The 53,998-nt window shown below is 67.4% G+C and carries 61 protein-coding genes, 2 tRNA genes and 1 pseudogene (2 of these 64 only partly in view); 33 read left to right on the plus strand and 31 right to left on the minus strand.

The features are described from left to right. The 6 genes from F614_RS0106285 to uvrC all read right to left on the minus strand — a co-directional run. Positions 1-279, minus strand: partial view of an integrase arm-type DNA-binding domain-containing protein gene (locus tag F614_RS0106285; RefSeq protein ID WP_019558534.1) — the start only. 909 nt of this gene lie to the left of the window's left edge; 279 of the gene's 1,188 nt are visible here — the first part of the coding sequence; the start codon lies at positions 277-279; the stop codon falls past the left edge of the window. A 162-nt stretch (positions 280-441) separates the two neighbouring features. Beyond that, positions 442-515: transfer RNA gene (locus tag F614_RS0106290), tRNA-Cys, on the minus strand. 91 nt (positions 516-606) lie between these two features. After that, positions 607-682: transfer RNA gene (locus tag F614_RS0106295), tRNA-Gly, on the minus strand. 42 nt (positions 683-724) lie between these two features. After that, entirely contained in the window at positions 725-2,074 is a 1,350-nt protein-coding gene (locus F614_RS0106300) for a sensor domain-containing diguanylate cyclase (protein ID WP_019558535.1), read from the minus strand. Positions 2,075-2,215: 141 nt separating this feature from the next. After that, on the minus strand, positions 2,216-2,767 hold the full coding sequence (gene pgsA, locus F614_RS0106305) for a CDP-diacylglycerol--glycerol-3-phosphate 3-phosphatidyltransferase (protein ID WP_018882611.1): 552 nt from the start codon (positions 2,765-2,767) through the stop codon (positions 2,216-2,218). 260 nt (positions 2,768-3,027) lie between these two features. Then, complete coding sequence (gene uvrC / locus F614_RS0106310) at positions 3,028-4,854, minus strand: excinuclease ABC subunit UvrC (protein ID WP_019558536.1); 1,827 nt, start codon at positions 4,852-4,854, stop codon at positions 3,028-3,030. 134 nt (positions 4,855-4,988) lie between these two features. Between uvrC and F614_RS0106315 the strand changes: the two genes are divergently transcribed. Together F614_RS0106315 and F614_RS0106320 are read left to right on the plus strand one after the other, a co-directional pair. Continuing rightward, positions 4,989-5,189: a DUF2281 domain-containing protein gene (locus F614_RS0106315; RefSeq protein ID WP_018876411.1), complete on the plus strand. Its 201-nt coding sequence runs from the start codon at positions 4,989-4,991 to the stop codon at positions 5,187-5,189. Further along, complete coding sequence (locus F614_RS0106320; RefSeq protein WP_019558537.1) at positions 5,179-5,511, plus strand: type II toxin-antitoxin system PemK/MazF family toxin; 333 nt, start codon at positions 5,179-5,181, stop codon at positions 5,509-5,511. The genes F614_RS0106315 and F614_RS0106320 overlap by 11 nt, the downstream gene beginning before the upstream one ends. 172 nt (positions 5,512-5,683) lie before the next feature. Here the strand turns inward: F614_RS0106320 and F614_RS0106325 are convergent, their stop codons facing one another. The 6 genes from F614_RS0106325 to F614_RS0106350 form a co-directional block, all read right to left on the minus strand. Continuing rightward, a complete protein-coding gene (locus F614_RS0106325; RefSeq protein WP_018866176.1) occupies positions 5,684-6,325 on the minus strand; it encodes a uracil-DNA glycosylase in 642 nt (213 codons plus the stop codon). Further along, the gene (locus tag F614_RS0106330; RefSeq protein ID WP_018866175.1) at positions 6,315-6,791 is read right to left on the minus strand and encodes a CYTH domain-containing protein; all 477 of its coding nucleotides are present in this window, start codon (positions 6,789-6,791) and stop codon (positions 6,315-6,317) included. The genes F614_RS0106325 and F614_RS0106330 overlap by 11 nt, the downstream gene beginning before the upstream one ends. A 91-nt stretch (positions 6,792-6,882) precedes the next feature. Then, positions 6,883-7,845 (minus strand): beta-ketoacyl-ACP synthase III, encoded by a 963-nt coding sequence (locus F614_RS0106335; protein WP_018866174.1) that lies wholly within the window; start codon positions 7,843-7,845, stop codon positions 6,883-6,885. Continuing rightward, on the minus strand, positions 7,842-8,870 hold the full coding sequence (gene plsX, locus F614_RS0106340; RefSeq protein ID WP_018866173.1) for a phosphate acyltransferase PlsX: 1,029 nt from the start codon (positions 8,868-8,870) through the stop codon (positions 7,842-7,844). The genes F614_RS0106335 and plsX overlap by 4 nt, the downstream gene beginning before the upstream one ends. 99 nt (positions 8,871-8,969) lie before the next feature. Next, a complete protein-coding gene (gene rpmF / locus F614_RS0106345) occupies positions 8,970-9,167 on the minus strand; it encodes a 50S ribosomal protein L32 (protein ID WP_017942094.1) in 198 nt (65 codons plus the stop codon). A gap of 109 nt (positions 9,168-9,276) precedes the next feature. Next, entirely contained in the window at positions 9,277-9,801 is a 525-nt protein-coding gene (locus tag F614_RS0106350; RefSeq protein WP_018866172.1) for a DUF177 domain-containing protein, read from the minus strand. Positions 9,802-9,955: 154 nt separating this feature from the next. Between F614_RS0106350 and F614_RS0106355 the strand changes: the two genes are divergently transcribed. The 3 genes from F614_RS0106355 to F614_RS0106365 are packed head-to-tail and all read left to right on the plus strand — an operon-like array spanning position 9,956 to position 13,832. Then, positions 9,956-11,374, plus strand: coding sequence for an acetyl-CoA carboxylase biotin carboxylase subunit (locus F614_RS0106355; RefSeq protein WP_018866171.1), 1,419 nt, complete (start codon positions 9,956-9,958; stop codon positions 11,372-11,374). A 33-nt stretch (positions 11,375-11,407) separates the two neighbouring features. Continuing rightward, complete coding sequence (oadA, locus tag F614_RS0106360) at positions 11,408-13,237, plus strand: sodium-extruding oxaloacetate decarboxylase subunit alpha (RefSeq protein WP_026279192.1); 1,830 nt, start codon at positions 11,408-11,410, stop codon at positions 13,235-13,237. After that, positions 13,230-13,832: a nucleoside triphosphate pyrophosphatase gene (locus F614_RS0106365; protein ID WP_019558538.1), complete on the plus strand. Its 603-nt coding sequence runs from the start codon at positions 13,230-13,232 to the stop codon at positions 13,830-13,832. The genes oadA and F614_RS0106365 overlap by 8 nt, the downstream gene beginning before the upstream one ends. A gap of 21 nt (positions 13,833-13,853) precedes the next feature. Here the strand turns inward: F614_RS0106365 and F614_RS0106370 are convergent, their stop codons facing one another. Next, the gene (locus F614_RS0106370) at positions 13,854-14,456 is read right to left on the minus strand and encodes a bifunctional 2-polyprenyl-6-hydroxyphenol methylase/3-demethylubiquinol 3-O-methyltransferase UbiG (protein ID WP_019558539.1); all 603 of its coding nucleotides are present in this window, start codon (positions 14,454-14,456) and stop codon (positions 13,854-13,856) included. A gap of 462 nt (positions 14,457-14,918) precedes the next feature. On the opposite strand from F614_RS0106370, the gene F614_RS0106375 reads away from it, so the two are divergent. The 3 genes from F614_RS0106375 (at position 14,919) to F614_RS0106385 (ending at position 16,507) form a co-directional block, all read left to right on the plus strand. Continuing rightward, entirely contained in the window at positions 14,919-15,761 is an 843-nt protein-coding gene (locus F614_RS0106375; protein ID WP_019558540.1) for an ion transporter, read from the plus strand. A gap of 91 nt (positions 15,762-15,852) precedes the next feature. Then, the gene (locus tag F614_RS0106380) at positions 15,853-16,080 is read left to right on the plus strand and encodes a type II toxin-antitoxin system Phd/YefM family antitoxin (RefSeq protein WP_017942101.1); all 228 of its coding nucleotides are present in this window, start codon (positions 15,853-15,855) and stop codon (positions 16,078-16,080) included. Then, complete coding sequence (locus F614_RS0106385; RefSeq protein ID WP_018866166.1) at positions 16,067-16,507, plus strand: type II toxin-antitoxin system VapC family toxin; 441 nt, start codon at positions 16,067-16,069, stop codon at positions 16,505-16,507. Before F614_RS0106380 ends, F614_RS0106385 begins: the two co-directional genes overlap by 14 nt. 248 nt (positions 16,508-16,755) lie before the next feature. Here the strand turns inward: F614_RS0106385 and F614_RS0106390 are convergent, their stop codons facing one another. Beyond that, positions 16,756-18,441, minus strand: a complete 1,686-nt coding sequence (locus F614_RS0106390) for a 2-isopropylmalate synthase (protein ID WP_019558541.1) — start codon at positions 18,439-18,441, stop codon at positions 16,756-16,758. Positions 18,442-18,621: 180 nt separating this feature from the next. Between F614_RS0106390 and F614_RS0106395 the strand changes: the two genes are divergently transcribed. The 4 genes from F614_RS0106395 to F614_RS0106410 all read left to right on the plus strand — a co-directional run bounded on the left by F614_RS0106395 (position 18,622) and on the right by F614_RS0106410 (position 22,317). Then, on the plus strand, positions 18,622-19,113 hold the full coding sequence (locus tag F614_RS0106395) for an Lrp/AsnC family transcriptional regulator (protein ID WP_018866164.1): 492 nt from the start codon (positions 18,622-18,624) through the stop codon (positions 19,111-19,113). Positions 19,114-19,472: 359 nt separating this feature from the next. Further along, on the plus strand, positions 19,473-20,090 hold the full coding sequence (gene lexA / locus F614_RS0106400; protein ID WP_018877574.1) for a transcriptional repressor LexA: 618 nt from the start codon (positions 19,473-19,475) through the stop codon (positions 20,088-20,090). A 3-nt stretch (positions 20,091-20,093) separates the two neighbouring features. Beyond that, positions 20,094-20,726, plus strand: coding sequence for a translesion DNA synthesis-associated protein ImuA (imuA, locus tag F614_RS0106405; RefSeq protein ID WP_018877575.1), 633 nt, complete (start codon positions 20,094-20,096; stop codon positions 20,724-20,726). Positions 20,727-20,883: 157 nt separating this feature from the next. Next, positions 20,884-22,317 carry a DNA polymerase Y family protein gene (locus F614_RS0106410; RefSeq protein ID WP_018880368.1) on the plus strand — a complete coding sequence of 478 codons (1,434 nt, stop codon included), beginning with the start codon at positions 20,884-20,886 and terminating at the stop codon, positions 22,315-22,317. A gap of 35 nt (positions 22,318-22,352) precedes the next feature. Here the strand turns inward: F614_RS0106410 and rnk are convergent, their stop codons facing one another. The 5 genes from rnk to F614_RS0106435 form a co-directional block, all read right to left on the minus strand. Further along, the gene (gene rnk / locus F614_RS0106415; RefSeq protein ID WP_018866160.1) at positions 22,353-22,763 is read right to left on the minus strand and encodes a nucleoside diphosphate kinase regulator; all 411 of its coding nucleotides are present in this window, start codon (positions 22,761-22,763) and stop codon (positions 22,353-22,355) included. Between the two features lie 164 nt (positions 22,764-22,927). Next, positions 22,928-23,275, minus strand: coding sequence for a rhodanese-like domain-containing protein (locus F614_RS0106420; RefSeq protein WP_018874975.1), 348 nt, complete (start codon positions 23,273-23,275; stop codon positions 22,928-22,930). A gap of 46 nt (positions 23,276-23,321) precedes the next feature. Continuing rightward, positions 23,322-23,990: a thioredoxin family protein gene (locus F614_RS0106425; RefSeq protein WP_019558542.1), complete on the minus strand. Its 669-nt coding sequence runs from the start codon at positions 23,988-23,990 to the stop codon at positions 23,322-23,324. Positions 23,991-24,008: 18 nt separating this feature from the next. Continuing rightward, positions 24,009-24,461 (minus strand): glycine cleavage system protein H, encoded by a 453-nt coding sequence (locus tag F614_RS0106430; protein ID WP_018866157.1) that lies wholly within the window; start codon positions 24,459-24,461, stop codon positions 24,009-24,011. Between the two features lie 2 nt (positions 24,462-24,463). Next, entirely contained in the window at positions 24,464-24,862 is a 399-nt protein-coding gene (locus tag F614_RS0106435) for a hypothetical protein (protein ID WP_038037158.1), read from the minus strand. Between the two features lie 133 nt (positions 24,863-24,995). On the opposite strand from F614_RS0106435, the gene F614_RS0106440 reads away from it, so the two are divergent. Together F614_RS0106440 and F614_RS0106445 are read left to right on the plus strand one after the other, a co-directional pair. Continuing rightward, positions 24,996-25,538 carry a hemerythrin domain-containing protein gene (locus F614_RS0106440; RefSeq protein ID WP_018880366.1) on the plus strand — a complete coding sequence of 181 codons (543 nt, stop codon included), beginning with the start codon at positions 24,996-24,998 and terminating at the stop codon, positions 25,536-25,538. After that, positions 25,531-26,229: a hemerythrin domain-containing protein gene (locus F614_RS0106445; protein WP_018880365.1), complete on the plus strand. Its 699-nt coding sequence runs from the start codon at positions 25,531-25,533 to the stop codon at positions 26,227-26,229. Before F614_RS0106440 ends, F614_RS0106445 begins: the two co-directional genes overlap by 8 nt. A gap of 33 nt (positions 26,230-26,262) precedes the next feature. Here the strand turns inward: F614_RS0106445 and F614_RS0106450 are convergent, their stop codons facing one another. The 4 genes from F614_RS0106450 to rluB all read right to left on the minus strand — a co-directional run bounded on the left by F614_RS0106450 (position 26,263) and on the right by rluB (position 29,447). Further along, positions 26,263-27,423, minus strand: coding sequence for a nitrate/nitrite transporter (locus F614_RS0106450; RefSeq protein ID WP_026329818.1), 1,161 nt, complete (start codon positions 27,421-27,423; stop codon positions 26,263-26,265). A 72-nt stretch (positions 27,424-27,495) separates the two neighbouring features. Further along, complete coding sequence (locus F614_RS0106455; RefSeq protein ID WP_017941597.1) at positions 27,496-27,711, minus strand: lipopolysaccharide assembly protein LapA domain-containing protein; 216 nt, start codon at positions 27,709-27,711, stop codon at positions 27,496-27,498. Positions 27,712-27,791: 80 nt separating this feature from the next. Beyond that, positions 27,792-28,445 (minus strand): endonuclease III domain-containing protein, encoded by a 654-nt coding sequence (locus tag F614_RS0106460; RefSeq protein ID WP_018866152.1) that lies wholly within the window; start codon positions 28,443-28,445, stop codon positions 27,792-27,794. A 6-nt stretch (positions 28,446-28,451) separates the two neighbouring features. Then, entirely contained in the window at positions 28,452-29,447 is a 996-nt protein-coding gene (gene rluB / locus F614_RS0106465) for a 23S rRNA pseudouridine(2605) synthase RluB (protein WP_019558544.1), read from the minus strand. A 59-nt stretch (positions 29,448-29,506) separates the two neighbouring features. Here rluB and moaB point away from each other — a divergent pair, with 59 nt between their 5' ends. Beyond that, positions 29,507-30,043: a molybdenum cofactor biosynthesis protein B gene (moaB, locus tag F614_RS0106470; RefSeq protein ID WP_018866150.1), complete on the plus strand. Its 537-nt coding sequence runs from the start codon at positions 29,507-29,509 to the stop codon at positions 30,041-30,043. A gap of 439 nt (positions 30,044-30,482) precedes the next feature. Continuing rightward, the gene (locus F614_RS0106475; RefSeq protein ID WP_018877584.1) at positions 30,483-32,420 is read left to right on the plus strand and encodes a methyl-accepting chemotaxis protein; all 1,938 of its coding nucleotides are present in this window, start codon (positions 30,483-30,485) and stop codon (positions 32,418-32,420) included. A gap of 39 nt (positions 32,421-32,459) precedes the next feature. On the opposite strand, the pseudogene F614_RS14965 reads toward F614_RS0106475, so the two are convergent. From F614_RS14965 to F614_RS0106500, 4 genes and pseudogenes are all read right to left on the minus strand, one after another. Continuing rightward, a pseudogene (locus F614_RS14965) lies at positions 32,460-32,888 on the minus strand (DUF488 domain-containing protein). 7 nt (positions 32,889-32,895) lie between these two features. Next, positions 32,896-34,680 (minus strand): N-acetylglutaminylglutamine amidotransferase, encoded by a 1,785-nt coding sequence (locus F614_RS0106490; RefSeq protein ID WP_018880359.1) that lies wholly within the window; start codon positions 34,678-34,680, stop codon positions 32,896-32,898. 102 nt (positions 34,681-34,782) lie between these two features. Then, positions 34,783-35,670, minus strand: a complete 888-nt coding sequence (locus F614_RS0106495; RefSeq protein WP_255349390.1) for a LysR family transcriptional regulator — start codon at positions 35,668-35,670, stop codon at positions 34,783-34,785. Positions 35,671-35,710: 40 nt separating this feature from the next. Then, positions 35,711-36,100, minus strand: a complete 390-nt coding sequence (locus tag F614_RS0106500; RefSeq protein ID WP_018881142.1) for a hypothetical protein — start codon at positions 36,098-36,100, stop codon at positions 35,711-35,713. 64 nt (positions 36,101-36,164) lie between these two features. On the opposite strand from F614_RS0106500, the gene sohB reads away from it, so the two are divergent. From sohB to F614_RS0106530, 6 genes are all read left to right on the plus strand, one after another. Then, positions 36,165-37,253: a protease SohB gene (gene sohB / locus F614_RS0106505; protein ID WP_018881141.1), complete on the plus strand. Its 1,089-nt coding sequence runs from the start codon at positions 36,165-36,167 to the stop codon at positions 37,251-37,253. Positions 37,254-37,330: 77 nt separating this feature from the next. Next, positions 37,331-37,834 (plus strand): DsrE family protein, encoded by a 504-nt coding sequence (locus F614_RS0106510; RefSeq protein ID WP_019558545.1) that lies wholly within the window; start codon positions 37,331-37,333, stop codon positions 37,832-37,834. A gap of 266 nt (positions 37,835-38,100) precedes the next feature. After that, positions 38,101-38,565: a DUF302 domain-containing protein gene (locus F614_RS0106515; protein ID WP_018866141.1), complete on the plus strand. Its 465-nt coding sequence runs from the start codon at positions 38,101-38,103 to the stop codon at positions 38,563-38,565. Positions 38,566-38,838: 273 nt separating this feature from the next. Beyond that, positions 38,839-39,342, plus strand: a complete 504-nt coding sequence (locus tag F614_RS0106520; protein WP_018866140.1) for an ATP-dependent zinc protease — start codon at positions 38,839-38,841, stop codon at positions 39,340-39,342. Beyond that, complete coding sequence (gene rimK / locus F614_RS0106525) at positions 39,339-40,244, plus strand: 30S ribosomal protein S6--L-glutamate ligase (RefSeq protein WP_018876384.1); 906 nt, start codon at positions 39,339-39,341, stop codon at positions 40,242-40,244. The genes F614_RS0106520 and rimK overlap by 4 nt, the downstream gene beginning before the upstream one ends. Next, positions 40,244-41,314, plus strand: coding sequence for a succinylglutamate desuccinylase/aspartoacylase family protein (locus tag F614_RS0106530; RefSeq protein ID WP_018866138.1), 1,071 nt, complete (start codon positions 40,244-40,246; stop codon positions 41,312-41,314). The genes rimK and F614_RS0106530 overlap by 1 nt, the downstream gene beginning before the upstream one ends. A gap of 26 nt (positions 41,315-41,340) precedes the next feature. On the opposite strand, the gene F614_RS0106535 is transcribed toward F614_RS0106530, so the two are convergent. Beyond that, positions 41,341-41,778: a nucleoside deaminase gene (locus tag F614_RS0106535; protein ID WP_018866137.1), complete on the minus strand. Its 438-nt coding sequence runs from the start codon at positions 41,776-41,778 to the stop codon at positions 41,341-41,343. Positions 41,779-41,886: 108 nt separating this feature from the next. Then, positions 41,887-42,360 carry an aminoacyl-tRNA deacylase gene (locus F614_RS0106540; protein ID WP_018876381.1) on the minus strand — a complete coding sequence of 158 codons (474 nt, stop codon included), beginning with the start codon at positions 42,358-42,360 and terminating at the stop codon, positions 41,887-41,889. A gap of 93 nt (positions 42,361-42,453) precedes the next feature. Between F614_RS0106540 and F614_RS0106545 the strand changes: the two genes are divergently transcribed. The 8 genes from F614_RS0106545 (at position 42,454) to F614_RS13935 (ending at position 49,607) form a co-directional block, all read left to right on the plus strand. Continuing rightward, positions 42,454-43,458, plus strand: coding sequence for an LLM class flavin-dependent oxidoreductase (locus tag F614_RS0106545; protein ID WP_019558547.1), 1,005 nt, complete (start codon positions 42,454-42,456; stop codon positions 43,456-43,458). 86 nt (positions 43,459-43,544) lie between these two features. Then, on the plus strand, positions 43,545-44,078 hold the full coding sequence (locus F614_RS0106550) for a macro domain-containing protein (RefSeq protein WP_018866132.1): 534 nt from the start codon (positions 43,545-43,547) through the stop codon (positions 44,076-44,078). After that, a complete protein-coding gene (locus F614_RS0106555) occupies positions 44,075-45,484 on the plus strand; it encodes a nicotinate phosphoribosyltransferase (RefSeq protein ID WP_019558548.1) in 1,410 nt (469 codons plus the stop codon). Before F614_RS0106550 ends, F614_RS0106555 begins: the two co-directional genes overlap by 4 nt. Continuing rightward, complete coding sequence (locus tag F614_RS0106560; RefSeq protein WP_018880350.1) at positions 45,481-46,059, plus strand: isochorismatase family protein; 579 nt, start codon at positions 45,481-45,483, stop codon at positions 46,057-46,059. Before F614_RS0106555 ends, F614_RS0106560 begins: the two co-directional genes overlap by 4 nt. Then, a complete protein-coding gene (locus tag F614_RS0106565; protein WP_019558549.1) occupies positions 46,052-46,669 on the plus strand; it encodes a phosphoribosyltransferase in 618 nt (205 codons plus the stop codon). The genes F614_RS0106560 and F614_RS0106565 overlap by 8 nt, the downstream gene beginning before the upstream one ends. A 318-nt stretch (positions 46,670-46,987) precedes the next feature. Continuing rightward, on the plus strand, positions 46,988-48,184 hold the full coding sequence (trpB, locus tag F614_RS0106570) for a tryptophan synthase subunit beta (protein WP_018866128.1): 1,197 nt from the start codon (positions 46,988-46,990) through the stop codon (positions 48,182-48,184). 111 nt (positions 48,185-48,295) lie between these two features. After that, positions 48,296-48,562, plus strand: coding sequence for a DksA/TraR family C4-type zinc finger protein (locus F614_RS0106575; RefSeq protein ID WP_018876375.1), 267 nt, complete (start codon positions 48,296-48,298; stop codon positions 48,560-48,562). Positions 48,563-48,656: 94 nt separating this feature from the next. Further along, positions 48,657-49,607: an IS481 family transposase gene (locus tag F614_RS13935; RefSeq protein WP_081619691.1), complete on the plus strand. Its 951-nt coding sequence runs from the start codon at positions 48,657-48,659 to the stop codon at positions 49,605-49,607. Here the strand turns inward: F614_RS13935 and F614_RS0106585 are convergent. Continuing rightward, positions 49,604-49,909 (minus strand): hypothetical protein, encoded by a 306-nt coding sequence (locus tag F614_RS0106585; RefSeq protein WP_019558551.1) that lies wholly within the window; start codon positions 49,907-49,909, stop codon positions 49,604-49,606. The two genes, F614_RS13935 and F614_RS0106585, sit on opposite strands and share 4 nt — an antisense overlap. A 126-nt stretch (positions 49,910-50,035) precedes the next feature. Here F614_RS0106585 and F614_RS0106590 point away from each other — a divergent pair, with 126 nt between their 5' ends. The 3 genes from F614_RS0106590 (at position 50,036) to F614_RS0106600 (ending at position 53,449) form a co-directional block, all read left to right on the plus strand. Further along, positions 50,036-50,971, plus strand: a complete 936-nt coding sequence (locus F614_RS0106590; protein WP_018880019.1) for a histone deacetylase family protein — start codon at positions 50,036-50,038, stop codon at positions 50,969-50,971. 146 nt (positions 50,972-51,117) lie between these two features. Further along, positions 51,118-52,737 (plus strand): BCCT family transporter, encoded by a 1,620-nt coding sequence (locus F614_RS0106595; protein ID WP_019558552.1) that lies wholly within the window; start codon positions 51,118-51,120, stop codon positions 52,735-52,737. 133 nt (positions 52,738-52,870) lie between these two features. Then, a complete protein-coding gene (locus F614_RS0106600) occupies positions 52,871-53,449 on the plus strand; it encodes a CPBP family intramembrane glutamic endopeptidase (protein WP_019558553.1) in 579 nt (192 codons plus the stop codon). A 26-nt stretch (positions 53,450-53,475) separates the two neighbouring features. On the opposite strand, the gene F614_RS0106605 is transcribed toward F614_RS0106600, so the two are convergent. Continuing rightward, positions 53,476-53,998: the final stretch of a bifunctional diguanylate cyclase/phosphodiesterase gene (locus F614_RS0106605; RefSeq protein ID WP_019558554.1), read on the minus strand. Its footprint extends 734 nt past the window's final position; the window shows 523 of its 1,257 coding nt (coding positions 735-1,257); its start codon lies beyond the right edge, outside the window — the gene reads right to left on this strand; its stop codon occupies positions 53,476-53,478.

The following is a 53,998-nucleotide window of genomic DNA, read 5'->3' on the forward strand; positions in this document are numbered from 1 at the left end:
CCGACGCGCCCGGCGGTGGGCCACCGGATCAATGCCCTCCTTGATCAGCTGCCGCGCCTCGTCCTTCAGCTCGCGCGCACGGGCCAGCGAGACCTCGGGGTAGATCCCGATGCTGTACGTGCGCTCCTTGCCGCCAATGCGGTAGCGCAGCTGCCAGTACCGGCCGTGCTGGTTCACCACCAGGGTCAGGCCCTGGCCGTCCGCCAGCTTGAATGCCCGGCCTTCGTACTTCGCGCGCTTCACCTGGGCCGCGGTGAGCTTGTGGGTTGCGTGGCTCATGTGGGTAAAGGATCCGTCCTTGTGGGTATCTACCCGCAAGCCTACCCGCACTTGATCGGCACTGTCACGTACCGTCTGAAACAGGGAGAAACAAGGAAATGGCTCTGTGAGGCCAAAAAAAGGGGCGTATGGAACGCCCCGGAACACGGAAAAACAGGGAAATGGAGGCTGGGGTCGGAATCGAACCGGCGTACACGGATTTGCAGTCCGCTGCATAACCACTCTGCCACCCAGCCTGTATCGGGTGGGTTCCGGTCCGCGAACGCACGGGCATCTGCGCGGGCCGAAACAGAAAACCCCGGCGGAACCGGGGTTTCAGGAATCTGTTGGAGCGGGAAACGAGATTCGAACTCGCGACCCCAACCTTGGCAAGGTTGTGCTCTACCAGCTGAGCTATTCCCGCTCTTCGTTATCGGCGCGTATTCTACCGCAGATTCCCGGCAGGTCAATACCCGCGGTAGCCGATCGCCCCGGCGCCATGCACCGCGCGGTCAAACACCACCACATGGTTGCGTCCGGCATTCTTCGCGACATACATCGCGGCGTCTGCCGCCCGCGACAAGCCCGGTCCGTCGGCAGCATCCAGCGGAAACAGCGCAATCCCGATGCTGCAGGAAATCCCCACCTCGACGCCGTCGCAGTCGAACGGCTCGGCCAGGGCGGCACGGATCTTCTCGCCGATCGCGGCGGCCTGCGCCCGGCTCTCCTGCGCCGACTGAAAGCGCGGCAGCATCACCACGAACTCGTCGCCGGCGATGCGCGCGGCGACATCGCTTTCCCGTAGCGCGCCCGTCAGGCGCCACGCCACCTCGCGCAGAAGGAGATCGCCCACCGCGTGGCCATAGCGGTCATTAACCGGCTTGAACTCGTCCAGGTCCACGAACATCAGGGCCACCTGTTGCCCCTCGCGCCGCGCGCCGGCCAGCTCGTGCTCGAGGATCTGATAGAACAGGGTGCGATTCGGCAGGTCCGTGAGCGGGTCGTAATGGGCGAGGCGCTGCATCTGCTCCTCGGTCGCCTTGCGCTCGGTGATATCCCGCGCAATGCCGAGAAGCTCTGTAACCCGACCCTCGGCGTCCAGTACCGGCGAGAGGTTGCTGGTATGCCAGCGATAATGCCCGTCCTGGTGGCGGATTCGATACTCGATGCCACCGGCCTTCTGGCCGGTGCGCGCGATGTGGTCGAGGAAGGCGTAGCAGGCCGGCAGGTCCTCCGGCGCTACGTATTCGTCGATGGAGTGCTCGATCGCGGCGCTCACCGGGTGCCCAAGGTTCTCGGTCCAGTTGGGCGAGACGTAGGTCAGTACCCCGTCCGGACGCAGCGAATAGATCACGTCGCTGGCCGTCTCCACGAAGGCGCGGAACTTGGCCTCGCTCTGGCGCAGCGAGGCCTCCAGTTCCTTGCGCTCCGTGATATCGGTGGCGAAGCCGGTCCAGACGATCGTCCCGTCATGCAAGCGGCGGACGGTATCGTAGGCGGACAGCCACATCTCCCCGCCCCCGTGACACCGCATGCGAAATTCCATGCTCCAGGGCTCCGCGTGCTCCGCGGACTCCATGGTCGACCGCATGACCCACTCGCGATCATCCGGATGGATGCAGTCGAGCAGCGGCCCCCCGTCGGACTTCAGCGCCTCCCGGTTCACGCCGAACCAGCGCTCTACCACCTCCCCCACGTAGGGGTAAGCGAAATGCCCGTCCGGCCCCCGGCGCAACTGGTAGACGAAACCGGGAAGCAGCCCCTGAAGCGCCTCCAGCGTCTGGATGTTGTCGAGGTCTAGCTGGGGGCCGGGCATAGGCGCTCCCGCGGGCGACACGTGGTCGATCATCGCAGTGTATCGCCAAACCCCGGCGCGGCGGAACGCACCGGGTCGCCCGGTGGGCGCCGCTTGTCGCGTGGCGTCAGGGACGCCGACTAGAAGGGATTGCGCCGCGTGTCAGTTGCTTCGCGCGGCAGCCAGCATGTACTGGATCATCGAGACCAGCGTGAGCGCCGCGGCCAGATACAGCAACCACTCGCCGATCACGAAGGTGGGGAGCCCGGCGATCGGCTCCGCCCACAGCAGCAGGAAGATCGCGACCATCTGGGCCGTGGTCTTCACCTTGCCCACCCAGGACACCGCCACCTTGGCGCTGCCGCCGATCTCCGCCATCCACTCGCGCAGCGCGGAGATCGCGATCTCGCGCCCGATGATCACGATCGCGGCCAGTGCCAGGCCCAGCCCCGGGTTGTGATCGACCACCAGCACCAGCGCCGCGGCCACGATCAGCTTGTCCGCGACCGGGTCCAGGAAGGCGCCGAACCGGCTGGTCACCTTCCAGCGCCGGGCCAGATAGCCATCCAGCCAGTCGGTCAGCCCCGCCAGGGCGAAGATGATGGCGGCCAGGACGCCGCCCAGCGGCATCGCCAGGCCGTAGAACGCGGCCACCAGCAAGGGGATCATTACGATCCGCGACCAGGTCAGCCAGGTGGGCAGTTGGGGGAACATGGCAGTAGCTTAAGGAAACACTGATTAATGTGCACGCTCGCGCGCGAGTCGCTTTTGCGTGCGTTTAATGCGCAGTGACCGCCGTGCAGTCATTCTGCACAAGCGAACCGCAACGCCGGAGCCCCTTCGGGGTTGGCACCCCAGGTTCCCCGATCCTGCGTTGCGGCACTTGCCGCTAGAACCACTACCGGCTGCGCACCGCGCCTTGACTCGGAAAACCTGAGGTGCCAACGCGAGCGTGCACATTAATCAGTGTTTCCTTAACTCTCGTGAAACTGGTCGTAGATCGACTGCGCGAGGCGTCGATGGATCCCCGGCACCTTGGTCAGCTCCTCGACCCCGGCCCGGCTGACGCCCCGCAGGCCGCCGAAGTGCTTCAGCAGCGCGCTGCGCCGCTTCGGCCCCAGCCCCGGAATGGCCTCCAGGGTCGATTCCTTGCGCGCCTTCGCGCGGCGGGCGCGGTGTCCGGTGATCGCAAACCGATGGGCCTCGTCGCGGATCTGCTGGATCAGATGCAGCGCGCCGGAATGCGCGGGGAGTATAGAGGGCGCCTCTACCCCGCTCAATATCAGGGTTTCCATCCCCGGCTTGCGCTCCTCGCCCTTGGCCACGCCCACCACCTTGATGTGGTCCAGCCCAAGATCCGCCAGCACATTCAGCGCCTGCGTCACCTGGCCCTTGCCGCCATCGATGAACAGGATATCCGGTTCCTGGCCCTCGCCCTTCTTCAGCCGCGCGAAACGCCGGCTGAGCGCCTGATGCATGGCCGCATAGTCGTCGCCCGGCTCGATCCCCTCGATATTGAAGCGGCGGTAGTCCGACTTGATCGGCCCCTCCGGCCCGAACACCACGCAGGAGGCCACGGTGCCCTCGCCCCCGGTGTGCGAGATATCGAAGCACTCCATGCGCCGGGGTGCCTCCTCCAGCCCCAGCTCGGCGGTCAGGGCATCCAGCCGCGCGGTCTGCCCGGCCTGGCTGGCGATGCGGGTCTTCAGCGCCAGCTCGGCGTTGCGCCGCGCCATGTCCAGCCAGCGGGCCCGCTCGCCGCGCAGCGACCACGCCAGCGCGACCTTCCCGCCACGACGTTCCGCCAGAAAGGCCTCCAGTGCCTCCGCACCCTGCGGCTCGTGCGAAAGCAGGATGCGCGCCGGAGGCTCGCGTTCCGCGTAGTACTGCGCCAGCACCGCGGCCATGATCTCGTCCGTATCCGTGGCCTCGGGCACGTTGGGGAACAGCTCGCTGTTGCCGAGATTCTGGCCATTGCGCACGAAGAAGATCTCCACCGCGCAGGCCCCCGCCTCCTGCGCCAGCGCGAATACGTCGGCATCGCCCTCGCCGCCCGAGACGAACTGCTGCTCGGAGATCTGGCGCAACCGCGCGATCTGGTCGCGCAGGCGCGCCGCGTGCTCGAAATCCAGGCGCGCGGAGGCCGCCTCCATGCGCTCCATCAATTCCGCGACCACCGCCTCGCTCTTGCCCTCGAGGAACTTGACCGAAGCCTCCACGTCGCGGGCGTAGTCCTCCGGCTCGATGTAGCCGACACAGGGGGCGGTGCAGCGCCCGATCTGGTATTGCAGGCAGGGGCGGGAACGATGCGCGAACACACTGTCCTCGCACTGGCGCACCTGGAACAGCTTCTGCAGCAGCGCCAGGCTCTCGCGCACCGCCCCGGCCGAGGGGTACGGCCCGAAGTAACGCACGCCCTTCTTGCGCGCACCACGGTGGAACCCGAGCCGGGGATACTCCTGGCTGGACACGTAGATGTAGGGGTAGCTCTTGTCGTCCCGCAGCAGCACGTTATAGCGCGGCCGGTGGCGCTTGATCAGGTTGGCCTCCAGCAGCAGGGCCTCGGCCTCGGTGTGCGTCACCGCCACACGGATATCCGCGATCTGCCGCACCATCGAGCGGATGCGCGGGCCGCGGTCATCGCTGCCACGGAAATAGCTCGCCACCCGACTCTTCAGGTTGCGCGCCTTGCCGACATACAGCACCGCCCCCGACGCATCCAGCATCTGGTACACGCCGGGGGACTGCGTCAGCGACTGCAGAAAGGCCTTGTGATCGAATCCGGTCTCGGGGGTACTCATGATCGCATCAGGATACCGGAACTGCCCCACCCTCCGGCATAGCCCCGTGCGCAGCCGATACCATTCGGGATATCCTTGATGCCATTACTTATAAGTCTTCGCCACTCGAGGCGACGTACCGGGAGGACCGAGCCATGGATATCGCCGAACAGATCTATGAAGAGGTCAAACGCCTGCCCGAGCCCCTTTCGCGCGAAGTTCTGGACTTCATTGGTTATCTGGAATCCAAGCACGGTCTGAGTGACACGCCTGGCGAAGACATCAAGAAGGCCCAGGAAACTGCTCTCGGATCGATCTGGGAAAACCCCGAGGACGAGGTCTGGGATGACCGCTGAGCCGGGAGCTATCGTTGCCATCCCCTTTCCCTTTTCGGACCTGACCACTCGAAAACGCCGGCCTGTTCTCGTCCTCTCCGAGATCGATCGATTCGGCGATTTCGCTGCGCTCGCCGTCACTTCGTCGCCAAACCAGACTCATGCAATAGAAGTGAACCCGAACATGTTGCTGGAGGGTTCACTTCCCAAGACCAGCTGGGTTCGCTACGACAAGATCTTCACGCTCAGTAGCCGTCTGATCACTCGTCAATACGCGAAGCTCGACGCACAAACCGTTGATGAGATCCGGGCGCATTTCTGCCGCCATTTCCATTGCCCGTAGGCGGGGAGCTCGGCCCTGCCCGTAAACTGACCGATTGCCACCGACCCTGCGGGGCCTCGCAATGACAGGGGAAGCACAGCGTCATCGCGAGCGCCGCAGGCGCGTGGCGATCCGGGTGGCCACCCCGGACACAGGCCCTGAGGGCACCGGGCAGACCTTCCGGGCCGGAAGGCTAACCGAGGTGGCTGCGGATACGAGCGAACAGCTCGCTGAACATCGCCGGGGTCAGGCGGCGGGTCTGCGTGTTGTAGCGCGAGCAGTGGTAGGAGTCGATCAGGCGGGTCTTCGCGTCCAGTTCGTGCTCGGCACCGTGGCCAAAGCGCAGGCTGGACAGCGGCAGGCCCTTGGCCCGGAGGATGGCATCGTGCGCGATCTTGCCCAGCGCCAGGATCACCCGCGGCTGCATGGCCGTCATCTCGGCCGCGAGGAAGCCGTTACAGGTACGGATTTCCTCCGTGGTGGGCTTGTTCTGCGGCGGCAGGCATTTGACCGCGTTGGTGATGCGGCAGTCGATCAGCTCCAGGCCATCGTCCGCCCTGGTACTCTCCGGCGCGCTGGCGAAGCCGTGCTCGTGCAGCGTCTCGTACAGCAGGACGCCGGCATAGTCGCCGGTGAACGGGCGCCCGGTGGCATTGGCGCCATGCATCCCGGGCGCCAGGCCGACGATCAGCAGCCGCGCATCCAACGGCCCGAACGAGGGCACCGGGGCGGCATGATAGTCGGCATGCTTGTCGCGAACCTCCTCGAGGAAGGCCGCCAGGCGCGGACAGGCGCGGCAGTCCGCGCGAAAGATCGCGCCCGGTTCAGGAGGCATCCGGCCACTCGCGGTAGGGGTTCCGCGCCAGCTCGGTATTGTAGTAGCGCGGGTCGTGCGAGACCTCGTCGCCCAGCCACTCGGGACGCGGGAACTCGGCATCGCTGCTCGGGAGCTCCAGTTCCGCGACGATCAGCCCGGCGTTGGCGCCTTCGAACACGTCGATCTCGTACTCCCAGCCCTGGACGTCCACCCAGTACCGGGTCTTTTCCACCTGCGGTCCGGCAAGGGTATCCAGCAGGCGATGCGCCTCGTCCACCGGGATGTCGTACTGGTATTCGTCGCGCTCCACGCCGAGGGTCGCGCTCTTGATGTTGAGGTTGGCCCCCTCCTCGTCCACCCGCACGCGGATGGAGGCGCGATCGTTGCCACACAGGTAGCCCTGGCGCATGTACTGCGAGCGCACCACGCCTTCGCGCCAGGCATCACTGGCCAGCAGGAACTTGCGTTCGATCTCGCGCCCCATGTCGTCGACTCCCGTCTTGCGGCGAACCGCCGCATGAATCCTGTGGGAGCCTGCCTGCAGGCGAAGCCCCCGCCCAAGTCTGATGCGTGCGCTACATCCGGATCAGCGCGGAACCCCAGGTGAAGCCGCCGCCGAAGGCCTCGGTCAGGATCAGGTCGCCCCGCTTGATGCGGCCATCGCGCACGGCGGTGTCCAGCGCCAGCGGGATCGAGGCGGCCGAGGTATTGCCGTGGCGGTCCACCGTGACCACCACGTTGTCCATGGACATGTTCAGCTTCTTCGCGGTCGCCTGGATGATGCGAATATTCGCCTGATGCGGCACCAGCCAGTCCAGTTCGGACTTGTCGATGCCGTTGTATTCCAGGGTCTCGTCAACGATCTGGTCCAGTGTGTTCACCGCGACCCGGAAGACCGCGCGGCCCTCCATGCGGATGAATTCCAGATCGGGATTGTCATTCGGCTGGGAGACGCCACCCGGGACCTCCAGCAAGCCCTTGTGATGGCCGTCGGCATGCAGGTGGGTAGAGATAATGCCCGGGTCGGGGGAGCGCGACAGGACCACAGCCCCCGCGCCATCGCCCCACAGGATGCAATTGCCGCGGTCGGTATAGTCGGTGATGCGCGAAAGCGTCTCGGCCCCGACCACCAGCACATGCCGGATCTCGTCGCTCTGCATGAAGCGGTCGGCGGTCGCCAGCGCGTACACAAAACCGCTGCACACCGCCTGGATGTCGAACGCCGGACAGCCGCCCACGCCCAGCTTGGCCTGCAGGATGCACGCCGTGCTGGGGAAAATCTGGTCCGGGGTCGTGGTCGCCACCAGGATCAGGTCGAGATCGGCGGCCCGAATGCCGGCGGCATCCAGCGCCCGTTCCGCGGCCTTCAGCGCCAGGTCCGAGGTGACCTCGTTCTCCGCCACGATGTGGCGCTCGCGGATGCCGGTGCGTTCGCGGATCCAGGCATCCGAGGTGTCGACCATCGCCTCCAGTTCGGCATTGGTCAGGATGCGCTCGGGCAGGTAGCTGCCGGTGCCGCTGATACGTGCATGCTTCACTCGCTGTTCTCCTGCCCGAGGAGCTGGCCCAGCTGCTTGTCGATCCGCCGCGAGATGTTCGCCTCCGCTTCGATGCGGGCGATGCGGATCGCGTGCTCGAAGGCGAGTTCGTCGGCACTGCCGTGGCTCTTGATGACCACGCCCTGCAGGCCCAGCAGCGAGGCCCCGTTGTAGCGACGGTGATCGAAGCGATGGCGCAGGCGGCGCAGCACCGGCAGGGCGAACAGTCCAGCCAGACGTGAATACAGCGAGGCGCGGAATTCGGCCTTCATGTTCGAGGAGATCATCTTGGCGACGCCCTCGCTAACCTTCAGCGCGACATTGCCGACGAACCCGTCGCAGACGACCACGTCCACATCGCCGCAGTAGACGTCGTTGCCCTCGACAAAGCCGATGTAATTGAGACTGGATGCCTCCAGCATGCGCCCGGCCTCGCGCACCCGGTCGTTGCCCTTGATCGCCTCGGAGCCGATGTTGAGCAGCCCCACGCGCGGGGCCTCCAGGCCGTCCACGGCGTTCGCCAGCACCGAGCCCATCACCGCGAACTGGTACAGATGCGCGGCCTCGACATCCACGTTCGCGCCCAGATCGAGCATGTGGGTGTGCCCTTCCATCGACGGCAATGCCGTGGCAATGGCCGGGCGGTCGATACCGGGAAGGGTCTTCAGCACATAGCGGGCAGTGGCCATCAGCCCACCGGTGTTGCCGGCGGAGACACAGGCCTGGGCCGCGCCGTTCTTGACCTGGTCGATGGCCACGCGCATGGAGGAGTCGCGTTTGGTGCGCAACGCCACCGCCGGCAGTTCCTCCATGCCCACGACCTGACTGGCGTGCACGATCTCGACGCGCTCGCGTTCGGCAGCGGACCAGCCGGAGAGGCCCGATTCGATGGTGTCCTGGTCGCCCACCAGCAGCAGGCGGAAGTCGTCCGCCACCTTGAGTGCGCGACGCGCCGCTGGCAGTACGACGGGGGCGCCGTGGTCACCGCCCATCACGTCCAGTGCGATGGTGAAGCTGGCAGTCATGCTCGAGTCCGACGACCGGCCGGGACAGAGCCGGATTCAAACGCGGAAAGGCCACGGTGCAAACGCAACCGTGGCCCCGGGACAGTCATTACCCGGACCTTAATCTTCGTCTTCGTCGACTTCGACGTCCTGCTGGATCACCTGGCGACCGCGATAGAAGCCATCGGGGGTCACGTGGTGACGACGATGGATCTCGCCGGTCGTCGGATCGGTGGACAGGGTGGCGCCCGTCAGCCCGTCATGAGAGCGGCGCATGTCACGCTTGGAACGGGTCTTGCGGCGTTGCTGAACAGCCATGATGCATCTCCAGATTGATCAGATTCCCGTGGCGACGGGAGTGAGCCCGGTATCAAAACGGGCGCAAGTATAACGGTTCGGCGGGGGCAATGCCCCGACCGCGTTCGCTTCACGGGTCGTCCCGGTCCGGGCCGCCCCCCTTTTTCAGTTGTTCCAGCACGGCAAACGGGTTCTCGCCGCGTTCGCCTTCGGTGAACTCGGGCGCCGCCGCCGGCTCGCAATCCGCGTGGCGCGGCACCAGCGGCCACGCCAGCAGGATCTCTTCCTCGATCCATGCCGCGGGGCGCAGCAGGCCGTCGGCCTCGAGTTCGACAAAATCGTCGTCCTCGCTCATGCCGGCCGGCGTGCCCTCCGGCGGCAGCAGCACCGCATCCGCCTCCAGACGGAATTCCCACGCCAGCGGCTGCAGGCAGCGCTGGCAGGTCTGCCACAGCTCGCCGCTGATCACCCCGCTCAGACGCATCTCGTCCAGTGTCCCGCGTTCCAGCAGGAACTTCGCGTGCACCCGCAGCGGGTGTCCCGGCAACGCGTCGGCGCGCAGTCGCGGCAGGTCTTCGGGACGCAGGTCGCCCTCGAATTCGAGGTGCCGGGCACGCGGTTGCCACGGGTCCAGAGAGACGGGGATACGACTCATAACAAACTCTTGGGAAAACCGTTCGGGCCTCCCCGGAACGAGGGCGCGGAATATACGCGCGCGCGGGCGATCTGTCAAAGGGAAACAGAAACTTGCAGCCACCCCGAACGACGTCGATACTCGAGAAGTCATCGACCTGTCCGGGGCCTTCCGTTTGATTCGCAAGCTGCTCATTGCCAACCGGGGCGAGATCGCCGTGCGCCTGATCCGGGCCTGCAGCGAACTGGGCATCATCTCGGTCGCCGTGTACACGGACGCCGACCGCCACGCCCTGCACGTAAAGAAGGCGGACGAGGCCTATGCCATCGGTCCCGACTCCATGGGCGGATATCTCAGTATTCACCGGCTGATCAGCGTCGCGCGCGCCGCCTGCTGCGACGCCATCCACCCGGGCTATGGCTTCCTCTCGGAGAACCCCGACTTCGCCGCCGCCTGCGCCGCGCGCGACCTGATCTGGGTCGGCCCGGACGCCTCGGTCATCCGCCGCATGGGCGACAAGGTCGCCGCGCGCCGGGCGATGATCGAGGCCGGTGTGCCGGTCACGCCCGGCTCCGAGGGCAACCTGGAGGACGTCGCGGCCGCGCTCGAGGTCGCCGAGCGCATCGGCTACCCGGTCATGCTGAAGGCCACCTCCGGCGGCGGCGGACGCGGGATCCGCCTGTGCGAGGATGCGCGCGCCCTGGAGCACAACTTCGAACGCGTGCGCTCGGAGGCCACCCGCGCCTTTGGCAGCACCGAGATCTTCCTGGAGAAGGCCGTGGTCAATCCGCGGCATATCGAGGTGCAGATCCTGGGCGATACCCACGGCCAGGCGATCCACCTGTTCGAGCGCGACTGCTCGGTCCAGCGGCGCCACCAGAAGCTGGTGGAGATCGCGCCCTCGCCGCAGTTGACCGACGCCCAGCGCGACCATCTGGGCGAGCTCGCCGTGCGGGCCGCGAAGGCCGTCGGCTATCAGAACGCGGGGACCGTCGAGTTCCTGATGGACTCGGACGATTCTTTTTATTTCATGGAGATGAACACCCGTCTTCAGGTAGAACATCCGGTAACCGAGATGATCACCGGGGTGGACATCGTGCAGGAGCAACTGCGCATCGCCGCCGGCGAACCCCTGCGCTATGCCCAGTCCGACATCACCCGGCGCGGCTACGCGATGGAGTTCCGCATCAACGCGGAGGATCCGAAGAACGACTTCCTGCCGAGCTTCGGCCGCATCACCCGCTACTTCGCCCCGGGAGGACCGGGCGTGCGCACCGACGGGGCGATCTACACGGGCTACACCATCCCGCCGCATTACGACTCGATGTGCGCCAAGCTGATCTGCTGGGCCCTGGAGTGGGATGACCTGCTGGCACGCTCCAACCGTGCGCTACGCGATATGGGCGTATTCGGCGTCAAGACGACCATCCCCTTCCACCTGGCCATCGTCGACCATCCGGTGTTCCGCAGTGGCCACTTCGACACCGGATTTGTCGCGGCGCACCCCGAGCTCACGCACTTCCCCGGCAAGCGTTCCGATCGCCAGCTCGCGGTGGCCGTCGCGGCCGCCCTCGCCGCTCACCACGGGTTGTAGACCGCAGCCCGCCGCACGGACACCGGAATGACCATGGATCGAGTTCACATCACCGATGTCACCCTGCGCGATGGCCACCAGAGCCTGATCGCCACGCGCATGCGCACCGAGGACATGCTGCCGATCTGCGAGCAGATGGACGCCATTGGTTTCCACTCGCTGGAGGTCTGGGGCGGCGCGACCTTCGATGCCTGCGTGCGCTTCTTGAAGGAAGACCCCTGGGAGCGCCTGCATCAGCTGAAGGCCGCGCTGCCGAACACCCCGCTACAGATGCTGCTGCGCGGCCAGAACCTGCTGGGCTACCGCCATTACGCCGACGACGTGGTCCGCGCCTTCGTCGAGCGCTCGGTCGCCGGCGGCATCGACATCATCCGCATCTTCGACGCGATGAACGACGCCCGGAACCTGCGCACCGCGATCGAGGCCACCCGCGAGGCCGGAGGCCATGCCCAGGGCACACTTTGCTACACCACTGGCCCGGTACATTCGGCCACACAATTCGTCGCCCTGGGACGCGAGCTGGTCGCCATGGGCGCGCAGAGCATCGCGATCAAGGACATGGCCGGGCTGCTCACGCCAACCGCCACCCGTGAGCTGGTCACCGAGCTGGTGGAGGCCCTGGACGTGCCGGTCCACCTGCATGCCCACGCCACCTCCGGTCTGTCCGAGCTGTGCCACTGGCAGGCCATCGAGGCCGGTTGCCGGCATATCGAGACCGCGATCTCCGCCTTCGCCGGCGGTACCAGCCACCCGCCGACCGAGAGCATGGTCGCCGCGCTGGCCGGCACCGAGCACGACACCGGGCTGGACCTCGTCGCGCTGCAGCGGATCGGGATGTACTTCCACGAGGTGCGCAAGAAATACCAGCGCTTCGAGAGCGAATACACCGGCATCGACACCCGCGTCCAGGTCAACCAGGTGCCCGGCGGGATGATCTCCAACCTGGCCAACCAGTTGCGCGACCAGAACGCGCTGGACCGCTTCGACGCGGTACTGGAAGAGATCCCCCGGGTGCGCGAAGACCTCGGCTACCCGCCCCTGGTGACGCCCACCTCGCAGATCGTCGGGACGCAGGCGGTGATGAACGTGCTGGCCGGCGAGCGCTACAAGACCATCACCAACGAGGTGAAGCAGTACCTGACCGGGCACTACGGCCGTGCACCGGGCCCCATCAACGCCGTGGTGCGGCAACAGGCCATCGGCAATGCCGAGGTCATCGACAGCCGCCCGGCCGACCTCCTGGCCCCGGAGATGGACTCGCTGGCCGCCGAGATCGGCGAACTGGCCCGCGGGCCGGAGGACGTGCTGACCTTCGCCCTGTTCCCCGAGGTGGGGCGCCAGTTCCTGCAACAACGCCACGACGGCGCGCTCGAGCCGGAACCGCTGAACCTCCCGGAGAACACCCAGGCGGGCTGCCCGGCCCCAGTGGAGTTCAACGTGACCTTCCACGGCGAGACCTACCACATCCAGGTAACCGGATCCGGCCACCATCGGGAGGACACCCGTCCGATGTACGTGACGGTCGACGGCATGCCGGAAGAGGTCCAGATCGAGACCCTGGATACCATCGAGACCGCCAGTGGCCATGCCGCGCCGAGCGGGGGTGGAAGCCGCAAGAAGTCGCGGCGCGCGACACGCCCCGGCGACGTCACCACGTCGATGCCCGGTACCATCATCGACGTCCTGGTGGCCGAGGGCGACCGCGTGGAGGCCGGGCAGCCGGTGCTGGTGCTGGAGGCCATGAAGATGGAATCCGAGATCGCCGCCCCCGTGTCCGGCACCGTCACTGCGGTGAACGTCGCCAAGGGGGCGGCCGCCAATCCCGACGATGCGCTGATCGAGATCGACCACGCCGATGACTGAGACCGCGCGCAAACTGGTCCTCGCCTCCACCTCGCCCTACCGCGCCGAACTGCTCGGGCGCCTGCGCCTTCCGTTCGAGACCGCCCGCCCGAAGGTGGACGAGACCCCCCGGCCTCACGAGCGCCCCGACGCCATGGTGACCCGCCTCGCCAAGGCCAAGGCCCGCGCCGTGGCCGATGCCTATCCCGACCACCTGGTGATCGGCTCCGACCAGAACGCCAGCCACGCCGACAGCATCCTCGGCAAGCCGGGCGACACGGGCCGCGCGGAGGCTCAGCTCGCGGCCCTGTCGGGCAAGACGGTGACCTTCCACACGGGCCTTTGCCTGCTGGACACCGCCACCGGCCAGGCGCGGACCGGCGAAGTCCCGTTTACCGTGACCTTCCGCGAACTGACCCCGGAGGAGATCCACCACTACGTGGCACTCGAGCAGCCGCTGGACTGCGCCGGCAGCTTCAAGTCGGAAGGGCTGGGTATCAGCCTGTTCGCGCGCATGCAAGGCGACGACCCGACCGCGCTGGTCGGCCTGCCGCTGATCACCCTGGGCGGGTGGCTGCGCGAGGCGGGCATCGCCGTCCCGCCCCGGCCCGCCTGAACCGGCCGCGCGCCCCGGGGCCTATCCCCAGTCCTGCCTTGGCTTATGCCCCAGGATCTGCACGACGGCACCGCGCCCAGTGTGGAACTGCCCCTCGAGCACGTCGCGTTCGCGCTCCACGGCTTCCTCGAATTCGAGCCCGTCCAGCTCCTCGACCAGCGCGTCCCGCGTCATCATCAGCTCGGCTGTGGGCGGCCCGCCCGTCCCCCATTCCAGCTGCGCCGGGGTGTAGGCCTCGAGGATGAACACCCCGCCGGGTCGCAGCCCGGCAACCACCCCGGCATGCAGACGACGCCGGAGCGGCGGCGGCACATGGCAGAAGATGGAGGTAATCAGATCCCAGGAGTTCGGCTCGATCGCGTAATCCGCAAGATCCGCCACCAGGGTGTCAATCTGTACGCCGCGGTCCTCTGCCAGACGCTGGGCCTTCTGCAGGCCAACGGCGGAACTGTCCACCGCCAGCACCTCGAAGCCCTGCTGCGCCAGGAAGACGGCGTTGCGCCCTTCTCCCTCGCCCAGGCACAGGGCCTTCCCAGGTGGCACGTTGGCCACCGCGGTACGCAGGAAATCATTCGGCTCGGTGCCGTAGACGTACTCATCCGCCGCGTAGCGCTCGTCCCACATTCATCGTCTCCTCACGGTTGCAGCCGGGGTTCATCGGTCCACGCGTTTTACCACGCGCGGGGCAGAGACACAGGCCCCTGGGGAAACACTGATTAATGCACGCGCTCGCGCTCGCGCTCGAGTCGCTTTTGCGTGCGAACAAGGCGCGGTGACTGCCGTGCAGTCGTTCTGCACAAGGGAACCGCAACGCCGTGCGCGCGCCCGTTTTTGATCAACAACGGGCGGCCGAGCCCCGTCTTTCACTAGCTTGTGGGGGTTGGCACCCCAGGTTCCCCGATCCTGCGTTGCGCCGCTTGCGGGTAGAACCACTACCCGCTGCGCGACGCGCCTGGTCTCGGAAAACCTGGGGTGCCAACGCGAGCGGGTGCATTAATCAGTGTTTCCCTAGCGGGCGCGATTGCCGGAATGCGGCCTTTACCCTACTCTTGCGCCTCCCCGAGCACTGCGACGACCCCCGACACCATGAGCGAGACCCCCACGCTGCGCACGCGCCTGGAAGGCTTCATCGAGGCCCGGCTGACCCAGCGCTTCATCATCGGCCTGATCCTGCTGAACGCCCTGACCCTGGGGCTCGAGACCTCGGATACCGTGATGGGCTGGATGGGGCCGGTCATCCTGGCCGCGGACGCGATCATCCTGTCGCTCTTCACCGCCGAGGTGCTGGCCAAGCTGTTCGTCTACCGCCTGGCTTTCTGGCGCAACCCGTGGAACGTGTTCGACTTCTTCGTGGTGGGGATCGCGCTGATCCCCGCCTCCGGGCCATTCTCGGTGCTGCGCGTGCTGCGTCTGCTGCGCCTGGTGTCCATGGTGCCGAAGCTGCGCTTCATCGTGGAGGCGCTGCTGCGAGCCATTCCCGGCATCGTCTCCATCATCGGTCTGCTGCTACTGATCTTCTACGTGTTCGCGATCATCGCCACCGGCCTGTTCAGCGAATCCTTCCCGCAGAAGTTCGGCACCCTGGGTGCCACCATGTACAGCCTGTTCCAGGTGATGACGCTGGAGGGCTGGTCCGAGGACATCGCCCGTCCGGTGATGGAGGTCTACCCCTGGGCCTGGATATTCTTCGTGCCGTTCATCCTGATCGCCACGTTCACCGTGCTGAACCTGTTCATCGCGATCATCGTGGACGCCATGCAGCGCATGCATGATCGCGCGATGGAGATCGAACAGCAGATGATCCACGACAGCGTGCACGAGGAGAACCAGGCCCTGCACGCGGAGATCCACGAGATCCAGCAGGAAACCGTCAAGCTGCAGGAACGCCTGGTCCGCATGCAGAACATGCTGGAGAAGCGGGTGAAGTAAGCGCCTTTGCGTGCCCCAATGGGCCCCGTCATTGCCGGACGTACAGCCTCGTGCTTCAATATCAGAAAATGAAGCACACCTGAGGGGCGCCATGAAAGAGCTCAACGTCCGCGAGATGCGGGCCTCCATTGGGCACCTGGACGAAATCGTACAGGCGTCCGGCGAAATTACCATCACCCGTCACGGAAAACCCATTGCACGCGTCCTCCCCGTGCGTCGCGGGCGTCAGCGTCCCGACCACCACGAGCTTCGCCAACGCACCGCGCAACTGATTCCCTCGGAGACCCTCCTCAGGGAAGAGCGCGATGAGCGCGGATGAACGGTGCTACCTCGACACCAGTGCCCTGGCCAAGTGGTACCTGAACGAACCGGGCTCCGAGGCCTTTGTCGACTACCTGCAAAAAGTCGACGTCGCCATCATCAGTCGGCTGGTGGCCACGGAACTGCGGTCCCTGCTCGCACGGCGCCGGCGTATGGGCGAACTGCCGCAGGAGCTGGAAACGATCATCTTCGCCACCTTCCAGGACGACATCTCCAGTGCCTCGTTACAGCTCTATCCCTTCGATGATTCACTCTTCGAGGAAGCGACCAACCTGATCACCCGCTACCCCGAACACCCACTGCGGACACTGGACGCACTGCACATCGCAACCGCGCGGCATCACGAGGTTCCAGTCATCGCCACCGCAGACAACGTGCTGGCGGACGCGGCTTCATCGATGGGCCTGACCGTTCGTCGATTCTGACGCCTCCGGCACCCGACGCGCCGGAGAAGCGGGTAAAGCAAAGAGCCCGGGACGGAACCCGGCTGCGGCGCTCCGGCGCGGGCAGGGGCTTCGCCGCCAAGGCGGCTCCTACAAGACCACATCCCACCCCGGTAGGAGCCTGCTTGCAGGCGAAGCCCCTGCCAAAGCCAGCCCCACCCCAACGACCGGTGCCTGCGTGGCCCTCAACGCCCCCCTGCGCGCCCACAGCCGTACAGGAGGCCGCGGGATCAGGCGTTAACGGCGGCCGGTTCGGTGGCGCGTTCGCCCAGGCGGCGACCGGTGGCATTGAGCACGGCCTGCAGCGTGGCAGCGGTCGTGTCCTCGCCCAGAGCGACGCCGACCGAGCGTTCGCCGTCCACCTGCACGTCCACTGCGGCCATGGCCCGCGCCTCGGTGCCGGACTCCATCGCATGCTCGTCGAAGTGGCTGACCTTCACCTCCACTCCGCGCTCGGCCTGCATCGCGGCGGTCAGGGCCTCGACCGCGCCATGACCCTCGCCCTGCAGGCGCGACTCGCGCCCGGGCGGGCCCATGGTCGCGTCCAGCCGCACCACCGGGCCTTCCTTCTCGATCTCGTAGCGCACCAGATCCCAGCCGGCGACCGGCGTCAGGTAATGCTGCTCGAACAGCTCGTGGATACGCTTCGAGGAGACCTCGATCTGCGAGGTCTCGGCATCCTTTTGCACGATGCGGGCAAACTCGATCGCCAGCCAGCGCGGCACCTCGATACCGTAATCGCGTTCCAGCACATGCGCCACGCCGCCCTTGCCGGACTGGCTGTTGATGCGCACGACCTCCTCGTAGCGCCGGCCCAGATCGCCCGGGTCGATCGGCAGGTAGGGCACGTTCCAGTGGCCGCCCTGCTCCTTGTAGTGCGCCAGGCCCTTGCGGATCGCATCCTGGTGGCTGCCGGAGAACGCGGTGTAGACCAGCTCGCCCGCCCACGGATGGCGCGGGTGGATGGGCATGTCGGTGCACTCCTTGTACACCTCCATCAGCCGTTCCATATCGGACAGGTCGATGGTCGGGTCGATCCCCTGCGAGTACAGGTTCATGCCGACGGTGACCAGGTCCATGTTGCCGGTGCGCTCGCCGTTGCCGAACAGCGTGCCTTCCAGGCGATCGGCCCCGGCCAGCAGGCCCAGCTCGGCCGCGGCCACGCCGGTGCCGCGGTCGTTGTGCGTATGCAGCGACACGCAGAAGTGCTCGCGGTACTGCACATGATCGCAGAACCACTCGACCTGGTCGGCGAAGACATTCGGCGTGGCCGACTCGACCGTGGCCGGCAGGTTGATCACGACCTTCTGGCCCTGGTCCGGGCGCCAGATCGCGTTCACCGCATCCACGACCTCGACCGCGTAGTCCAGCTCGGTGGTGGAGAAGCTCTCCGGCGAGTACTGGAAGATCCAGTCCGTCTGCGGGTACTTCGCCGCATAGTCGCGCACCCAGCGCGCGCCGTTCTCGGCGATGCCGCGGATACCGTCGCGGTCCATGCGGAAGACCTGCTCGCGCTGCGCCGGGTTGGTGGAGTTGTACACGTGCACCACCGCGCGCGGTGCGCCCTCCAGCGCCGCGAAGGTCTTCTGGATCAGATCCTCGCGCGCCTGCGTCAGCACCTGGATATACACGCCCTCGGGGATGCGGTCTTCGTCGATCAGGCGGCGGGTGAAGTCGTAGTCGATCTGCGAGGCAGAGGGGAACCCGATCTCGATCTCCGTCAGGCCGATATCCACCAGCACCTCGAAGAAGCGCATCTTCTGCTCGACGCTCATCGGGTGCACCAGCGCCTGGTTGCCGTCGCGCAGGTCCACCGCGCAGAAACGCGGCGCAACCGTGGTGCGCTTCGCCGGCCAGCGGCGATCCGCCTTGTCGATCGGCGGGAACGGGGCGTATTTGGTGTGATCGAAGGCCATGGTGCGCGTCTCCTGTAAGGGCGCGGCCCGGGCCGTACAATCGGCCGCCGCGCTGGGGATTTCTGTTTGTGCATTATCCTAACGCATTCATCCGGGCATAACCTTGCGTTTTTCCCTATCAAGGCCTTAGGAGGGATCTATCATTGCGCATTAATGCTCAATATGCGCAATAATCCACCTATGAAACCGCAACCGCACTCACTGGACCGCTATGACCGCCGCATCCTCGAGATCCTGCAGGAGGACGCGAGCCTGTCGAACCAGGCGCTGGCCGAACGCGTCGGACTCAGCCCCTCCCCGTGCCTGCGCCGCGTCCGCGCGCTCGAACAGGCCGGTATCCTGCTGCGCCGCGTGGCGCTGCTGGACCGGCGCCGCCTGGGCCTGGAACTGACCGCCCTGATCCACATCGGCATGGACCGCCACACCCCGGAACGCTTCGCGCATTTCGAGGAGACCGTGGCCGGCTACCCCGAGGTCCAGCACTGCTACCTGATCACCGGCCAATCCGCCGACTACATGCTGCAGGTGGTAGTCCCCGACATGGACGCCTACCAGGACTTCCTGCTGCGGCGCATCACCCGCCTCGAGGGCGTGGACAGCGTGCACTCCAGCTTCGTCCTGCGCCGCGTCGTCGACCGCACCGCCCTGCCACTCGACTACACCCCCACCTGAAACGTCTTAAAACCCAGGGCAAATTCACCACGAAGCCCACGAAGGCACGAAGAAGTTCAAGGGCGATTCACAGGAAGGCTGGAAGGTTAGAAGGCTTTGATGGTGAAGCGTGATGGCAAGCAGACATATGGGGAGCGCTGACTGAATCGTACGCCCCTAAAGTGGCCGCTTCCCAGCATTGCCCTGGTAGCGCCCGTCATGGCCCCTCTATCTTCCAGCCTTCTCTTCTTCCTGTAGACCGTTTTTGACCTGGATCTTGACCTTCTTCGTGCCTTCGTGGGCTTCGTGGTGAATCCGCCCTTGCCCTGCGGCGAGCCCTCCGGATACTGTATATATAGACAGATACCGGAGGGCGCCTTGTGTCGCTTACTGAACGCCAGCAGGCCATCCTCGACTACATCACCGAGACCGTCGCCAACCAGGGCACGGCACCGACCCGCAGCGAGATCGCCCGGGCCTTCGGCTTTCGCTCACCCTACGCGGCCGAGTGCCACCTGAAGGCGCTGGCAAAAAAGGGCGCCATCGAACTGCTGGGCGGCACCTCCCGCGGCATCCGCCTGCCGGGCGCGGTGCGCAGCACACCGCGCGAGCTGCCCCTGGTCGGGCGCGTCGCCGCCGGACTGCCCATCCTTGCCACCGAACACATCGAGCGCCACTACCGGGTCGACGACGCCCTGTTCCGTGCCCACCCCGACTACCTCCTGCGCGTGCATGGCGAGAGCATGCGCGACGCCGGCATCCTCGACGGCGACCTGCTGGCCGTGCGCCAGACCCCGGAGGCCCGGCCCGGTCAGATCGTGGTTGCCCGCATCGAGGACGAGGTCACCGTAAAGCGCTTCGCGCAGGACGGCCCGCGGGTGCGCCTGCTCCCGGAGAACCCCGACTTCGCCCCCATCGAGATCGACCTGGAGCGCCAGGAACTGGCCATCGAGGGGGTCGGCGTGGGCGTTCTGCGCGATCTCGACCCCCAGGCCTGAGTTATGGGCGCGCTGGATACCCTGCTCGACCATCCGGCCCTCTGGCGCGGACGCAGCGCCACCCCGGCCCCGGATGCCCCGGTCTGGCCCAGCGGCCACGCGGAACTCGACCGGGCCCTGGGCGGGGGCTGGCCACGCGGCCAGCTGGTCGAACTGCTGGGCGCCCCGTTCGGCTGCGGCGAGACCCGGCTGCTGGTCCCCATGCTGACCGCCTGCGGCCAGGACGACTACTGGATCGCGGTGATCGCGCCACCGGCTACCCCCTGGCTGCCGGGCTGGCAGACCCTGGGCATCCCGCCGGAGCGGGTACTGCTGATCCACACCGAGCACGATCGCGACACCCTTTGGGCCGGCGAGCAGTGTCTGCGCGACCCGGCCTTCGGCGTGCTGCTCGCCTGGCTGCGCCGTCCCGTGGAGACAGCCCTGCTGCGCCGGCTACGCCTGGCCGCCAGCGAGAGCCGGGCCTGCGCCGTCCTGTACCGGCCGCCGGACGCCGCGGCCCAGCCCTCGCCGGCCCATCAGCGCCTGCGCTGGCAGGCCGCGGCCACCGGCCTGGAACTGCACTGCCTGAAGGGGGCCGGCCACTGGGCCCGCTCCGGCCAGCCTCTGTGGATTCCCGAAGCACCGGGGGCCTGAAATGGGCCAGCCCGCCCGCCCCGCGCGCGCAGCCACACCCCCCGAACCTGCCCGGCAGCAACTGAGCCTGCTGCCGGCGGCGCCCGCCCCCGCGCCCACTCCCCGGCCACCGGAGGCACGCCCCGCCAGTGCCACCCGGGCGCGGCGGGAACACTGGATGGCCATCGAGCTGCCGCACCTCGCGCTGGAGTCCCTGGCCCGGGCGGGACCGGAGCCGGAGCGATTGCAGCGCCCCCTGCTGGTGGTGACGTCCGGCGCGGCACCCCGGGTGCACACCGCCAACCGCGCGGCGCGGCGCGCCGGTGCGCGACCCGGCATGGCGCTGGGGGATGCGCTGGCCGTGCTGGATACCCCGGAACTGGTCGAACATGACCCGGACGCCCTGCGGACCCAGCTGGAGATGCTGGCCGGCGTACTGCTGCGGTTCTCCGACCATGTGCACCCGGAACCGGAGGCCCACCGTATCCTGATGGAGGTCGGACGCAGCCGCCGCCTGTTCGGCGGCCTGGAGGCGTTGCGCCAGCAGGCGCAGGACACCCTGGCCGGCCTGGGTTTCCATCCCCGCATCGGGCTGGGGCGCAGCCCCGCCGCCGCGCGCCTGCTGGCGCACCTGCGCAACCCCGCGATCGCGGAGGACCCCGAGAGCCTGCGCCGACTGCTGACACCCGTGCCGCTGGAGGCCCTGCCGCTGGCCGACGCCACCCGCGAAGGCCTGCGCGCCTTGGGCCTGCGCCAGCTGGGCGACCTGCTGCGCCTGTCACGCGCCGAGCTGGCCCGGCGCCACGGACCGGAACTGCTGGACCTGCTGGATCACCTGCTGGCCCGACGCGTGGAGACCCTGCCCCGCTTTGCGCCACCTCCGGTGCTGGATTTGCCCCTGCGCCTGGAGCACGAGATCCACGCCACCACGGCCCTGGCCTTCCCGCTCAAACGGCTGCTGCGCCAGGCCGAGGCCCAGTTGCGCGGCCTGAACCGCAGCCTGCAGGGGATGACCCTGGAACTGACACATCGCGAGGCGCGCACCCGGCTGACGCTGGAACGCGGACAGCCGGGCATGCGCGCCGACGAATGGCTACCCCTGTGGCAGACTCGTCTGGAGCGCGAAACCCTGCCGGAGGCCGTCATCGGCCTGCGCCTGCGGGCATCCCGCCTGCTGGATCCCCCGGACCGGGGCGACAGCCTGCTGGCCGGGGACCCGGCGAGCACGCCACCGGCGGATCAGCTGCCCGCGGTCCTGGCCCGACTGCGCGCCCGCCTGGGCGAGCCGGCGGTCACCCGCCTGGTCAACCGCCGCACCCCAAGGCCGGAGGAGGCCCAGGGATCACGCCACGATCTCGCCGTTACTCCGGCCCCGGTCGCCCCGACACCGGGCCAGCGCACCGTCGGGGCGGCCCTGTGGCTGCAGGGCCCCGACCCCGCCACCCCGCCCGACCAGCCGCAATGGCTGGGGCGGCTGGAAGACGGCTGGTGGGACCATGGCCAGGATGCACGGCGCGACTACGCCCGGGCACTCGATCGCCAGGGCCGCCGGCTCTGGCTGTATCGCTGCCTGCGCAGTGGCCAGTGGTATCGCCAGGGTTACTGGGGCTGAATCCGCGCCGGATACACGCCCACCGCCCCCGCCCGTCAGCGGTGGTATTCGCCCGCCCGCTCCGGCTGGTACTCGACCTCCACGATGCGCACATGCATCTGCCCGCCACCCGGGCGCGGCCACTCGATCTCGTCCCCCTCGGAAAGCCCCAGCAGGGCGCTGCCCACCGGCGCCAGGATCGACAGCGTGCCGCCGCTTTCATCCACGTCCCGCGGGTATACCAGCGTCATCGAGAATTCCTCGCCGGACTCGGTCACCCGGAACCGGACCTTCGAGTTCATCGTCACCACCGCACCCGGGATCTCGTGCGAATCCACCACATCCGCACGGTCCAGCTCGGCCTCCAGATCGGCCTTGCCCGGAAAGGCATCCTCCGGCAGCGATTCCAGCAGCTTGTCCAGACGCTCCATGTCCGTGGTGGAGACGATGATCTTCGGCTTGTTCACGTTCACACTCCAAATACACGACGCGCCCCCGGAGAGACGCGCCAGAGAAGAAAATTCAGGGATTTTCCGGAAACCGGGAAACGAACTTCGAGATTAGCCAAGTCTCGACGAAAAAGCGATCCAGCCAGTCACGGCACTGGAATATCGATCCGCCCGCACACTCACTACCGGCCCTCGCCGTCCCGCCAGGCCGCATAGCCGCCGCGCAGCACATGCGCATCGATCCCCATCGCCCGCAGGCTGTCGGCCACCAGCTGGGACCGGCCACGCCCCCCACAGAACACCACGACGGGCTGCTGGGGGTCCTGCATGTGGGATTCGATGGTGGCCTCCAGCTTGGGCCGGGGGATATTCACCGCGCCCTCGATCGTACCCTCGGCCGCCTCCTCCGGCTGGCGCACGTCCACCAGCAGAAACGGCTTCCCGTCCTGGCGCCAGCGGGCCACCTCGGCCGGTTCCAGATGCGGCAAACTCTGTTCCAGATCACCAATACGTTTCTCGAAAAGACTCACGGCCACACTCCGAATCGTGGGTAGGCCACCATCCTATCGCGCGAGCTCAAAGGGACGGACGCACCAGCAGCGGCACCACCCGAACCGTAAACAGCGCCAGGCCGATCAGCGCCGCCAGCGCACCCACCGCCGTCAGCATCGCAACCCCCAGGATCCAGCCCAGGCCCATCCCCACCACGGCCAGATGCACCAGGATCTGTGGTGCCCAGACCCACAGCCAGCCGCCCGCGATCGGGTGCCCGGTAAAGCGCGGCAGCATGTGCTCGCCCAGCCCCATGATCAGCAGCAGCAGAAAGCCCAGGGTAAAGCCGTGCAGCGCCGCCGGCCGGGCCGCGCCCTCCAGGAAAAAGCCCCCCAGCGGCAGCGCCGCCCCCGCGATCAGCAGCCAGACCATTGCCCCCAGCACCGAGGCCCGGCTGGAGGGCGACAGGCCCAGCCCCACATGCCGGGCCGCCTTCTGCGTACGCTCCGGGGCGGCGCCTACCAGTTCGGTGGCGGCCGTGCGATCCAGCAGACCGATGTGCTTGAGCTCGCCATCCACCACCACCGCCGGGATGGAGCGGATACGCAGCCGGGTGGCCAGCTCGCGGCCTTCCGGCTGGCCCATGTCCACCACCGCGAAGTCGATCTGTTTGTCCTCGGCCACCTGACGCCAGATGCGCTCGGCATCGTGACAGGAGGCACACCATTCGGATACCAGCAGTTCCACCTTCATGAATCCGTCTCCCCCGGCTCAGTCCGCGCAGCGCATGCAGTGGATGTCGTAACGATCGATCCATTGCTTCAGACCGGTGATCGCCTCGGGGCCGGTGTGCAGCCGCTCCAGCGCCTTTTGCGGGTCGTCCGGGCGCATCACCACCACCCAGGCATCGGTGTAGGGCGCGACGTTCACCAGACCCGGATCGGCCTCCACCGCCGGATTGATACGCTCGATGGTGCCGTCGAACGGGGTCGGAATGCCGCCCGCCCACTTGCCCGACTCCAGCCGCGCCACCGGCTTGCCCGCGGCACGGTGCGAACCCGGCTTGCGAAAACGGAAGTACTGCACACGGCCCGCCATGGTCTGCGCCGGATCGGTAATCCCGAGGGTAAAGGTCCCGTCGTCCTCCGGCCGCACCCAGACGTAGTCCAGGTCGTAGAACAGGTCGTCGGGCAATTCGCAACCGTTGTATTCCTCGCGTGCCATGGTTATGCCCCCTTCGGACCGTAGTGGCGCACGGTCAGTGCGATATTCACGGCGAACAGGATCATCGCCCCCCAGGCCATCGCGCCACCCACCGCGACCGTCGCGTTATGGAAGACCAGCCAGCCGGCGACCATCACCCACAGCCCGATGTTGGCCAGCAGGAACTGCGCATGCCCCAGGCGTTCGGAGAACAGGGACCGCCCGGAAAAGCGCGGCAGCACATGCAGCCCCACGCCATAGATCATCATGGTCACGAAGCCCAGCAGCATCAGGTGGCCGTGGATGCGCGGCACGTTGCCCGGGATCAGGCCGGGATGCACCAGCCAGAGGATGCCGAGCAGCCCGCCCAGCAGGGCATAGACCAGGGCCGCGAGGATGAACATCCGGTTTCGAGGGTGCATGCAATGCTCCTTGGCAGGTTTTACCCAGCATACTTTAAGCTATATTCAGTATACATTGATCGAGATCAACACCCGCTCGCGTCCGATCGGTAACAGTCACCCTTCAGGAAAACCCGCCAAGGCCGCAACTGCCATGCATCTGCAACTCCACGAGACCGTCCCCGGATTCCAGCAGCCTGTCGAGCTGCTGCGCGCCTGTCATCGGCGCATCCTCAACTCCCTGGACATCCTCGAGCGTCTGCCCGCCCACCTCGCCGCAAAGGGCGCTGACGAGGAGGCGCGCACCGCGGCGGCTCGGGTCCTGAAATACTTTCACGAGGCTGCCCCCAATCACCACGCGGACGAGGACGAGGATCTGTTCCCCCTCCTCCAGCGGCACTGCGACCACCCCGACAGCCACCCCCAACTGTGCGAATGGCTGGAGCGCCTGAGCGCGGAACATGCCGAGATCGAGGCCGGCTGGGACCGGCTGGAACCGGCCCTGCAGCGAATTGCCGACGGCTCGACCGCGGAACTGACCGGCGCAGAGGCCTGGATCCGGCAATACCGCGTGCATCTCGACCTGGAAGAGCGGGCCGTGCTGCCGTTCGCCGAGCACCTGCTGAGCCCGGAAGAGCGCCACACCATCGGTGCCCGCATGGCCGCAAGGCGCGGGATCGGGAGCGACGATGGCTGACTTCCTGCTCGATCTGCGCGGCTTGGGCGACCATGCCCATACGCGGGCCTATTACACCCTTCGCGAACTGCGGCCGGGCCAGGTCTTCGAGGTCTGGCTGGACCAGGAACCGAAGCTCCTGATGGACGCCGTCGGCCTGCAGCTGCGGCATGCCATCCACTGGCGGGGTCTCGAAAACGGGCCACCGCTGTGGAAGCTCGCGGTGCAGCGCCGCGAGGATGTCGCCCCGGTGGATCTGGTCGACCTGCTGGAGCGCGACCACCTGCGCATCGACCGCCTGTTCGCCAGCGCCCTGCACAAGGTGAACGCCGGCGATCTCGAGGGGGCCGCACCGGATTTCCACGCCTACGTGGATGGCCTGCGCCGCCACGTGGAGGTGGAAAACGAACTGATCGTGCCGCTGCTGGACCTGCCGCGCAGCCCGAACGGCCAGGACCCGACCTCGATCATGCTGCGCGAGCACGACGAGATCCTGGAACAGACCGCGATGCTCGAGCATGAATTCAGCGAAGGGGTCGACGAGGCCTGGGCCGTGGCCCCGTTCTTCGCCCTGATCTCCGGCGCGCTGGCCAAGCACGAGGGCCGCGAGGAGCAGAACCTGTTCCCGCACTGGAGCCGCGCCCTGCGCGAACAACCGGACGCCGCCGCCGAACTCCTGGAGCGTGCGCAGGCCCGACTCGCAGCCTCCTGATCGCTGCGTCGCGGGCGGCGCGACGCGACCGCTTCAGCGAGCCGTAACGGGGCGAAGCGGCGGCGACAGGCGGGCCAGCGCCCAGAGACCCAGCAACGGGCCGGGCAGCAACAACCACAGGACCCACAACCCGCCATCCGCCCACAGCCAGCTCGTCAGCCAGATCGCCGGCAGGGTCAGGGAAAAGCCAATCGCATTCATGACGCTCAGCGCGGACCCCACCGCGTCCGCCGGCGCACTGTCCGCGGCCAGCGCGGAGAACTGCGGCGAGTCCGCGATCACCGTCAGGCCCCACAACGCCAGCAGGCCGAACAGCAGCCAGGGCGAGTGCCCGGCCAGCAGCGGATACAGCAGACAGGCCAGGCCCGACGTCGCCAGGGCCACCCGCGCCACGCGCAGACTCCCCAGGCTCCGGCTCAGGCGGCCGCCCCAGACGCAGCCGGCCAACCCCAGCGCGATCACGCCGAAGGCGAGCCACGGGATCAGCCCGGCATCGGCCTCCAGACGCGACAGCTCGCGCGCCACCAGCAGCGGGACCAGCGTCCAGAAGGCGTACAGTTCCCAGCAATGCCCGAAGTAGCCTCCGGCCACGGCCCGGAAGTCCCGCCGCCGCAATGCACGAAAACCCTTGCCCAGACCCGGTGTGCGCCCCGGAGGTGGCAGGTGGGGCCCATCCCCCAGGCGCAGGATCAGCAGTGCCGCCAGCACCGCCAGGAAAGACGCCAGCAGCACCGGGATCGCCCAGGGGAAATCGAGCGTGGCGCCGCGCAGCAGATGCGGCAGCGCGGTGCCCAGAGTCAGCATGCCCAACAACCAGGACAGGGCCCAGCCCTTGTACTCGGGCGTCCAGGCAATCACCAGCTTCATGCCCAGGGGGTAAACCCCGGCCAGCGCCAGTCCGACCAGGAACCGCGTGAGCAGGGCCATCTCCCAGACACCGGCCAGCAGGATAAACATCGCGTTCAGTCCGGCCCCGGCCACGGCAGAGATCGCGAACAGCCGGCTGGCACGAAACCGGTCCGCCAGGCCGGTCGCGGCCACCGCCAGCGTTCCGGTGATGAAGCCCGTCTGGGTCGCCATGGTCAGCCAGCCGATCTCGGCCGGCGACCAGCCCAGTGCCTGCTGCAGCGACAACCCGACCCCGTTGACCGAGAACCACAGCGACGTGCCGAACAGCTGTGCCACCACGATCACCAGCAGGGGGTGACGACGAATCCAGAGCGCCGTCACCGTACGCGACCGTTCATAGGCGTCGAACCGCCCCGATCAGCGACTCGCGCCACGGATCCAGCGCTTGAGCAGGGCCACCAGCGCGCCCCCGGAGACGAGCCCCAGCAGGTAGATCCCGACGATCAGCAACGCCAGTGGCAGCGTCACATGCAGGGTCAGGAAATTCAGGGTCACCAGTCGCAGGTTCTGGATTGCAAAGATCGCGACCACCGCGACGAACACGATGATCAGCAGGGAGTAGACGTACCGCATGCGACCTCCCGGGTCAGTCGGGCCAAACGCTCAGGTTCGGGCGCCCCGGGGTCAGCGTCAACCGGCACGAGGCGGCGACCTCAAGGGTTTCCCCGAGTGTCGGGATGGCTGCAGTGGTCGCGCAGCGGGCAGCCTTCGCACCGCGGTCGCGGGCGGCAGCGCTCCTTGCCATGCTCCACGATCAGCGCATGCAGGTCGTTCAGGGCGGCCACATCCGGCCCCAACTCCGTCTCGACGTGGCCACGCAGCTGATCATAGGGGGCCTGCGCCTGCGGGACCTCCAGGCGCTCGAACAGACGCCGCGTGTAGGCATCCACCACGAAGACCGGGCGGTCGAAGGCATACAGCACGATATCGTCGGCCGTCTCCGGGCCCACGCCCTTGACGCCCAGCAACGCCGAGCGCAACTCGGCCGTTTCCAGCGCGGTCAGTCCCTCGACACCGCCGGATGCCTCAAGGAAGCGCAGCAGATGCCGCAGCCGGTCGGCCTTCACGTTGAAGTAGCCACTGGGACGAATCCGCTCGGCCAGTTCTTCCGGGTCAAGCGCCATCAGTCCTTCGGGCGAGAGGGCATCGATGGCGCGCAGGTTGTCCAGGGCCTTCTCGACGTTGGTCCAGCTGGTGTTCTGGGTCAGTACCGCACCGACCATCACCTCGAAGGCGGTATCGGCCGGCCACCATTGCAGGTCGCCGTACTCCGCACGCAGGGCCTCCAGAAGGTCGGGAATCCGCACGTGGCGTTACCGCTGGCGACGCCCGCCCGATTTGCCACCGCCCGCCGGGCGCCCGCCGGAACGACCGCCCGAGGGCTTCGCGCCCCGGCCACCACCGCGACCACCAGGGGATGCCGGCTTGCCCGACTTCTTCGGCGGCGAGGAACTCCAGCCGTCCTCGCGCGCCGCCCGACTGTTGCGCGACTTGCCGGCCGCCGCCGGCTTGCCGGGCCGCTGCTTGCTCCGGGGGTCGCGGCGCGGTCCGCCCCGCCCGCGAGGGCGCGCCGATTCCGGGATCGGCAGGTCCGCCGCCGCGTACAGCCCGGCCACCTCGCGGCTCTCCAGGTCGCGCACCGCGCCGGTCTTCAGACCCCGCCCAAGGACCACCGGCCCGTAGCGCACCCGGATCAGGCGGCTGACCGTGACCCCGACGGCATCCCACAACCGCCGCACCAGGCGGTTGCGCCCCTCGCTGACGATCACGTGATACCAGTGATTGGCGCCGTCCCCGCCCTGCTCCTCCAGACTGTCGAAACGCGCCGGGCCATCCTCCAGCTCCACGCCCTCGCGCAGCATGTCCAGCGTGGCCGCCGGCACCTCGCCGAGTACCCGCACGGCATACTCGCGTTCCAGCGCCATGCTCGGGTGCATCAGCCGGTTGGCCAGCTCACCGTCGGTGGTAAACAGCAGCAGGCCCGAAGTATTCAGGTCCAGCCGGCCTACCGCCACCCAGCGCTGCCCCTTCAGACGCGGCAGGCTGGCAAACACCGGTCGCCGGCCCTCGGGATCGGAGCGGCTGCAGATCTCGCCCACCGGCTTGTGATACACGATCCAGCGGTGCGGGTGCTCCGGGCGCCGCACGATACGCCCGCGCACGCGAATCACGTCGTGCTCGTCGACCTGATCCCCCAGCCGCGCGGTCCGGTTGTTCACCTGCACCTCGCCGCGCTCGATCCAGCCCTCGATCTCGCGCCGCGAACCCAGCCCGCGCGCCGCCAGGACCTTCTGTACCCGCTCCGACATTCCCGGAACTCCAGCAACTCATTAAGATGGGCGCCACGATACACCAACAGGACGTTGCCATGACCGATTCCACGCCGGAGACCACCCCCGTCCGGACGCCGCTGAACATCGCTGTGCTCACCGTCTCCGACAGCCGCGAACTGGCGGAGGACCGCTCCGGCGATGCCCTCGTGGAACGCCTCGAAGGCGCCGGCCACCGCCTGGCCGATCGCGGGATCGTGAAGGACGACATCTACGCCATCCGCGCGGAGCTCTCGCGCTGGATCGCCGACCCCGAGATCGATGCGGTGCTCACCACCGGCGGCACTGGCATCACCGGCCGTGACGGCACACCCGAGGCCGCCTCGGTGCTGCTGGACAAGACCATCGAGGGCTTCGGCGAGCTGTTCCGCATGCTCTCTTATGAAGAGATCGGCACATCCAGCCTGCAGTCCCGCGCCCTTTCAGGGGTCGCGAACGGCACCTACCTCTTCGTACTGCCCGGCTCCACCGGCGCCTGCCGCACCGCCTGGGACCGCATCATCCAGGCCCAGCTCGACGACCGCACCATGCCCTGCAACCTCACCATGCTGATGCCGCGCCTGACGGAGTCCTGAGGGAAATACGGATTTCACCACGAAGAGCACGAAGGCACGAACAAGGCCAAGCTCGAAAGCGGACCTGATTAGCAACGAGAGTCGGCCAGTCACGGAGATCCTCCGGAGGCGGCATAGCCAGCCGCAGGTCGCTGTAATCCGCGCCTTTCCTGGAATATCACCAGCGCCGCCCTTTACCCCTGCATCGTCATCCCGGCCGGAGCGTAGCGAAAAGCCGGGATCTCCCCCGTCGGGGCAACCCCTGCCGCCAGGATCCCGGATAGCGATTACCGGGAAATCCGTCCGTACCGAAACGCGATACACCGTTCCCACAAGAAAAATGCCCAAAATGCTCTAAAAAAGCCTTTGGGCGTGCCGCTACCCCCTGTATCGGGTGCGGCGCTCACACGGATCTGCTTGTCGCCCTCCGACTAGAACAACGAAATGGAAGGACAACGCGATGACATCCCTGAACCCCCTCTCCAGTGTCGGCTTCGGTACCCGCCTGACGCTGATGATCCTGTCTCTCATCGTGGGCGCGATCCTCATCGTTGCCACCCTCATCTTCTTGCAGTACCGCGCCTCCTACACCGACGCGACCATCGACCGGCTTCACGCAATGGGCGAATCCAACGCCCAGTCCTTCAACGAATGGCTCCTGGGGCGGCAGGATGAAATGCGCTACCTCGCAGGCCTCGATGCAGCTCGCGGCATGGACCTCGATGAACTCGAGCACCTGATCGAGCAGATCGCGTCGCTGCGCGGTGAATACGACACGATCTTTGTCGTGAATGCCGACGGCATGGGCGAGGTCGGAGTGGCCTTCGACGGACAGGCGCGCGTCCTCAGCCGCGAGGAGGCGAACGATTTCAATGTGCCCGACCGGGCATGGTTCCAGAGCGCGATCAGTGGGGAGGACACCTTCTCGCGGCCGGTGGTTTCCCGCGCGACGGGCAATCGGGTCAGCACCGTCGCAATTCCGATCGAAGGACCGGATGGCGAACCAATCGCCGTGATGCGCGGGGCGGTGCAACTCGACACGATCTTTGATCGGGTCAACGCGATCGATCTCGGCGAAGGATCCGAGATCTACCTCGTAGACCGCGACCGGCATCCCGTGACACCGGTTGAATCGGCCCCCGATACGGACCAGCCAATCGACACCCGGGCTGCACAGGCGATCGCCGCGGGTGACAGTGGGGTCGGACGCTACCAAAACGCAATCGGGACTGCGGTGATCGGTAGCTTTACCGACATCCCCCTGCTTGGCTGGGGCCTGCTGATGGAGCTCGACGAAGGGGTCGCACTGGCCGAGCTGCAACGCGCGCTTTGGTGGGTCGTCGGCCTCACCATCGCCATCCTGATCGCGGCCTCGCTGATCAGCCTCGGGGTAATCCGCAACGTCCTGCGCACACTAGGGGGCGATCCTGCCTACGCATCGGACGTCGTCCGCCAGGTGTCGGAGGGCGACATGACCGTCCCGATCCAGCTGCGCAAGGGCGATGACTCGTCGTTGCTCGCGGCCATCGCCACCATGCAGTCCCGCCTGCGCGAACTGATCGGCAGCGTTCGCGGCCATGCCGAGGAAGTCGCCTCGGCCGCTACCGAGCTTTCACACATCAACGAAGAGACCGACAAGGGTGTAAATCGCCAGAACGCCCAGCTCAGTGACGCGGCCGCAGCGATCAACGAGATGACCGCGACCGTCGAGGAGGTCGCCCGCAACAGCCAGAGCACGGCAGATGTCGTGCGAGAAACCACGGAACAGGCCCAGAGTGGCCGCAACGTGGTCAGCGCATCGGTCACCTCGATCAACAAGCTCTCGAACGAGATCCAGAGCACCGCCGAGGTCATCACGGCGCTCAAGGGTGACAGCGACAATATCGGCGACATCCTGCAGGTCATCAACAACGTCGCCGACCAGACCAACCTGCTGGCTCTGAACGCCGCAATCGAGGCAGCGCGCGCAGGGGAAGACGGTCGTGGGTTCGCGGTGGTCGCCGAGGAGGTTCGCAACCTCGCCGTCCGCACGCAGGAGTCAATCACCGAGATTCAGCAGATGATCGAGGCGGTGCAGAAGCGTGCGGATCAGGCCGTAACGGCGATGGCCGCCAGCCAGACCCAGGCCCAGGATGGCGTGGATCAGGTCAACCAGGCGGGCACGTCGCTCGAACAGATTGTCGCCGCGGTCGAAAAGATCGAGGACATGACGCGGCAAATCGCGAGCGCAGCCGAAGAGCAGTCGGCTACCTCCAACGAGATCAACCGCAATATCCACTCGGTCAGCGAAGTCTCGGAGCACAACGCCACCAATGTCGTACAAATGGGTCAGGCTAGCGAGACCCTGGCCGGGTTGTCCGAGCAACTGCGCGAGATCGTCAACCGCTTCAAGGTCTGACGCCGATCAGGACGCGTGGGGGACATGGGGCCAGACGGTCTACCCCGCGCGCCCCCCGCTTTCGGGTCCGAAACACACCGGCGAGGCCCGCTCGTCGTTCGTCGCCTCCTCGGCGAGTTCGGCGTCGAGGAGTTCCCGCAGGACCGCCGCATCGCTGTGCTCCTCGTTTCGGGTGGCCGTCAGCGGGGTCAGGCGGCTACGCCGGGCATACCCCAGCAATCAGGCCCATGCATCGTCGGGAGCGGCCGCCAGTTCCGCCCGATACCGGCGACAGAATTCGGGCCAGCACGCCACGTTGTGGCCAAACCAGCGGCGCAGATCCGCGGACGGGGCGAGCGACTTTTCCCAGGCATCCAGCGCGAGCGCCGATTTCTTCACCCCGCGGGGCCAGAGGCGGTCGACCAGCACACGGGCCCCACCCTCGGGATCGACCGGATCGTAGACGCGCCGGATCCGCACCCGCTCCATGCCGCGATTACCGGTCCACGTGGGTCTGCAGCCAGTATTCGAGCAGGGCTGCGTGCCAGAGCTTGGAGCCCTGGATGCGGGTGAAGTACTGGTCCGGGGCATCCAGCAGCCTGTCGATGTAGGCCGGCTGATAGAGGCCGCGCTCGCGCGAGGCGCGCGAGGTCAGGATGTCGCGCATGAACTCGAGGAAGTCCCCGCGCACGTATTTGAGTGCCGGCACCGGGAAGTAGCCCTTGGGCCGGTCCAGCACCGCGTCCGGCAGGCGCCCGCGGGCGATGCGGCGCAGCACGTCCTTGCCGCCGTCGCCCAGCTTCAGGTGCGGCGGCATCGCGGCGGCCGTCTCCACCAGTTCGTGATCCAGGAACGGGACCCGCGCCTCCAGGCCGAAGGCCATCGTCATGTTGTCCACGCGCTTGACCGGATCGTCCACGATCAGCGTGGTCACATCCAGCGCCAGCACCGCGTCGATGAAGGAATCCGCGCGGTCGGTCTCGAGTTCGGCAAACTGCTCGCGCAGCCAGTCGCCGGTCACGTCGTTCGCCGGCGGGTGGCGCAGCATCTCGGCCATCTCGGGGTGGTCGCGGTCGAAGTAGTGGCGGCGGAAACGTTCCACCCAGTCGCCGTGACGGTCCTCGGCCATCTGCGGGTACCAGAAGTAGCCGCCGAAGACCTCGTCCGCGCCCTGGCCGGACTGCACCACCTTCACATGCTGCGAGACCTGCTCGGACAGCAGGTAGAAGGCCACCGCGTCCTGGCCGAACATCGGCTCGGCCATCGCCCCGACCGCCTCCGGCAATCGGGCCAGCACCTGGTCGTTGGGGATCAGCGTGGCCTGATGGTCGGTGGCGTAGCGCTCGGCGACCGGATCGGAGTATTCGAACTCCGAGCCCTTCTCCTCCGGCTGATCCTCGAAACCGACCGTGAAGGTGCGCAGGTCCTGCGCCCCCTCCTCCATCGCCAGCGCGACCAGCAGGGAGGAGTCCAGCCCGCCGGAGAGCAGCACGCCGACCGGCACGTCGGCCACCTCCAGGCGCCTGCGCACGGCGCTGCGCAGACTGTGCTCGATACGCTCCTGCCATTCGGCGTCGGACACGGCCGCGTCCGGGCGGTGGGCATGCAGCGTCCAGTAGCGCTGCAGACGTTCCTGGCCGCGCGCATCGATGCTCAGGTAATGCCCCGGCTCCAGCTTGCGGATGCCACGCAGCACGGTGCGCGGCGCGGGCACCACCGCGTGCAGCGAGAACAGCATGTGCAGTGCCTCGGCATCCAGTTCGGTATCCACGTCGCCCGCCGCCAGCAGCGCCTGGGTGTTGGAGGCGAAGCGGATGCCGTCGCCCGTGCGCGCCAGGTACAGCGGCTTGATGCCCATGCGGTCGCGCGCCAGCAGCAGGCGCTGGGCGTGGCCGTCATACAGGGCAAAGGCGAACATGCCGTGCAGCCGGGCGACGATGCCCTCGCCCCACTCGGCATAGCCGCGCAGGATGACCTCGGTATCGCCGGTGGAGAAGAAACGATGGCCGCGGCCCTCCAGCTCGCTGCGCAGGGCGCGGAAGTTGTAGATCGCGCCGTTGAACACCAGCGCGAGCCCGGTCTCCGGGTCGAACATCGGCTGGTGCGCGCGCTGCGACAGATCCAGGATCGAAAGGCGCCGGTGCCCCAACGCGACCCGCCCGGAGGCCCACAGCCCGTCGGCATCCGGCCCACGCCGTTCCAGGCAGGGCAGCATGCGCGCCACGGCCTCGCCGCTGGCGCGCCGCTCACCCCAGACGAATTCTCCTGCGATCCCGCACATTGGTTCTTTCCTTGTGATTGGGTATTGCGCTCAGGCTTGCGGGCACGATCCGGCGCGGGCCGGCGCTTCGCGGGCAAGCCCGCTCCCACAAGCTTTGCCTGACTATGAAGGCTCGCCTCGGAAACCCTGTTCCAGTGCTGCCATCAGGGACTGGCTGGCCACGCCGGCGCGGTCACGATCGGCATGCGTAATGTAGAACGGCACCCGGTGGCGCGCCCCGGCCTCCAGATCCAATTCGACCAGGCGGCCGTCGGCAAGATCCCCCGCGATGCGATCCTCCGGCACCCAGGCGAACCCGATGCCCGAACGCAGGATCTCGCAGGCCGTGCCCATGTGCGAGACCGTCCAGCGCTGGTCCGCCTCGACCCAGCCGCCCTGGCCACCTCCATGGTCGCCGGAATCGCGCACCACCACCTGGCGGTGTGCCTGCAGATCGCGCCGGGTCAGGGCCGCTTCCGCCTGGGCGAGGGGATGCGAGGGATGCGCGACGCAGACCATCGACAACTCGCCCAGACAGCTCCCGAGATAACCGGAAGGCAGTTCCGGCCCCAGCAGGATGTCCACGGCCGCTTCCCGGAGCATGTCCGGCCCCCCGCTCAGCACCACCTCGTGCAGCTGAATCCGGGTGGCCGGGTAGGCCTTCGAGAAGGTCTCCAGCGCCCGGATCACCGGCTCGCGCGGCAGCAGCTGATCCACTGCCAGCCGGATCTCGGATTCCACCCCTGCCGCCAGCGCGCCGGCCAGGTTCTCGATCTCCGCCGCCTCTTCGAGCAGATGCCCGGCCCGGCGCAAAAGCGCCTCGCCCGCCGGGGTGAGTACGGCCTTGCGGCCCTGCACCTCGAAGACATCCACCCCCAGCTGCTCTTCCAGCTTCTGCACCGCATGGTTGATGCTCGACGGACTCTTGTGCACCCGTTCGGCGGCACGCGCAAAGCCGCCGGCCTCCACCACCGCCTGCAGCATCCGCCACTGTTCAAGGGTGACACGCATCAATCGGCCCGCTCGGACAGGCCCATGGGGCCGCGCCCTGTCAGTGTTCGTCGGGGCATCCGCAACCCGGCTTGTGAGTGCGCGCATGCCACTCCTCGCGCAGGCGGGCATAGGCGGCGCCGGTCAGCAGTACCAGGTGTACGGTGGAGGGATAGATTCGGCCATCCAGGCGCAGGGTCTCGGTCAGTTCGGGGTGGCTGCCTTCGGGGATGTAGAAGAAATCCGCGCCCTCGCGCAGCTGGTCCTTGCGTGCCTTGAACAGGCGAAAGGCCGTGCCCTTGGGCACCCCGTTCCAGTCGTCGATCTGGCGCAGGCTCAGCGTGGCATACCCGGCGTGAATGATCGGCTCGGGAACCGGACCGGCCGCGGAACCTTTCTGGCCGTGAAACCGTCCCGCGCTCCGGGGGTCTTCAACTGTATCGGTATCCATGCTGGCATTATGCACACACCGCCTTCGCGGCTCACCACGCAACCCCATTCAACCGGGACACGAAATGGAATTTCTGCAGGAATACGGACTCTTCCTCGCCAAGGCCGCCACGGCCGTAGTCGCCGCGCTCATCGTGCTGAGTGCGTTCGCCGGCCTGCTCGCCCGCTCGCGCGAGCGACGGCCGGACCGCCTGCAGGTCAAGCGCCTGAACGACCGCTTCGAGCGCATGGAGAAAACCGTGCGCCGAGCCGTTGAACGCCGCCGTGGTCGGCTCGAGCGTCTGCGCGCCTGGAGCCGTCGCAAGCTGGGGCGAGCCCACGATGCCCCGTCGCAGGCGGAAGGATCGGGGAGCGCGGACATGACGCAATCCGCCGATGCGCCTCCGGACGACGGTTCGACGACCGAACGCCCCCGCGTGTACGTGCTGCGTTTCGACGGCGACATCCGCGCCTCCAGCGTCGAAAGCCTGCGCGAGGAAGTCACCGCGATCCTCACGATGGCGCGGCCGGACCAAGACCGGGCGATTGTCTGCCTGGAAAGTCCCGGGGGCCTGGTCCCCTCCTACGGGCTGGCCGCCGCCCAGCTGGCCCGCCTGCGTGAAGGGGGGCTGGACCTAACCGTGGCCGTGGACCGCGTGGCCGCCAGCGGCGGCTACATGATGGCGGCGGTCGGCCACCGCATCGTGGCCGCCCCCTTCGCGGTGCTGGGCTCGATCGGCGTGGTCGCGCAGATTCCCAATTTTCACCGCTGGCTGTCACGCAACGACATCGACGTCGAACTGCTGACCGCCGGCGAGTACAAGCGCACCCTGACCATGCTGGGCGAGAACACCGACGAGGGCCGCAAGAAGTTCCGCGAGCAACTCGAAGAGGCGCATGAGCTGTTCAAGACCTTCCTGGCCCGCTACCGCCCGCAACTGGACCTCGAGCAGGTCGCCACCGGGGAACACTGGTACGGCGAACAGGCCCGCGAGATGGGGCTGGCCGACGAACTGCGCACCAGCGATGACCTGCTGCTGGAACTGACCCGCGAGGCGGACGTATTCGAACTGACCTATCACCGTCCCCAGACGCTGGGCCGGCGCATCACCTTCGCGATGGAATCGGTCCTCGAGCGCGTACTGCGGAACCAGGGGCCCGAGACCCGCATGTAGCGTCCCGCGTCGCAAGGAACGTTTCGCTACGGCAAAGCGTCCACCCTTCACGAGGCAAAGCAACCAAGGAGCCACTCATGAACCGGAAAAACCGTCCCGTAACCCGACTGCTGCTGATCCTGCTGGCCGCCGTCAGCCTGCTGGCCACCCCGTTGGTTGCCGGCGCGGACGATAACCTGCCGTGGGGTTCCGCCGAGAAGATGGATCGCCCCTACGAGCCCCGCAAGGTGGTCTATGACGTCTACACCAGCAGCCCGCGCGAGCTGGAAATGGTGCTGGATCGGGTGAGCATGCTGAACAATGTCTACGAGGCCGACCCGTTCGAATCGCACATCGTGATGGTGCTGCACGGGCAGGAAGTGCCTTACTTCACCCGCGACGAATTCGACGAGCACGAAGAACTGATGCGCCGCGCCCGCTCGCTGACCCAGGCCGGCAATATCGAGTTCCGCATGTGCGAAGCCTCCGCCCGCCTGCGCGGGATCGAGCTCGAGGACATCCACGGCTTCGTCAACGTCGTGCCGATGGCCGACGCCGAGATCATCGAACTGCAGCATGAAGGCTACCTGCTGATGCAGTGACGCAGGCCTCGGCACCTGCCGCCCTCTGGCGGACGCCGGAGCCTTTTTTCCGGCCGCTCGAACATGGCCGGCGTCCGCCCGCCCCGGCAGACTGCCCCCCCCGAATTCAGGCCCCGAACCGACCATCGTCGCGAGGGGCCCTGCAAAATCTGTATCGATCGTCTACCTTCCCCGCCTTGGGTTTTCCACGCAGGTGCAACCCGGGGCAACGGCCCACCGCTCTCCGGCCCGACCTGTTCAATTCTCCCCGAGACAAGGACCTCGTCATGAAAAAGACTCTGCTCACTGCCCTGCTGCCCCTGGCCCTGACCGCGACACCGGCGCTGGCCGTCGACGTCCCCGGCATGATCGCCAAGGCCAGCCCGCATTCGGCCTCCGAGACCCTGGATCGGCTGGAGAACGCGCTCGCAGCCAACGACGTCGGCGTCGCCCTGCGCTGGGACCATGCGGCAAAGGCCGACGGTGTGGACATCGACCTCGGTCCTACCGAACTCCTGCTGTTCGGCAACCCGGCACTGGGCAGCCACATGTTCACCAGCCAGCAGACCGCGGGCATCGACCTGCCAATGAAGGCCCTGGCCTGGACCGATGACGACGGCCAGACCTGGCTGGCGTACAACGATCCGGAATGGATGGCCGAACGCCACGGGATCGACGACCGGGACGACATCCTGGACACCATGAGCAATGCGCTGGACAACCTGACCAGCGCGGCCATCGCGGAGGACTGAGCCCTCCTCGGGGTCACATGCAACCAAGTGACCCCGGCCGCTCGCAGCGGGCGGCTAATTCGCTGGGGAAACACTGATCCATGTACACACTCGCGCTCGAGTCGCTTTGGCTCGCGAACAAGGCGCGGTGCGCGGCCGGTAGTGGTTCTACCGGCCCGTTGTTGGCGGATTCGGGCCGCAAAGCAGGATCGGGGAACCCGGGGTGCCGACGCGAGCGTGTACATGGATCAGTGTTTCCCTATAGTGGGGCTTCCACCCGCACCGGGAGCCGACGTGGATCACCCGTCCCCTTCCAGCCAAACTACACCGCAAACCCGCGAGGCGCCCATCCTCGGCTGGCGCGAATGGGTCGGGCTCCCCGATCTCGGGATCCCCGCCATCAAGTGCAAGGTCGATACCGGCGCGCGCAGCTCTGCGCTCCACACCTTCCACATCGAGCCGTTCACCCGTGACGGTCACGAATGGGTACGCTTCGGCATTCACCCTCACCAGCACGACGCCACAACCGAGGTCTGGTGCGAGGCCCCGGTACTGGACATCCGCCGCGTCACCGACTCCGGCGGACACAGCGGCGATCGCTATTTCATCGCCACCCGCGTGCAACTGGGCCCGCTGCTGTTGCCCGTTGAGCTTTCCCTGACCAGCCGCGATACCATGCTCTTTCGCATGTTGCTTGGCCGCGAGGCCATGCGGGGTCGCTTCCTGGTCGATCCCCAGGCCTCGTTCATTGCCAGCCATCGTCCGTCAACCCCGACAGCCCAGCAGGCGCCTGAATGAAACTCGGCATCCTCTCGCGTAACAGCAAGCTCTACTCCACCCGACGCCTGGTCGAGGCCGCCGACCAGCGGGGCCACGAGGTCCGTGTGGTGGACCCGCTGCGCTGCTACATGAACATCACCGCGCACAACCCGCAGATCCACTACAAGGGTGACATCCTCGACCAGTTCAACGCGGTCATCCCGCGCATCGGGGCGTCCATCACGTTCTACGGCACCGCCGTGCTGCGCCAGTTCGAGATGATGAACGTCTATCCGCTGAACGAGTCCGTCGGCATCTCGCGCTCGCGCGACAAGCTGCGCAGCCTGCAGCTCCTGTCGCGCCGCGGTATCGGCCTGCCGGTCACCGGGTTTGCACACTCGCCGGACGACATCGACGACCTGCTGGCCACCGTGGGCGGCGCGCCCTGCGTGATCAAGCTGCTGGAAGGCACCCAGGGCCTTGGGGTGGTACTGGCCGAGACCAAGCAGGCGGCCGAGAGTGTCATCCAGGCCTTCATGGGCCTGAAGCAGCACATCCTGGTGCAGGAATACATCAAGGAGGCCAAGGGCTCGGACATCCGCTGCTTCGTGATCGGCGACAAGGTCGTCGCCGCCATGAAGCGCCAGGCGAAGGAAGGCGAGTTCCGCTCCAACCTGCACCGTGGCGGCAGCGCCACGCTGTGCCGCATTACCCCGGAAGAACGCGCCACCGCCGTGCGCGCGGCCAAGGTGATGGGGCTGAACGTCTGCGGTGTGGACCTGCTGCGCTCCAACCACGGCGCAGTGGTCATGGAGGTCAACTCGTCGCCCGGCCTGGAAGGCATCGAGAACGCCTCCGGCAAGGACGTGGCGGGCATGATCATCGACTTCATCGAGAAGAACGCCAAGCCCAACCGGACCAAGACCAAGGGCCGCGGCTAATGGCGACTCCGCGGGCCGTTCGCAACGACCCGATCACGATCGGCGGCATCACCGTCCGCCCGGGCGAACGCCGCACGGTGGAGCTGGAACTGGGGGCGCTGTACACCCACACACCCACCAACATGCCGGTTCAGGTCCTGTGCGGCCGGCGCAAGGGGCCGGTGCTGTTCGTCAGTGCCGCCATCCACGGCGACGAGATCAACGGCGTCGAGATCATCCGCCGCCTGCTCAAGGTGCCCGCCCTGCGGCGCATGAAGGGCACCCTGATCGCCGTGCCCGTGGTGAACATGCACGGCTTCATCAACCAGAGCCGCTACCTGCCCGACCGGCGCGACCTGAATCGCTGTTTTCCGGGATCACAGAAGGGCTCGCTGGGCGCCCGGGTCGCGCGGCTGTTCATGCGCGAGATCGTCCAGCGCTGCACGCACGGCATCGACCTGCATACCGGCGCCATCCACCGGTCCAACCTGCCACAGATCCGCGCCAACCTGGACCATACGGAAACCCGCGAGCTCGCCCGCGCCTTCGGCGCACCGGTAATCCTCAACTCCGCGCTGCGCGACGGCTCCCTGCGCGAGGCGGCCGCGGAACGCCAGATCCCGATCCTGCTCTACGAGGCCGGCGAGGCCTTGCGCTTCGACGAGCTCTCCATCCGCGGCGGGGTACACGGCATCATCGAGGTCATGCGCCACCTGGAGATGCTCCCGGCCGTGCGCCGGCGCCCGCGAAAAGAGCCCATCATGGCCCGCACCAGCGGCTGGGTCCGGGCGCCGCAAAGCGGCATCCTGCGGACCTTCGTGCGCCAGGGCGATCGCGTCGTCCGCGACCAGACCCGGCTGGCCATCGTCTCCGACCCCTTCGGCGAGACCGAGACCGAGATCCTCGCCCCCGCCTCCGGCATCATCATCGGCGAACTCAACCTGCCGCTGATCAACGAGGGCGACGCCCTGTTCCACATCGCCCAGTTCAACCGCACCGACCTGGCCGTGGAACGCCTCGAAAGCTTCCAGGAAAACCTGGAGGCGAGCGACTATCCCTACGCCGATCCGCCCCCGCGCGAAGGCCCCTGAGCCCGCACACCCGCCGGAAGGTGGTGTCAGTGGCCGATGTCCTCGTGCCACAGCTCGGGGTGGTTCTCGATAAACGACCGCATCAGTTCGCGGCAGCCCGGGTCCTGCACCACATCCACCTGAATGCCGTGCCCGCGCAGCCAGTCCTCCTCACCGAGAAAGGACTCATTCTCGCCAATGATCACGTGCGGAATACCGTAGAGAACGATGGCCCCGCTGCACATCGCGCAGGGCGACAGCGTCGTGTAGAGCGTGCACTCGCGGTATACCTGCGCGGGCTGTCGCCCGGCGTTCTCCAGCGCATCCATCTCGGCATGCAGGATGGCACTGCCCTGCTGCACGCGCCGGTTGTGTCCGCGCCCGATCACCTCGCCCCGGTGCACCAGCACCGAACCAATCGGGATCCCCGCCTCACCGAGGCCTTCGCGCGCCTCGTCCAGCGCCATCTCCAGAAACGGATCCATCGTCGTCATCCAGCCACCTCCTCCTGCAGGACAGCCACCGACGATAGACGAAGTGGCCGCGCGATACCGAATTCGCTCGGGGGAGGGAGTGTCGTCAGGGCTGGAAACTCAGACGTGGGCGCTGAAGTCGCCGCGGCGGGGCTGGCCGAGGAGGTACAGGAAATCCGCCTCGCGCAGGTGCACGAGGGATTCGTGGTCGCCGGCCTCGAGATACACGTCGCGCTGTTCCAGCAGGCTTTCGTCCACCAGGGTCTCCAGCCCAAAGGCCGGCCCCAGGGCGGGGATGGCGCCGCGTTCGCAGTCGGCAAACACGCGGGCCACCTCGTCCTCGGTGGCCAGGCCCACATGCTCGCCCAGCAGCCGGTGCAGGCGTCCCAGTTTCACGCGGCGCGTGGCCGGCACGATGGCCAGGCGGTACTGCCCGTCCTCCTCGACCAGCAGCACCGCCTTGGCCACGGCGTCACCCGGCACATGGGCCGCCTCGGCCGTGCGGCTGGCCGAGTCGGAATGCGGATGGTGCACGACCTGGTAGGTCACCGCATGCTCGTCGAGAAAGTTGTTCAGGGTCCTGGAAATACTCATGGCGCGCCCTCCGGCAAGGCCTTAACCCGACTATAGACCCCACCGGCAACGCCGGCGGCTGCGCCCGACACCCGCGCCGGTACAATCGCACCCATGACCGCGTTCTCCGTCCTCGACCTGGCCCCGATCACCGCCAATGGCGACACCGGCCGGGCGCTGCACAACACCCTGGATCTGGCGCGCCACGCCGAGACGCTGGGCTTCCGGCGCTACTGGCTGGCAGAGCACCACAACATGCCCGGCATCGCGAGCGCCGCCACCGCCGTCGTGATCGGCCAGGTCGCGGCCGCCACCGAACAGATCCGGGTGGGTGCCGGCGGCATCATGCTGCCGAACCATGCACCCCTGGTGGTCGCCGAACAGTTCGGGACCCTGAACGCCCTGTACCCCGGCCGCATCGACCTGGGACTTGGCCGGGCACCCGGGACCGATCCGACCACGGCCCGCGCCCTGCGCCGTGCGCCGGACATCGACCTCGAGGAATTCCCCCGGGACGTCGCCGAGGTGCTCGGCTACCTGGACGATCCGCAGCCGGACCAGGTGATCCGCGCCATCCCCGGCGCCGGCCAGCAGGTGCCCGTCTGGATCCTGGGTTCCAGCCTGTTCGGCGCCCAGCTGGCGGCCCGCATGGGACTGCCCTACGCATTCGCCTCGCACTTCGCTCCCGGGCAACTGATGGACGCACTGGCGCTGTACCGGAATCAGTTCCAACCGTCCGCATGGCTGGACCGCCCCTACGCGATGCTCGGCTACAACGTGTACGCCGCCGACACCGACGACGCGGCCCGCACCCTGGCCAGCTCCATGGAACAGGCGTTCATCAGCCTGCGTCGCGGGCGCCCTGAACCGATCCAGCCCCCCGTCGAGGGCTACCGCGAGCGGCTCGACCGCGCCGAACGCGCGATCGTCGAGCAGACCATGGCCTGCTCCGCGATCGGCGCACCGGACACGGTGGAGACCGAGATCCGCCGGTTTCTCGAGCAGACCGGCGCTGACGAACTGATCGTCACCACCTCCACCTTCGATCACGCGGCGCGACGGCGCTCGCTGGAACTGACCGCGGCGGTACGCGACCGGCTCGCCGGGGACGCTCGCTAAGACGCGGTTCACCCGATTGGGACGAGTGCCCTATGCTTGGAACAGGTGGCCGGCCAGGCCGCGGGAATTCCGGACAAGGGGAACACATGCGGGTCAAGGTTCACGGCGTCACCATCGAATGCACCACCGGCGACATCGCCGCGCAACGCGACATGGATGCGGTGGTCAACGCCGCCAATGCCTGGCTGCGTCCGGGCGGTGGTGTGGCCGGAGCCATCCACCGTGCCGCCGGCCCGGGGCTGGAGCGTGAATGCCAGCCGCTGGCACCGATCGAACCGGGTCAGGCCGTTCTGACCGACGGCCACAACCTGCCCAACCGCTTCGTGATCCACTGCCTCGGGCCGGTCTACGGGCATGACGAGCCGGCCAGCCGACTGCTGGCCGACTGCTACCGCAATGCCCTGCTCCGGGCGGAAGAGGCCGGGGTCTACGGCATCGCCTTTCCGGCCTTGTCCACCGGGGCGTTCGGCTATCCCGTCGAGGAGGCCGCCCGGATCGCTCTGCAGACGGTCATTGGCGCCACCCCGCGTCTGGACGCCGTCGGCCACATCCGCTTCGTCCTGCACACCGAGGCCGATCTCGAGGTCCACGCGCAGATTCTGGAAGAGCTGACGGCATGACCGGCGCCGGGCACGCAACCGCCCCGTACACCCCTGGCCTGGCGCTGTTCACGGACCTCTACGAACTCACCATGCTTCAGGCCTACTACGAGGAGGACCTGCACGAACCCGCAGTCTTCAGCCTGTTCGTGCGCCGCCTGCCGCAGCGCCGCAACTATCTGCTGGCCTGCGGGCTGGACACCGTCCTGCAACAGCTCGAAGACCTGCGCTTCGAATTGTCGGATCTCGACTACCTGGCCGGCCTCGACCGCTTCTCCGACCGGTTCCTGCGCTGGCTGGAGGCCTTCCGTTTCACCGGGACGGTCCGCGCCGTGCCCGAGGGCACCCCGGTGTTCGCCAACGAACCGATCCTGGAGGTCACCGCGCCGCTCCCCGAGGCCCAGCTGATCGAGACCCTGGTGATGAACCAGATCCACCTGCAGACGGTACAGGCGAGCAAGGCCGCCCGCCTGGTGACCGCGGCCGGGGAGCGGCAGGTCGTGGACTTCGGCGCCCGCCGCATGCACGGGCTGGACGCCGCCCTGAAGGGCGCGCGCGCCTTCCATATCGCCGGCGTCGCCAGTACCTCCAATGTGCTGGCGGGCAAGCGCTACGGCGTCCCGGTGAGCGGCACCATGGCCCACAGCTACATCCAGGCGCACGAGGATGAAGCCGAGGCCTTCGCCGCCTTTGCCCGCCTCTACCCGGACACGGTGCTGCTGGTGGACACCTACGACACCCTCGAAGGCGTGCGCCGGGTCATCCAGCTCGGCCACGAACGGGGCGAGGCCTTCCGCGTTCGCGCCATCCGCCTGGACTCCGGTGATCTCGGAACACTGGCCCGCCAAGCCCGGGCGATGCTGGACGACGCCGGACTGCAGCAGGTCGGGATCTTCGCCAGCGGCGGCCTCGACGAACACGCGATCGCCGAGTTGCTGGCACGGGACACACCCATCGACGCCTTCGGCGTCGGCACCAGCATGGGCATCTCCACCGACGTGCCGGACCTGGATATCGCCTACAAGCTGGCCGAGTACGCCGGAGAAGGCCGCCTCAAGCTCTCCAGCGGCAAACCCATCCTGCCGGGCGCCAAGCAGATCTTCCGACGCCAGGAAGGCGGCCGGTTCGCGGGCGACATCATTGCCCGCCACAACGAAAGCCAGCCCGGGGAACCGTTACTGCGGCCGGTGATGCACGGGGGTCAGCGCCTGCCCGCGCATCCGCGCGATCTGGACACGCTGCGCGACCACGCGCGGGAACAGCGGGCGCAACTGCCCCCCGCGATCCGCGCCATCGAGCCCGCGGAGACACCCTACCCCGTGTCCGTCAGCCCGGCGCTACAGGCACACCAGAATGCGGTCACCCGCGCCATACGCGCCCGGCACGCCACATCCGGCCAGCGGAAACACCAAGGGGGAGTCCCATGACAGACGATCCGCGCCACCAGCTTCAGACCGGGGATGCCCTGCTGGTCGTCGACGTGCAGAACGATTTCTGCCCCGGCGGGGCCCTGGCCATCGATCACGGCGACACCGTCATCCCGGTGCTCAACCGCTGGCTTGAGGCCGCGGACGCGCTGGGACTGCCGGTCTATGCCTCCCGCGACTGGCACCCGGCCGGCCACCCGAGCTTCCGGGAACAGGGCGGCCCCTGGCCTCCACACTGTCTGCAGGACTCGCCCGGGGCCCGGTTCCATGCGGACCTCGGGCTGCCTGCCGGCGTTATCAAGGTCACGAAGGGAACGCGCTTCGACCACGACCAGTACTCCGCGTTCGACCAGACCGGCCTGGCCGAAGAACTGCGGAAACGGGGCGTGACGCGGATCTGGCTGGGCGGGCTGGCCCTCGACGTCTGCGTGGCGGCAACAGCCGTGGACGCGCGCAACAACGGCTTTGACGTCCACCTGATCCCGCATGCCGCGCTGCCCGTTACGCCGGAGGGCGGCGCGGAGGCCCGAAAAAAGATGAAAGCCGCCGGCGTGGAGATCGCGGCGTATGCCTGAACCGAACAAGATGCCAGTCCAGCTGATCACCGTGGACGAGGTGGTCCGGGCGGCCGACGACCTGGCACGCCAGGTCCTGCACAGCGGCTTCCAGCCGGACTGCATCGTGGCGATTGCCCGCGGCGGCTTCATGCCGGCGCGTTTTCTCTGCGACTTTCTCCGCGTGCACAAGCTGCTGAGCCTGAAGGTCGAACACTACACCTCGGGTGCCCGCGCGAAACAGCCTGCCGCGGTCACCGTCCCGCTCGCCGGAGACGTCCGCGGCGAACGGGTCCTGCTGGTGGACGACGTCAACGACTCCGGGGACACCCTGGCGGCCGCCCGCCCGCACCTAGAGGGCTTCCAGCCCGCCGCGGTACGTACCGCGGTGCTGCACGAAAAGGCCGGAACGTCCTGTCGCGCCGATTTCCACAGCCAGGCGGTACAGGAGTGGCGCTGGATCCTCTATCCCTGGGCGGTCATCGAGGATGTCGGCCAGTTTGCCCGCGAGATGGACCCGGCCCCGAACAGCCCCGCCGACCTGCACGCCCGCCTGCAGCAGGACTACGGCCTCGCGCTGAGCACCGCCGAGCTGGATCGCGTAATCCGCTACAACCGGCTCGACTACTGAGTGCGCGCGCGAACGGGGCCGCAGCTCCGCCCATCCCCTCGTCATTGCGAGGCCCCGCAGGGGCCACGGCAATCGTTTGGAGAGGCCCCCGGATCCACCCGGCCACCGGGGCCAGCACGGAGATCGCCACGGCGCCGCGCGCCTCGCGATGACAGTGGGGTTCCTGCGCCGTGGCGCGCCCCGCAGCACAAGCCGCCGCCACCGAGTGCCCTTTCAGCACCTCGGGCTTGGCATCCCACGCCGCGCGAAGGATCATACGCCCTGGCGTCCGCGCGGACGGACCCCCTGATCGCAACCCATCCAGCATCGAGACCGCCCATGTCGTATCTCAAGGATTTCCCCAGCCCGGAAGGCTACTTCGGCGAATTCGGCGGCGCGTTCCTGCCACCGGAACTGGAACCGCATTTCGCCGAGATCAATCACGCCTACCGCACCCTGGCGCGCTCGGGCGACTTCCTGAACGAGCTGCGCTACATCCGCAAGCACTATCAGGGTCGCCCGACGCCGGTGTACTACGCCCACAACCTGAGCCGCTCGGTAGGTGCGCATATCTACCTCAAGCGTGAGGATCTGAATCACTCCGGCGCGCACAAGCTGAACCACTGCATGGGCGAGGCGCTGCTCGCCAAGCACATGGGCAAGAAGAAGCTGATCGCCGAGACCGGCGCCGGACAGCACGGCGTGGCCCTGGCCACCGCGGCGGCCTACTTCGGGATGGAGTGCGAGATCCACATGGGCGAGATCGACATCGCCAAGGAGGCCCCCAACGTCACCCGCATGAAGCTGATGGGGGCGCAGGTGGTGCCCGTCTCCTTCGGCGGTCGCTCGCTGAAGGAGGCCGTGGACTCGGCCTTCCAGTCCTACCTGTCGCAGGCGGACGAGGCCCTGTTCGCGATCGGTTCCGTGGTCGGGCCGCACCCGTTCCCGCTGATGGTGCGCAATTTCCAGTCGGTGGTGGGCATCGAGGCGCGCGAACAGTACCTGGAGATGAGCGGCGGCGAGCTGCCCGACCACGTGGTGGCCTGCGTCGGCGGCGGCTCCAACGCCATGGGGATGTTCGCCGGCTTCATCGAGGACGAGCAGGTGCAACTGAACGGGGTCGAGCCGCTGGGGCGCGGCACCAAGCTCGGCGAGCACTCCGCCACCATGACCTATGGCAAGCCGGGCATGATCCACGGCTTCAAATGCATGCTGCTGGCCGACGAGGAAGGCAACCCGGCGCCGGTGCACTCGATCGCCTCCGGGCTGGACTATCCCGGCGTCGGCCCGGAACACTCCTACCTGAAGACCACCGAACGCGTCGCCTACCACGCGATCAACGACGACGAGACCCTGGACGCCTTCTACCAGCTATCGCGCACCGAAGGGATCATCCCGGCACTGGAAAGCGCGCATGCCGTCGCCTGGGCCATGAAACACGGACGCGAGAACCCGGGCACGACCATCCTGGCCAACCTCTCCGGACGCGGCGACAAGGACATCGACTACGTCGCCCGCGAATTCGGCCACGGATAGCCCCTGCCACGCGGGGAGCGGACCACCCGGGCGGGCCCGGCCCGCCGGAACTTCACACCCGGTCCGGGCGGTCTCAGCCTTGCAGGCATGCGCAAAAGGGAGAGCACGCGAATGGCGGGCGGATGGGCGAAGGACGGAGCGGAGCAGGAGCAGATCGACCACACGGTGGAGGATGCCCTGCAGCGCGTGCGCAGCGAACTCCCGGCTGGTGAAAGCCTGCTCGAATGCGAGGAATGCGGCGCGCGGATTCCCGAGGGACGGCGCCAGGCCCTGCCGGGCGTGCGCCTGTGCATCACCTGCCAGGAGGCGCAGGACGCCGAGCACCACGCGACCAGCCCCTACAACCGCCGCGCCTCCAAGGACAGCCAGCTGCGCTGAGGCCCCTAGGTGTGATCTCTCAATAGGTTGTCCACGGGACGACTCCGAAGGATGCTGAGTTTGCGGACTGAGCCATTCCCAAGGAGGACGCCCCGTGAACCTTCATCAAAATGCCTTAATGGGTCCCCGCAGTCGAGAGCGGATGGCTCGCCTGGTCGTGGATCACGGCCTGAGCCTTCGTGCAGCGGCCCGCGCCTTTGACGTGGATCCGAAGACCGTGCAGCGCTGGGTCCAGCGGTTCCAGGAAGCCGGCCGTTCCGGACTTGCGGACCGCTCGTCCCGGCCACGGAGCCAACCGCGGCGAACCCCCCGACGAATCCAACGCCAGGTGGTCGCCTTGCGGCGCCAGCGCTGGACCATGGATCGCATCGCGACCTTCACAAGGATCTCGAGGGCCAGCGTCAGCCGCATCCTGCGGCGCGAGGGCCTGAACCGCCTGAGCGCACTGGAGCCGGCCGAGCCACCCCGGCGCTACGAACACGAACACCCCGGCGATCTGCTCCACCTCGACATCAAGAAGCTGGCGCGCTTCCGTCACCCGGGCCACCGCGTGACCGGCGTGCGCGCCAAGGACTCGATCGGCGTGGGCTACGAGTACGTGCATGTGGCTATCGATGACCGCTCACGCCTCGCCTACAGTAAGATCCATTCCGCCGAACGAGCCCAGGATGCGATCGCGCACCTGGAGGCGGCCGTGCGCTACTACGCCACCCTGGGCATCACCATCCGGCGGGTCCTGACCGACAACGGGCCCTGCTACCACGCCCGGGCGTTCAGCCAGGCCTGCCGCCGACTGGGCATCCGCCATCGTCGCACCCGGCCCTACACGCCGCGAACCAATGGCAAGGCCGAGCGCTTCATCCAGACCGCCCTGCGCGAGTGGGCCTATGCCTTCGCCTACGCCACGTCAGAGGAACGCAAACGCCATCTGCCCCGGTGGATCCACGACTACAACTGGCACCGCCCACACGGTAGCCTGAACAAACAGCCGCCCATCAGCGTCCTCGGTCTACCTGAGGACAACCTTGTGAGACTCCACACCTAGAGGTATTTCATCCGCGCCCGCAGGGCATCCGGGTCGGACACCACGTCCTGCAGGCTGGCGCCGTCGTCGCGAGTCCCCACCACCAGGCCCTTGCCCGACACCGGGATCACGTTGTCGATCTGGAAACGCCCGGTCGTCCCCCGCAGGAAGCACTCCTCGTCGAAGAACAGGCGGTCACCATCGGGACCGATCTCGTCGGACTCGAGCGTATCGAAACCGATCAGCCGCGCGATATCCTCGCGCCCTTCCACCTCCACCGCCTCGATCGTCTGCTTCTCCGGGTCGATCAGCAAGGCCTTCATGCACATCTCCTCTGCACCATGGATTGATCCCGCGTCCTACCGTACCGGCTGGGGCCGCACGGGGCCACCGCATTGGCCGCCGTCTGCCCCCTATACTCGCAGGAGGTGCCCCGACGGAGGCTGACCATGACCCATACGGCCTATATCTCGCACCCCGACTGCCTGCTGCACGATCCAGGCCCGACCCACCCGGAGCGCCCCGGCCGCCTGCACGCGATCCGCAATGCCCTGCTCGACGAAGGCCTGCTGGAAGGCCTGATCCTGCTGGATGCGCCCCCGGCCACCGACGCGCAACTCGAGCGGGTCCACAGCCCGGCGCATGTCGCACGCATACGGGCCAGCGCCCCGGCGCCCGGGCAGCAGACGATGCTCGACGCGGACACCGTCATGAACGAAGGCTCGCTGGCGGCCGCCCTGCACGCGGCCGGGGCCGGAGTCGCGGGCGTGCGGGCCGTGATGGAGGGGGAAGCCGACCATGTCTTCTGCGCCGTCCGCCCGCCCGGCCATCACGCCGAACGCGAGCGGGCCATGGGCTTTTGTCTGTTCAACAACATCGCGGTGGCGGCCGCCCACGCGCTGGCGCGCTACGGCCTCGCGCGCGTGGCGATCGCGGACTTCGACGTCCACCACGGGAACGGGACCGAGGACATCTTCCGGGAGGACCCTCGGGTGCTCTACTGCTCTTCCTTCCAGCACCCGTTCTACCCGGGCACACCGCTGGCCGAACGCGATCACCTGATCCACACGCCCCTGGCCGCCGGCACCGACGGCGCAAACTTTCGCGCCGCGATCGAACGCGACTGGCTGCCCGCTCTGGATCTCTTTCAGCCGGAGCTGGTGCTGGTCTCGGCCGGGTTCGACGGCCACCGGGACGACCACCTGGCCAGCCTGCACCTGGCGGAAGACGACTTCGCCTGGATTTCGCGTGCCCTGGTCGATGTCGCCGCGCGCCACGCTGGCGGGCGCCTGGTCTCCATGCTGGAGGGTGGATACGACTTCTCGTCGCTCGGGCGCAGCGCGGCGGCCCATGTCCGCGCCCTCTGCGAGCTGTCGCGCCGCTGAGGCGCCGGGCCCCTCCCTCACGCCGGTAAAACGCATTCTGGACCGGCCCTTTGCATTTTTGTGGTGCAGTGTCTTTACTCGACAGGGTTGCGACGGGCCGACATTCGGCCAAGGCAACATGCCAGAAAAAAGCCAAGGAGGAGACGGTGAGCGAGAATCCGCAGGACCTGGAAAAACAGAAAGAGGCACTGGAAGCCGAATACGACACCGACCACGAGATTGGCGAGCAGAACATCAACCCGCTGGGGCTGGACCTGCACAACCCGGTCTTCGTGGTCAGCGCATTCCTGATCGTCGTATTCGTCATCCTGTCCCTGATCTTTCCGGAACAGGCCAACGAACACCTCGACGCCACGCGCCAGTGGATCGGCCGCACCTTCGACTGGCTGTTCCTGTCGGCCGGCAACATCTTCGTTCTGTTCTGTCTGGCCCTGATCCTGCTGCCGATCGGGCGCATCCGCATTGGCGGCCAGGACGCCAAGCCGGAGTTCTCCGTGATCTCCTGGTTCTCCATGCTGTTTGCCGCCGGCATGGGTATCGGCCTGATGTTCTGGAGCGTGGCCGAGCCCGTTGGTTACTTCACCGAATGGTTCGGCACACCCCTGGGCATCGAAGGCGGGACCGAGGAATCCCGCCAGGCGGCGCTGGGCGCAACCATGTATCACTGGGGCCTGCATCCCTGGGCGATCTACGCGGTGGTCGGCCTGGCGCTCGCGTTCTTCGCCTACAACAAGGGCCTTCCGCTGACCATCCGTTCGGCCTTCTATCCCCTCCTCGGCGAGCGCGTCTGGGGGCCGATCGGTCACGTGATCGATACCCTGGCCGTACTGGCCACCATGTTCGGCCTGGCCACCTCGCTGGGCCTGGGGGCACAGCAGGCCGCCTCGGGAATGGAATTCCTGTTCGGCATCGACTCGGGCCTGAATACGCAGGTCGCCATCATCATCGGCGTGACCATCATCGCCCTGCTGTCGATCATGCGCGGCATCCATGGCGGCGTGAAGGTCCTGAGCAACATCAACCTGCTGTTCGCCGCGCTGCTGCTGCTGTTCGTGATGGTGGCCGGAGGGGTTCTGGCGTTCCTGTCCAGCGTCGGCACTACGGTCGGCGGCTACGTGCAGTACATCCTGCCGCTCAGCAACCCGGTCGGGCGCGAGGACGAGACCTTCTACCACGCCTGGACGATCTTCTTCTGGGCCTGGTGGATCTCCTGGTCGCCGTTCGTCGGCATGTTCATCGCGCGCGTCTCCCGCGGGCGCACCGTGCGCCAGTTCGTCACCGCCGTCTTGCTGGTGCCGACCCTGGTCACGGTGATCTGGATGAGCGCCTTCGGCGGCTCCGGTGTGGACCAGGCACGCGAGGGGATCGGCGCCCTGGCCGACGGCATCTCCGACTCGTCACTGGCGCTGTTCCAGATGCTGGAACACCTGCCGTTCACGGCGATCACCTCGTTCCTGGCCATCGCCCTGGTGCTGGTGTTCTTCATCACCTCGTCGGATTCCGGTTCGCTGGTGATCGATTCCATCACCTCGGGCGGCAAGACCGATGCCCCGCAGTCCCAGCGCCTGTTCTGGGCCACCACCGAGGGCGTAGTCGCCGGTGTCCTGCTGGCGGTTGGCGGGGCCGCGGCCCTCAACGCCCTGCAGGCCGGGGCGGTCAGTACCGGCCTGCCATTCGTCATCGTGCTGCTGCTGATGTGCATCAGCCTGATGAAGGGGCTGTTCCACGAACTGGCCCTGATCCGCATCGAGGAAGCCAAGACCTGACGACCGCCACGGGCCATCCAGGGCCTTCACTCCACCCCGCGCCCGCCCGTCCGGCGGCGCGGGTTTTTTTTCGTGCGGGACAACCGCCCCCGGGATCGGGCATCCTCTCGCGAATGAATCCGTCCACCCTGCCATGAGCCTGCGTAAGGCCATCGCGCGGCACCCATTGCTGGCCGGCCTGGTCTTTCAGGCCGCGCTGATCCCGCTCGCCCTGATCCTGGCCCGCGTTGCCGGGATCCCGCTGGCCGAGCGGATCGAGTGGAGCCTGGACGCCGCCGCCCTGGGCGCCCTCGCCGTACTGCCCATGCTGATCCTGCTGGGCGCGCTCGCCATCAGTGGCTGGGAGCCCTATCGTGCCCTGGCCGATCAGGTGCGGGATTTTGTGCACCAGCTCTTTCGGCACGCCCTGCCCGGTGCCGTGCTGCTGATCTCCATCCTCGCGGGCGTGGGCGAGGAACTGCTGGTGCGGGGTGTGCTGCAGGGGTGGCTGACCGAACGCTGGTCCGCCGAGTGGGCCATCGTCGCCGCCGCGATGGTCTTTGGACTGGCCCATTCGATCAGCCGCCTGTATTTCGTGTTCGCCACGATGATCGGGCTGTACCTCGGGGTCCTGTACCACCTCACCGGCAACCTGCTGGTGGTCATCGTCACCCACGCCCTGTACGACTGGATCGTGATCCACCTGTACCTGCGTTCACGATCGACAGGATAGGTAGCGAACGCATCAGGCCAGCGCTGTCAATCGCGCGTCCGCAACATCTGCTCCATGAAGTGTCCCAGGCGGGCCGGCCGGCCGAGGTAGAACCCCTGCACCAGATCACAGTCCAGGGCCCGCAGACGGGTCAACGTGTCCTCGTCCTCGACCCCTTCGGCCACGACCGTCAGGCCCAGTTTGTGTCCAAGGCCGACCATGGACTCCACGATGCGCTGATGCGGGGGACTGGCGCTGAGTTCGTGGACAAAGGTCATGTCGATCTTGAGTTCGTCCAGGGGCATGCGCAGCAGCCGCTCCATGGATGAATAGCCGATGCCGAAGTCGTCCATGGAGAGGCGCAGCCCGAGCCCCTTCATGCTGTGCAGGGCGTCGCGCGCGGTGGCATCGTGGCTCTCCATCACCGCCGTCTCGGTCAGTTCGATCGTGACCTGCTCGGGTGGCACGCCCCAGAGGTCCAGCGACTGGGCCACCAGGTCCACCACCTCCGGCTCCTGCAGATCATCCGCGGAAAAGTTCACCGACACCCCGACGCCCAGCCCGGCCTGG

The organism is Thioalkalivibrio sp. ALE12, assembly GCF_000381105.1.
Classification (GTDB): Bacteria; Pseudomonadota; Gammaproteobacteria; order Ectothiorhodospirales; family Ectothiorhodospiraceae; genus Thioalkalivibrio.

Bases quoted from the DNA above. Each gene is read 5' to 3' on its own strand.
- F614_RS0106300 (WP_019558535.1), bottom strand. From the start codon at position 2,074: ATGCCCGGCCCCCAGCTAGACCTCGACAACATCCAGACGCTGGAGGCG.
- pgsA (WP_018882611.1), bottom strand. From the start codon at position 2,767: ATGTTCCCCCAACTGCCCACCTGGCTGACCTGGTCGCGGATCGTAATG.
- uvrC (WP_019558536.1), bottom strand. From the start codon at position 4,854: ATGAGTACCCCCGAGACCGGATTCGATCACAAGGCCTTTCTGCAGTCG.
- F614_RS0106315 (WP_018876411.1), top strand. From the start codon at position 4,989: ATGGATATCGCCGAACAGATCTATGAAGAGGTCAAACGCCTGCCCGAG.
- F614_RS0106320 (WP_019558537.1), top strand. From the start codon at position 5,179: ATGACCGCTGAGCCGGGAGCTATCGTTGCCATCCCCTTTCCCTTTTCG.
- F614_RS0106325 (WP_018866176.1), bottom strand. From the start codon at position 6,325: ATGCCTCCTGAACCGGGCGCGATCTTTCGCGCGGACTGCCGCGCCTGT.
- F614_RS0106330 (WP_018866175.1), bottom strand. From the start codon at position 6,791: ATGGGGCGCGAGATCGAACGCAAGTTCCTGCTGGCCAGTGATGCCTGG.
- plsX (WP_018866173.1), bottom strand. From the start codon at position 8,870: ATGACTGCCAGCTTCACCATCGCACTGGACGTGATGGGCGGTGACCAC.
- rpmF (WP_017942094.1), bottom strand. From the start codon at position 9,167: ATGGCTGTTCAGCAACGCCGCAAGACCCGTTCCAAGCGTGACATGCGC.
- F614_RS0106350 (WP_018866172.1), bottom strand. From the start codon at position 9,801: ATGAGTCGTATCCCCGTCTCTCTGGACCCGTGGCAACCGCGTGCCCGG.
- oadA (WP_026279192.1), top strand. From the start codon at position 11,408: ATGGATCGAGTTCACATCACCGATGTCACCCTGCGCGATGGCCACCAG.
- F614_RS0106365 (WP_019558538.1), top strand. From the start codon at position 13,230: ATGACTGAGACCGCGCGCAAACTGGTCCTCGCCTCCACCTCGCCCTAC.
- F614_RS0106370 (WP_019558539.1), bottom strand. From the start codon at position 14,456: ATGTGGGACGAGCGCTACGCGGCGGATGAGTACGTCTACGGCACCGAG.
- F614_RS0106375 (WP_019558540.1), top strand. From the start codon at position 14,919: ATGAGCGAGACCCCCACGCTGCGCACGCGCCTGGAAGGCTTCATCGAG.
- F614_RS0106380 (WP_017942101.1), top strand. From the start codon at position 15,853: ATGAAAGAGCTCAACGTCCGCGAGATGCGGGCCTCCATTGGGCACCTG.
- F614_RS0106385 (WP_018866166.1), top strand. From the start codon at position 16,067: ATGAGCGCGGATGAACGGTGCTACCTCGACACCAGTGCCCTGGCCAAG.
- F614_RS0106390 (WP_019558541.1), bottom strand. From the start codon at position 18,441: ATGGCCTTCGATCACACCAAATACGCCCCGTTCCCGCCGATCGACAAG.
- F614_RS0106395 (WP_018866164.1), top strand. From the start codon at position 18,622: ATGAAACCGCAACCGCACTCACTGGACCGCTATGACCGCCGCATCCTC.
- imuA (WP_018877575.1), top strand. From the start codon at position 20,094: ATGGGCGCGCTGGATACCCTGCTCGACCATCCGGCCCTCTGGCGCGGA.
- F614_RS0106410 (WP_018880368.1), top strand. From the start codon at position 20,884: ATGGCCATCGAGCTGCCGCACCTCGCGCTGGAGTCCCTGGCCCGGGCG.
- F614_RS0106425 (WP_019558542.1), bottom strand. From the start codon at position 23,990: ATGAAGGTGGAACTGCTGGTATCCGAATGGTGTGCCTCCTGTCACGAT.
- F614_RS0106430 (WP_018866157.1), bottom strand. From the start codon at position 24,461: ATGGCACGCGAGGAATACAACGGTTGCGAATTGCCCGACGACCTGTTC.
- F614_RS0106435 (WP_038037158.1), bottom strand. From the start codon at position 24,862: ATGCACCCTCGAAACCGGATGTTCATCCTCGCGGCCCTGGTCTATGCC.
- F614_RS0106440 (WP_018880366.1), top strand. From the start codon at position 24,996: ATGCATCTGCAACTCCACGAGACCGTCCCCGGATTCCAGCAGCCTGTC.
- F614_RS0106445 (WP_018880365.1), top strand. From the start codon at position 25,531: ATGGCTGACTTCCTGCTCGATCTGCGCGGCTTGGGCGACCATGCCCAT.
- F614_RS0106455 (WP_017941597.1), bottom strand. From the start codon at position 27,711: ATGCGGTACGTCTACTCCCTGCTGATCATCGTGTTCGTCGCGGTGGTC.
- rluB (WP_019558544.1), bottom strand. From the start codon at position 29,447: ATGTCGGAGCGGGTACAGAAGGTCCTGGCGGCGCGCGGGCTGGGTTCG.
- moaB (WP_018866150.1), top strand. From the start codon at position 29,507: ATGACCGATTCCACGCCGGAGACCACCCCCGTCCGGACGCCGCTGAAC.
- F614_RS0106475 (WP_018877584.1), top strand. From the start codon at position 30,483: ATGACATCCCTGAACCCCCTCTCCAGTGTCGGCTTCGGTACCCGCCTG.
- F614_RS0106490 (WP_018880359.1), bottom strand. From the start codon at position 34,680: ATGTGCGGGATCGCAGGAGAATTCGTCTGGGGTGAGCGGCGCGCCAGC.
- F614_RS0106495 (WP_255349390.1), bottom strand. From the start codon at position 35,670: ATGCGTGTCACCCTTGAACAGTGGCGGATGCTGCAGGCGGTGGTGGAG.
- F614_RS0106500 (WP_018881142.1), bottom strand. From the start codon at position 36,100: ATGGATACCGATACAGTTGAAGACCCCCGGAGCGCGGGACGGTTTCAC.
- sohB (WP_018881141.1), top strand. From the start codon at position 36,165: ATGGAATTTCTGCAGGAATACGGACTCTTCCTCGCCAAGGCCGCCACG.
- F614_RS0106510 (WP_019558545.1), top strand. From the start codon at position 37,331: ATGAACCGGAAAAACCGTCCCGTAACCCGACTGCTGCTGATCCTGCTG.
- F614_RS0106515 (WP_018866141.1), top strand. From the start codon at position 38,101: ATGAAAAAGACTCTGCTCACTGCCCTGCTGCCCCTGGCCCTGACCGCG.
- rimK (WP_018876384.1), top strand. From the start codon at position 39,339: ATGAAACTCGGCATCCTCTCGCGTAACAGCAAGCTCTACTCCACCCGA.
- F614_RS0106530 (WP_018866138.1), top strand. From the start codon at position 40,244: ATGGCGACTCCGCGGGCCGTTCGCAACGACCCGATCACGATCGGCGGC.
- F614_RS0106535 (WP_018866137.1), bottom strand. From the start codon at position 41,778: ATGGATCCGTTTCTGGAGATGGCGCTGGACGAGGCGCGCGAAGGCCTC.
- F614_RS0106540 (WP_018876381.1), bottom strand. From the start codon at position 42,360: ATGAGTATTTCCAGGACCCTGAACAACTTTCTCGACGAGCATGCGGTG.
- F614_RS0106545 (WP_019558547.1), top strand. From the start codon at position 42,454: ATGACCGCGTTCTCCGTCCTCGACCTGGCCCCGATCACCGCCAATGGC.
- F614_RS0106550 (WP_018866132.1), top strand. From the start codon at position 43,545: ATGCGGGTCAAGGTTCACGGCGTCACCATCGAATGCACCACCGGCGAC.
- F614_RS0106555 (WP_019558548.1), top strand. From the start codon at position 44,075: ATGACCGGCGCCGGGCACGCAACCGCCCCGTACACCCCTGGCCTGGCG.
- F614_RS0106560 (WP_018880350.1), top strand. From the start codon at position 45,481: ATGACAGACGATCCGCGCCACCAGCTTCAGACCGGGGATGCCCTGCTG.
- F614_RS0106565 (WP_019558549.1), top strand. From the start codon at position 46,052: ATGCCTGAACCGAACAAGATGCCAGTCCAGCTGATCACCGTGGACGAG.
- trpB (WP_018866128.1), top strand. From the start codon at position 46,988: ATGTCGTATCTCAAGGATTTCCCCAGCCCGGAAGGCTACTTCGGCGAA.
- F614_RS0106575 (WP_018876375.1), top strand. From the start codon at position 48,296: ATGGCGGGCGGATGGGCGAAGGACGGAGCGGAGCAGGAGCAGATCGAC.
- F614_RS0106585 (WP_019558551.1), bottom strand. From the start codon at position 49,909: ATGAAGGCCTTGCTGATCGACCCGGAGAAGCAGACGATCGAGGCGGTG.
- F614_RS0106590 (WP_018880019.1), top strand. From the start codon at position 50,036: ATGACCCATACGGCCTATATCTCGCACCCCGACTGCCTGCTGCACGAT.
- F614_RS0106600 (WP_019558553.1), top strand. From the start codon at position 52,871: ATGAGCCTGCGTAAGGCCATCGCGCGGCACCCATTGCTGGCCGGCCTG.